The organism is Pseudomonas sp. v388 (genome assembly GCF_003935425.1).
In the GTDB taxonomy this organism is placed as follows: domain Bacteria; phylum Pseudomonadota; class Gammaproteobacteria; order Pseudomonadales; family Pseudomonadaceae; genus Aquipseudomonas.
Genome location: NZ_RHQN01000011.1, coordinates 115,344 through 172,441 on the forward strand (window position 1 = coordinate 115,344; position 57,098 = coordinate 172,441).

Consider the following 57,098-nt stretch of genomic DNA (forward strand, 5'->3'; position numbering starts at 1 on the left):
CCCGTGCAGAATTTGCCGAGGGCTACATCAGCTGGAGGAAGTCCAAAGACACCACTGGCTTGGATATCGAACAGATGTTCAAGGACAAACCCTACCTGCAGGCCCGCTACTCCAAGATCAAAACTGGCAGTCGCCGCTTTCTGATCGGCTGAATCCTCGCCTCTCGCCCAAGCCACCTGGCCCCTTCACTTCCCGGTGGCTTTTTCATTTCCATATCTAGGATAACCACCATGCTCAAAGGTTTAGCGATCACCCCTCCGGTACTCGGGCGCATTTCCATCGGCAAGGTAGTCGAGAAAAACGGCAAGCGCCTACCGGAGAAAGACGATCAGTTCACCCTCACTTCCCAGGTACAAAGCCGCGACGGCTGGTTGCTGCACCCGCTCAATGAGGAATTACGCAACGGCCAGGACGGCAAGCTGCGCAGCATTCCCATCCGTTTACTGTTCAACGAGCCGGATCTGAATTTTCGTGCGGACTACAGCTTGTTCGACCGTAATACCGGCCGGCCGCTGTGCGTCGGCAATGGTGAGACCTGCAAGCGTTTGACCAAGGACGGCATCCAGTCGCTGCCCTGTCCCTCACCAGATGGGTGTCCACTCGCTCAAGGCAATGCCTGCAAGCCTTACGGCCGACTGAACGTGGTGATTGGCGATGACGATCCGCTGGGCAGCTTTGTCTTTCGCACCACGGGCTACAACAGCATCCGCACCTTGGCAGCGCGTCTGCACTACCTGCAAGCCATCTCCGGCAATCGCCTGGCCTGTCTGCCGTTGGAGCTGCGTCTACGTGGTAAATCCACTCGGCAAAGCCACGGTACACCGATCTTCTACGTGGACATCACGGTACGCAGTGGGCTGAGCCTGGAAGACGCGTTGCTGGAAGCCAAACAGCGGGAAGAAACCAGACAAGCTTCGGGCTTTGACCAGAGCGCCTTGGATCTCGCGGCCCACCAGGGATTTAAAAATGGAGCTTTTGAAGACAGCGAAGAGGACACCGGCGCCATCGTCGAGGAATTTTTCCCCGCCATTGAGGATCAGCCAAGCCTTGTATCCCATCAAGTCCAACTGACAGCGCCTGCCAAACCCTCACTCGCTCAAAAGCTGGATTCGCAAGCCACACGGCACAACAGCAAGCCCACAGCCCAGTAACCCCCTCTCGACATTCCCAGCGTTCTCACGCATTCGTATAGGAATACCCGCATGAAATATCACAAGCTCAGAGCCGGTGAAGAAACCGGCACCTATGTCATGGACTCTCCGGTTACCGAAGCCGACATCCTGCAGCTGGCGCAACAACTTGCGATGAGTCGTCTGTCTAAAGGTCGAGCACTGACTGAGCCAAGACACGTATTCAGTCATCTGCAAACACTGCTGCAGTACCATGAATACGAAGTCTTTGCTGTGCTGCTACTCGACAGCAAGCACAGGGTGATTGGTTTCAGGGAGCTATTCAGAGGCACACTGGACGGTGCCAGTGTGTATCCACGGGAAGTGGTCAAGATCGCTCTGGAGCATAATGCGGCAGCGGTGATCTTGGTGCACAACCATCCCTCTGGCGATCCGGAACCCAGCCAAGCCGATCGCACGCTGACCACCACCCTTAAGAACGCCCTCGACATGATTGGCACCCGGATATTGGATCATGTGGTGGTGGGCTGTGAAGGCTGCGTATCGCTGGCCGAACGAGGTTACCTGTAATCTGTAGTGGTCAACTGATCCCGGACACGACGTTAAGCTTTTTCTCGGCCCGAGCTGGCGGCACCCATCGTTAAATTGATGAAGCCGAATCCAGTTATACCTATGCATCAGGAAACGGCTGATGTCACCTTGAGGACAGTCCCGGCTCCGCACGCGCTAAAAAAGCAAAACCCCGACGGTTCGTAAACGCCGGGGCTTCTATTCTCCTCCGCCCCCTTTAAGACGGAAAAGCGTGGAGTCAATCTTAACAGCGTGAACCCTGTCGACCAAGCGCCGCATAGTCTCGAGCCAAGACGTTTACACGCCGACCACGATCCTCAAGGGCGTCCTCAGCATGAGAGGCACCCAAATATTGGATTATGTGGTGGTGGGCGGTGAAGGCTGCGTATCGTTGGCTGAACGGGGTTACCTTTTATTCCTAGAGTCACTTCGTCCGATAGACCGCCCCTGGCGGTCGTCGATACAAGCACTCACTCACTTATTTTTTTGTCATCAATGACTACCGCGCCAACGATGTATCATTCAAGGTTTCGTGAGCGAAGATTGCAACGGGTGGCATGCTACTGGGCAGAGACCACCAGTCACGAGAAAGCACACCACCACGCCACCCCTTTGGCTTTTCATTACTGCTCTAAAAACTCAGAAGATATCTACAACTAACTCCTTACGCACTACCTGTCGTGTGCGAAATCATTCATCAATAGCATCCCTCACGCATCACTTCACCAAGTCCATCAAAGCCCCATACCCGTCCACCACCTGGTACTTCACCTGATCCGAAGTGATCTTGGCGAAGAATTTTCGAGCGCAGGCGATTTTGGATTTTTCGATATCGCGCAGCTCAAGTGAAGACATCGAGCCCTTGGTTTCGGCGACGAAGTAAACGTGTTTCACCTTGCCTTCCTGGAAGGCTATCGCCCAGTCGGGGTTGTAGTTGCCGACAGGGGTTGGGATGAAGAAGCTCTTCGGCAGCTTGGCGTACACCGCAACTTCGGTACTGGCATCCAGCTCCTGAACGAATTTCCGTTCGATGTTGGAGTCGGTGAACACATAATCGTAGACGTGATGTTTGGCTTCAAACGCCTTGCTGAAGTCGTCACGCAACTTCTCGATGCTGAAGATATCGGAGCTGTGAGTTTCGTCCACCGGATTGTAAGCAATGTGCTCAACGATGGCCGTCGCCTTTTGCTCGTTGATCAACGTACCAGCCCTGGCAATGAAGTCTTCCGGGTTAGTTTTGTACTGGCTGAACACGGCTACATTCAAGCGCTTGAGGATGCTGGCAATGGTGCTGCGTGTCAGCTGCGTAGATCCCGCCAGGTTGCCGATCAGGTCATATTTCACCGCCGAATGAACGGAGTGCGTGTACTTCTCTGTCGAACTCTCGGCAACCTTGAAGGCAGTGCCGGTCTTCATATCGTCGAAGCTGGCATTTTCCAGCTGGGTGCCACGCTCGATGATGTACTGCATCGGCTTGACCCGTAGCTCCTTATCCAACCAACCCACGCATTTACCTACCAGCTCATCAGTTTCAAAGTGAACGGTGTAGGCCGCCTTGCGGTTGATCTTGTTCCACAGCGCCTGAAACTCTTTCTTCTCGAAATTCGAGTTCAGCGGATTGAGCTTTGCTTTGCGGTCGTCACCAATATCCGGCATTTGCGCGGCGCTAAACACGCTATCGATCAGTTGGAAAACCTGCTCGGCATAAGGCTGCAGCTCGGCTGGCAGTTCAGCCACTTGCTCTTCACGCTTGGCGTCATGGTAGGTCTGGGTGATCTGATCATTATCGTCGGTATAGTCGTTTTTCAACAGGTATTTGTAGATCTGCTTGGCCAGTTGCGGCGTGACTTCTATGTCTCCACCAGAGGCCTGCAATACCTTGCCGGTGAAGTATTTTTCATCAGCGATACGTGGACGAGCAGACAGGGAGTCGCTGATATCTTTCTGCAGCGCACTGACGAATTCCTTATAGCCTTCGCTGGCTACCACGGTCAGCTCGTTGATCTCGTGCACCGTGGCCGGGTTGTCCATACGCTCCCCCAGTTGATTCACAGACAAACGCATGCCACGTCCGACTTCCTGCCGGCGTGAGACAGTGTTATCGCTGTGTTTCAGGGCGCAGATGACGAAAATATTGGGGTTGTCCCAACCCTCGCGCAATGCCGAGTGCGAGAAAATAAAACGCACCGGCTCAGCAAAGGACAGCAGTCGCTCTTTGTCCTTGAGGATCAGGTCGTAGGCATCAACGTCATCGGTCTCGGTGGCCTTTTTGCCCACCGAGGGATCGACCAGACGCTTACTCTTCTTATCGATAGAGAAGTAACCGTTGTGCGTCTGCCGGGCCTGGATGCCTTTTAGATAACGGTTATAAGTCGTGTCTTCCAGCGTCATCACTTCGGTCAGGTAGGCGTTGTATTCCTCCTCGAAGATTTGCGCGTACTCCCCCGCCACCTCTCCGGTTTCATCGTACTGCCGGTACTTAGCAACTTCATCGATAAAGAACAGCGAGAGCACCTTGATGCCACGACTGAAAAGCATCATCTCCTTCTGGAAGTGTGCCTTGACTGCCTCGCGTATCTGGATACGCCGCATAGCAACCTCATCCACGTTGCCCACGGCATCGCCAGCGACCAGTTCTACCCCATTGATGAAGCTCAAGGCATCGATACGCGCATCGATGTCGGCAACTACATAACCCTTGTACTGGTCCAGCCCACCGGACAGGTCATACAGGTTGTCGTTACGACCGAGCTTACGCATCACCCGCTTGATGCCGCTGTTCTGCTTGACCTCAAACTCAACTCGCGCCATTGGCGGCTTGTTGGTGGAGACTTCGATGTCCTGCAGAAACAGGTAAGCGTTGGTGCCGGTCAAGTTCTTGATCGTAATGCCGCGCACATTGATCTTCTTCACCAGCTTCTGGTTGTACGCGTCCAAAGCATCGAGGCGGTGGATTTTGTTGTACTCAGTTTTGTGCGTCGCCGAGTAACGCACGATCATCAGCGGATTGAACTCACTGAAGGAAGCCAGCGTCTTGGCCCCTTCCATCTTCTGCGGCTCATCGAGAAATAGGATCGGCCGGTTAGCCTTGATCACATCGATGGGGCGGCGTGACTGGAAGTCGTCCAGCTCTTCGTAGATCCGTCGCTGGTCAGCACCACGGGCTGCAAACGCCTGGATGTTGATAACCATAACGTTGATGCCGGCATCCGAGGAAAAGCTCTCCAGGTTGTGCAGCTGCTTGGAGTTGTAGATGAAAAACCGCGCCTTCTTGCCGTAGCTTTCCAGGAAGTGCTCAGCGGTAATCTGCAGCGACTTGTACACACCCTCGCGGATAGCAATGCTCGGCACCACGACGATGAACTTGCTCCAGCCAAAGCGTTTGTTCAGCTCGAACATGCTCTTGATATAGCAGTAGGTCTTGCCGGTACCGGTCTCCATCTCGACATCGAGATTGATCGGGCAACCGGTTTTGCTGTCTTTCAACAACGCAGAAGACAGCGCCAAATTTTGCCGACGCTGCACAGTCTGAACGTTCTCCAACAACTGAGCTGGACTAAGAGCCAGCTCGGCATTCTTAAAGCCAACTTCGGTTGGCTCAGCAGAGCTCTGCACTCCATAGAGGTCAATCTGCTGTGACGTAACGGGTTTTGCAGGATTTACACCAGGGTCAATGCGATAGCTCACGCCCAAGGCTTTGGGCTGACCAGCAAAGCAATCGGCAAAGGCGTCTACCGCTTGGGTTTGGTATGGCTGCTGTTTAAATTTCAGTTTCATACGTCAGCACCCGAATAATCCGCTGGCAATTTAGGAGCCTGTTTGGCGATTTTCTTTTCTTCCGACTTCACTCGTCGCTCCAGCATGCGTATATCCTCTTCAGCCGGCAGCACCTCAGGCTTGATCCTGCGCTGACCGCCCGTGACGATCTCGATCATTTTCGTGACGCCACGAAAATGATCAGACAATTCGTATCCTGTGCGCTCACGTGAGGTCATGGCACGCTGGATCGAGGAGAGAAAGCTTTCCCAATTGGCATAACCCAAAGGTTCCAACAGGTCGCGAGCGAACCAAAACTCGATATTCTCATCTGGTACACACTGCACCAGCGCATCCAGACGTTGCTGCAACTGTGTCAGTGGTTGATTGTCCATAGCGGCGGCTCCCTGTCGGTCAAAGGGTCTTGATTTCAGTAGCCGGCGACAGCAGCTTGAATACCTGCTCGACGTTAATCTTCACGCTGTCGCTAGCAAACCCGGAGTCACGGAACACCACGCGCAATGGCTGATGTCCGGCGAGCTGTTTAACAAAGTCCTCGTCAATGCCGGTGTCGAAGCAAGCAACCAGGGCGTTACCGTCGACAAAGAAAACGGTCTTGCCAGCAATGCTTTGCTGGCTGATCGGCAGGGCCAGATCGACGCCCCAGTCCAGAAGCACCTGGAACAGCAGATCTTCGGCGGTGCGGTCTTTGCGGATATTGTCTACTTGATCGGAAAGCAGGTCTTGGCTGACAGCATCCGGGTTGTAGTAAACCTCCTTCATATTGGAAGTATCGACTTTTAGAGTTCGGAACCCTGTATCGAGGTCTGGAACGGTCATAGCGTGTGCGGCTTTAATTTTGGTGCCTGCGCGCCTAATTCGCTCTTTTCCTATATCAGATATTTTGGAATATCCATTTTTATAAGCTTCACTATCTTCAGGGCACGCCTCTGGCAGCTGAATCATCACATATCTACGAGTACCTTGATCTTCAGCATTAAGAGCCATAACCGCATGCGCCGTTGTAGCTGAGCCGGCAAAAAAATCAACAACAATACCATCCGACTGCATTCCAATTGATATACAGCGCTTAATTAACTCAATTGGCTTTGGAGTGTCAAAAACCTTGGCCCCGAATAGACTTTTTATATCTATCGACGCTTTCTTATTGCCCTCTATATTTTGCCAGAGATTTGACGGCTGCTTCAGACGTCCCTCCAAGTAAAACTTTTGATATGGCTTCCATACCTGGACCCCGCTCTCGGCAACCTGCTTCCACTCAATCAAATTATTACTTTTAAGCTCCTCATAATTTTTCGGGCCACAGCGCCACCTACTTTCATATCCACCAGGTCCTATCGGAAAAACTTTTCCTCCATCAGGGGCTTCAACGCTGTAATACATTGTAGGCCTATCTTCACGTCGATCCTCGCCACCAGTTTTCCTGAGGGTTCGAGTGAGGTAGCGACCGAACTCATCTTGCTGATCATAAATTTTCTGGTCGTTCGAAGTAAAAGGCAAACCATATAAAGTTGCCTCTTCAGATTTAGAGTAAATCAGAATAAAATCAACTTCATTTACTAAAATTCCATGCCCCTGACCGCTTGGCGTGCCGGTAGCGCGAGAAACCTTACCGCGAAAATTACTTTCACCAAAAATCTCATCACAAACCTTTTGTAGGTTTGCCTGCTCATTATCATCAATTGAAATGAATATTAAACCATCATCCCTTAATAAGCTCCGAGCCAATCGCAACCTTGAGTAAATCATACTCAGCCAATCCGAATGGATCCTGCCATTGCTTTCTGGATTAGCAATCATTCTATCGCCCACCTCACCTCTCTGATTAGACCGATACAAATAAGTATCAACATCCTCTGCAAAATCATCCTCGTAAATAAAGTCTCCCCCAGTATTATAGGGTGGATCGATATATATAAGAGAAACTTTATTGAGGTAAACCTCCTGCAAAAGCTTTAACGCTTCAAGATTATCCCCTTCAATAAAGAGGTTTTGCGTGGTCTCAAAATTAACACTGTCCTCTCTGCAAGGACGCAAGGTCTTTGCAATCGGGGCATTGGCAGTCAGCAACGCCTCACGTTTACCCGGCCAGTTCAGGTGGTAGCGCTCTTGAGGGCCTTCGACGACCGATCCTGATAATTCTTGTCGTAGCTGATCGAAGTCTACCGCCAGCCTCACCACGCCATCTTCGCCCTGGGATTCAGTGACGCAGCTCGGGAACAACTCGCGAATACGCGCGACGTTGTCCTGCGTGAGATTGGGCGAGTGCATTTTCATTTTCTCCATGTTTACTCCTAAGGTCGCCAAGCTTTCTAGAGAAATGCTCAGCGACTCAATTGTTCAAGTTCGTGCTGATAGATTCAGTCGTCTTCGTCGATGCTTTCGAGTTGCGCTAACGCATCGCCCGCGACCTGCTTGATGTATCTCTTCGATTCGCCAATCAGGGCCTGCGTCATGCGCTCTCCCTGCCGGTCAACTGTTCAAGTTCGCTCTTTAGCTGTCGCAAGAGCGCGTTGATCTCGACCTTGCGGTTGAATTGCTTTTCTTTGGCAAGCTTGCTCGCGGCCTTCTCGACCTCACGCTGCTTCGCCGCAACCTGTTCGACACGAGCGACCAAGTCACCAAGGCCTTCTTGCTGGCGTGCAGGTGTGGGAATCAGGCCGTGAAGCACCTGTTCGTACAAGCCACCCAAGTCGAGCGCCAAAGGCATGGCGGCGCGTTCCACATCGCTCGGTAACCACGCCGTCGCAAAGTAGTCGCTCAACACCCAACGGCTCGCGTCTGACTCGTTGGGGCGCTTGTACGCGGCGATTACCTGCGTTCGGCCGTCAAAGCTCAGCTCGAAGATGATGGGGAACTGCACCGCACCATCTATACAGCGCAACACATCCAGATTCAGCTCCGACGTCTTGAGCTGGATGGCGAAGATCTGAAGCTCCGGCACATTGGGTCTAGCGGGCAGGTTGATCGTTTCCGGAGCCAGCTTGTATTGCCAGACGATCTGTTCCACTTGCTCAACGAAGAAGTCTTTCAGCCGTGTGTTGGCTCCACTGTGTTCGTAGATCTTGTTCTTTGGCAGGGTGCGGCCAAAAGCGGCCTGCTTCGGGTAGCTGATGAACGCGGCGTTCGACTCCCATGGAGAGATATGACTCATCCGGCCTCCTGAATTATCAAGAAGGTGATGAGCTCGAAGTCATCCAGCCCGGCAATAGTGTTGACCAGCGCAGTGGTTTTGCCGCCGCTGAACAGGCTGTCCAGATCCTTTTCTTCCTTCACCCCGATCATCGAACGAATGGTCTTGCCAAGCAGGTCGGAATATACCTGCATCTGCCGCCCGTCAGCAGTTTCCTTGTTAAACAGACTGCAAGCCTCCGGAATGGGCAGCGCTTGGCCCTTGCAGCAACTGCGCACCACATCGAGCAGGCGTTTGACCTGGGTGTGATCATGAATGACCTCACCCTCACGACTGATGTAGACGAGGTAATACGGGTGCAGACGGTTATGATGGCTAACGCTGACGCTCGAGTTGCGGTTACGCAGTGTAAAGATCACCCCTGGATGCAGGCCAAGCTCAGGTTTGGCTGATACAGCGGCGTGCATGCCGCTCGGTACGTTGTTCAACTCACCATTGGCTTTAACGTAATTGAGCAAGTCCATGCGGAAGTCATTGAGCCCCAGATCTGTGATCGAAACGCCCGTTTTCAGGTCTTCCAGCTCAATGACTTCGTCTTGCAGGCGGCGCAACTGCTCCTTGCGGTAGGACACGTCGTTGGCTTGAGCGCTCAACACATTGTCGTCGCCCGTGGCAGTGACGTCGGCAATCATCATCCGGCTCTCGACACGCTCCTTGAGGTTGATGTACTCGTCGAGCGAGATGTCGGGCCAGTAATTGACCAGTTGGATGCTGCTGTTGGGCGATCCAATGCGATCCACTCGACCGAAGCGCTGGATAATGCGCACGGGGTTCCAGTGGATGTCGTAGTTGATGAGGTAGTCGCAGTCCTGCAGGTTCTGGCCCTCGGAGATGCAGTCGGTGCCGATCAGTAAGTCAATCTCTGCCAGTTCGTTGGGCAGCACGATGGCCTTTTCTTTGGATCGTGGCGAGAAGAGGGTGAGCAGCTCTTGGAAGTCGTAGCTTTTCTTTTGAGCTGTGTTTTTTAGCGTCGACTGAGGCGCGCTACTACCAGTGACCTTCGCTGTATGCAGGTTCTGATTGGCGAGCAGCTCAGTGGCCAGATTGTCATAGAGGTAATTGGCCGTATCAGCGAAAGCCGTGAAAATCAGTACTTTTTTATTGCCTGGATTAATGGGATTGGCAATTTTGTCGAGTACTAGCGATTTCAGGTGCTGCAACTTGGCGTCTTCGGATGGCGTGATTTTGCTCATCGAGACCAGTAAAGCGGAGATGATTTCCAGGTCAACCTGGAGTTCATGCTCCCAAGAAGGCAGATCCATATCTGCCAGCTTTATCCGAATGGTGTTGCCGATTTCTAAGTCATGAAACGACGGAATGCCGTCTTCTTCAGCGTCAATTGAGCCCATGGCTTCTGTAAGGCTGGCGACCTCTGTTACACCGCCCCGGCTCTCGAACTCCTTAATCAGGCCGAGAACGCGCTGGTGGTTTTCCTTCAAAGCATTAAGTGTGCTGCGGAATGCATAAACAGAGCTCTCAAGACGCTTCAGCAAATTCGTTGTCATCAGCGCTACCAGGCTTTTTTCCCGGTCAACCTGACGTAGCTTGCCTCGACCGCCTTCAACCTGCGTGTCATACATCTCTTCATACTTCGCCAATCTGCTAGGCAAGATGTAGCTGATGGGGGCATATACGGCGAGCTTGAGCAGAGACAACTGCTCGAAAATCTCGTTGAAACTCATTATATCCGTTCGCTGCTCAGCACCCACAACCAGTGGACTACGGAACGACAAGGGCTTGCGCCGTTCAGGGAAATGCCCGATATCCGTGGTGTCGTAGTAGGTCTGAATGTGCTTTCGCGAGCGTGCAATCGTGACGCTGTCTAGCAACTCGAAGAAATCGAAGTCGAGCGAGTCCAAAATAGCGCGCGCCGTGCGTTCCTCGGGCGGAAGTTTTGACCAAGCGTTAAAACTGGCCTGCGCACCACGGAAAATCTCCTCGACAGTTTTGCCAGTTCTCAGCTTCTTGCTTAGGTTTTCGGAGTTGCCTTCGTAGGCTAGCGCGAGTTGGTTGCGCAGGTCATTGAAGCGGTTGTTCACTGGGGTCGCTGAAAGCATCAGTACCTTGGTTTTCACACCCTCTTTGATGACTTTGTTCATCAGCTTCTGGTATCGGGTTTCCTTGTCCTTGAAGGCATCGTTATTGCGGAAGTTGTGCGATTCATCGATGACGACGAGGTCGTAGTTACCCCAGTTGATGCGGTTGAGCGGAGTGCCAAATGACTCGCCACTCGTGCGAGTGAGGTCGGTATGGCACAGCACGTCGTAGCTGAATCGGTCACGAGCAAAGATGTTGGTCTTGAGGTTACGGTTGTAGTTGAGCCAGTTGTCCGCCAGCTTTTTGGGGCAGAGCACCAGCACCGACTTGTTGCGCAGTTCGTAATACTTGACGACGGCTAGGGCTGTGAAGGTTTTCCCCAAGCCAACGCTGTCCGCCAGGATGCAGCCACTATAGGTTTCTAGCTTGTTGATGATCCCGGTGGCCGCATCCTTCTGGTAGTTGAAGAGCTTGTTCCAGATGAGCGTGTCCTGATAACCGGTACGGTCGTTGGGTAAAACGTCCTCATCGATGTCGTCCAGGAACTCGTTGAAGATGTTGTAAAGCATCAGGAAATAGACGCTCTCAGGCGAGTTTTCCTGGTAGACAGCCGCAATGTGATCGCAGATCTGCAGGGTGACGTCTTCCAGTTTGTCCGGGTCGCTCCAGATCTGATTGAACAGGCTTAGGTAAGTTGCCGTGAAGGTTGGCTCGTCCATTTTGTTGACGAGGTTGGAGACAGCATTGCCTTGCTGGTAACCGAGATCGACGGCGGTAAAGCCGTGCAATGGCATGTAGGATGTGTCCGTTTCAGCAGATTGCACGCAGGCGAACTGCTGCATCGGGGCCTTGCTGCGATTCGACTTGAAGGTCGCCTTGCGCCGCATCCATTCTGCGCATTCTTTGGCAACCGCTCGCTGGGTCAGCTTGTTGCGTAACTGAATCTCGAACTCGCTGCCGTACAGGCTGCGCTCACGATCCAGCTTTGGGATGTGGAATTCCTTTCGCTCTTTGCGGACCTTGTCGGCAACCTCGCTGGCAACGAACGTCGGTGAGGTGAAGATGAAGTTCAGCTCGTCGATCTTTTCCAGCTCAGCTTTCAGCGCTTCGAATGCATACATCGAAAAACAAGACGCTGCGATACTCAGGCGGGAACCGGGTTTTAACGTCGCTTTGAGGTCGTCACCCAGCAGCCTTGTAATATTGTCAATGAGCTCCATCGTTTCCCTTACCTTTTTTCGTCTCTTCCACTGACGGCGTTTCTGCCTGCAGACCCTGTTCCTGAGCATATTTCAGGATTAATACCTCAATCATCGAAGCAATGGAGCGTCGCTCTCTTTCCGCTGCAATTCGCAGCAGTTGCTTGATGTCACTCGAGGTACGAATGGACAGGGTTTCGTCCTTGGGACGCTTCATGACTAAGTCCTGCGATTTTTGTGCTGCAAATGTACTGCGTCGTGCCATCAATAGCGACTCAAAAAATCCAGAACCAGGCGAACTGCTATTCCCACCCACTAAATCTAAGATCAGGGTCGTGATCGATACAGCAGCCGCAGCTTGCAGGTTTTCAACAAATTCAGGCAAGGCAGGCCGCCAACTGGTCCACCACATGCTCAATCAAGGAGCTCCAAGTTCAGCTCAACGTTGAAAGAATTCCCCGGCTGATCAAACTCCCCACAACCACAAAAAAGTCCCGCGGGACGCGCTCGAAACCTTGGTGACGCGTTCGACGACGTCGCGCATTTCCAGCTGTTCTTACCAGCGCACCGGGATGGCGGCCGGACCATATTAGATGCCCAGGAGGTGCCCGGCGATCAGGCCGGTACTGTCGCTGTCGCATCTGTGGTTCACTGCGTTGATCACGCCTCGCTCGAAGGAGTCGGCACTGACAGGCTGCTCGGCGCTGCTAACGAATACATCAAAGCGCTGCAGCACGTGCTCCAGATAGTCTGCATAGACAGCTAATTGCCATTTTGGCAACGGCAGCGTTGCTGTTGCCTCCCCGAAGTGCGTGAGTCAAGTCCATGGCTTTTGGTTCATGTGGTAGTGAGCTCAACCGTCTCGTCCAACATTCCAGATTTGATGCCTTAGAAATAAAAGGACGATTAGGGACACACAGTCAGCAGCAACTGCCAACTGCATCACTTGAAGAATTCTCATCCAATCAGTTGATCACGCCGTGAGAGACTCGTGAACATCCCGCGCCTCGATCCTGGCCATGACCCAACCTATCACCTCACTTTCAACCCAGCCGACAGCCCTGTCGCCCAACGAAACGGGCTTCGGAAAGCTCCCCTCGCTGATGTACTTGTAGATTGTGGATCGACCTAAGCCGGTGGAATGCTGAACATCTTTCAAGCGAATGATCCTCATGAACGGGCTCCTCTGCGTTACGTTCAGAGGATTGCCATTGCGGTAAGGGAATACCTTTTGGCCTCTTACACGCCTTGACAAAATCAATGGGGCGCAAACAGGATCATTAAGCAGGGGAAAGCAAAGTCAGCCAGTCATCCACATGATCAGCGCGTATTCCAGGCACGGACAGCTCGCTTGACCGCCCTGGCTCACGCCAAGACGGTCGTTGCGTTCATTGACTCTTTGCCACGACTTCTCTGTATCAGCCCCGGCTGCAACCAAAACCATGGCTGCCATCCCCATAGGCTTTCGTCGCTGACTTGCAGAGATAACTCGCCCGGTAGAAAAACGCCTTCTGTCCTACAGGGTCGTCACGATTAATCGGATAGCTCGGGTTATTGGGAATCTCGACCAAACCACTCATGACCTCCACAGATAGCCTCAAGGCACTGGCCCAAGCTTCTACTAAGCGATTGAACATGTTGTCCCTGCCAATCTCGAATTTGCCCAAGGCCGTAAACGCATCTCGATTGAGCAGGATTGCCAGGTGATAATGGGGCTTACCATGCTGCCCCAACTCACGCGCCCAGACGTAGCGAACCTTGCTGTCATGAGCATACTTGTTCAATTTCCTAGCCTGACTGCGGTTATGCTTGATCTTGGCTTTAAACGATTCTATAAATCGTTCAATCACCTCATTGGTAAAAGCGTAATCGGGTAACTCCGACCCGGTCGGTAGTCGCAGGTCCACCCTAAATGCAAACACTCGGGCATATTGGGTAAGCGCTCTCTCCATGGTCTGATGCAGGCGGTATAGGTACTCACTGATAAACGGACCTTTAACCACCTGCACAGCCAAGCCTTGATATGCCACGTCTCTATGCAGGGTTAGGTTGGTATTCTTAGGATGACGAATCATGCAGTGCTCCAGGTATTTAGGTTCATACCATAGGAGCGCCCAGTAGACTTTTACCGCCCAGCTGGCATAGCACTATAACGATGTCAGAGCAGCTCTCTGCCTTTCCCCTTTGCATCTAGCAATACACTAACCTCAGCCAAAACTAAAGTCAGCCTATCCAACAAACAGCACTGATTCAAATGGGCACATACCCAACAGACGTACTAAAAATTGACACTCGCCCCTGACAATTAAACATGCATATAAAGCATATTACCAATACCGCAAAACCCGAAAAGTCGAGCACTCCGAAAACAGTAACAAATCACCTTCAAAGTACACTACATTTAAGCCATCTGGCGCTCTGACAAAAAACCACTAAGAGCTCCTTCTCAGAGCATCACGAAAGCTATTTTTTACATCCCCACGAACCATAACAACCATTGCTTCAATAAAAAGTTACGCGCAATGACTATCCCTAGAATTTTTTTCGAAACCTCGTTTTCTATCGAAGCACGCTCGCCAGATGGAGTCGAACTAGGGCAGTCCTACCCTCCGACAAACACCTATTAACTTATCGATCGGATGAGCCAGCCACCCTAATCAGTGGCCTCAGAAAAGCCCCACATGAATATGCCCTGTATTCATTCAGATAATGCGGGTACCACGCAATATTTCAAGAATGACGACACCTCCTTCCCCCACACACATCCACTCAGAACCTCCCCGCAAAAAAACAACTTCAATCAACCCCAGCCAGGCGATAGCAGGAATCTCCAGTACTATGGAACTCCCGATTAAAAAATAGCATCACCCTCCTCTCAACCAAGCTCGTAACTGAGTAACCATCAGTTTTAAAATACCGCTGAATGCCGATTACAGATCGCCGTTTAGCCCCCCCCTATCTCGATTCTGCAGAAGCAGGCCTCATGCACCATCACAGGCCCAAACTCAATCGATAGGATCCACCGAGATAAAAAATCACAATTCATACTTAAAAATCGGACAATTCACCTCCTACAGAAATGCCTAAAATATACGAAAACCATAGAAAAAAATCACATTTCATGGCGGTTTTTCCAGTAGAATTCCACTAGTAGGTCTAAAAAAACTGAAAATTCCCTCTTGGAAAACTGCTCCATGGCAATTCAGCAAGATCAACTTCACAAGGTATTGGGCGGAACAACAATAGATGATCGATTCATCACCTGGCTTTGGTTCTTTTTACGAAGCCTTTACCCACAATCAAATCTAGGCGAATACAAAAGCTTTGACATGAAAAACAGAATGTCAGACTTGATTTCCAACAACCAAAATTTAGTACAAACAATAGAACATCACAAAAAACTATACCTATTACCAAGTGTAATGCTTCGCTGGATTACAGGCGACGAGATACAACACAACTGGATAACCAAGCAAGTTCTCAACAAAGGATGGGCAGCTAATCGGCTAATTGCGCAAACTGAGGGAACCAACGTAGCTGCGCCGGAGAGTCTTAACGATCGCGACCGCGTTATCGCAATGATTGATATCTGGTCACTAGATCCATTCAAAAAACTTGATGAAATCAACAGCCTCAAGAATCTCTGGACCCAACACAAACAAAAAACTCAAATTTATGATTGGTTCACCGGGGCAGATGAAACCCAGAAACTCGTATTAGCTTGGGATCTAACTAGCAAAAAGCACCCATCACTTACCGATACAAACCTTCCATTCAAAAACCATCAAGAACTACTTATTTTTTTCGACAACACACGCTTGCACGAAGCAGAAAAAACGCTCCTAATTGATTCAATCAAGAAGCGGTGGAGCCAAAACCAATATCGTGAAAACATGATAGGAAAAAAGCAATATAACTTCATCCTTTCAGAAAAGACCATCGCTCGCTTAGACAAATTAGCTGACACATTCGACCTAAGGCGCGTGGAAGTTCTAGACATTCTACTAAAAATGGAAGAAACGAAGGGTGCTACTTACCCAAAGGGCTAAAACCCCGCATCAACGATTAGCCCTCTAATATTCGTCAGAGAAAAATAGATCGCCTCAATTTACTCCGCTGGCATCTGGAGATGGTCAGACCGAAGACCAGTGGCGATCTATTTCTGTGCGCCTACAGCCAAGGGCCACGCGGTAGTCAAGAGCGATCTCAACGAGCTGATTCGCCGGTGCTTGCCTAGGGACTGACACATCAGGCACAGCCAAATCAGCTCGACGCGACAGCACGCAACTGAACATCCCACGTCAATCGCTTCGATATGATTATCCAATTGAAGTCATGACCGCGTGGCATGATTCCCCAACATGAATTCAATAGCCGTGCACGATCAGTGCCTGCACCTACCACGGGACGGGTCACAGGTTCAAATCCAAAAAATCGAGGCAAGGGCCATCATCAGATCTGTTTAGTCGCAAACCATCGGCTGAGTATTGCCAGAAAAACGGTATTCCAAATGGTATTCCACATAAAAAACACAACTGAATTTATTGATAAAAATCATCAGCTTACAAAATCAGTTCAAATTACCCCGGCCCACCAAATGATCAATAAAGACGTCCACGGACGTCTTTTTTTGTGCCTGCAATCCAGTAATGCCCAACACCCTCAGGTGATATCTGAACCGATCCGACAATTCGTGCACGCCAATGCCATTCGTGTGGATATAGTGCTCGCTGAGGTTAGCCTCACGCATCCGACACCCAACGTACCCGGCTCAGAGGCCGCACCAATGCCCCAAGAAAAGATCGACCAGCTCAAGCTACCCAAGCCGGTCCGCAGTGCGATTGGAGATTTTCTGCGCGCGCTCAATGCTGCGAGTACCGTCGAAGACGTAAAAAACGAGGGCGAGCTTCAGATTGCGTTCATTCTTAGCCTGGAGAAAGCAAAAACCCTAAAGCCTCCTCACATTGAGGCGCTGTACATCATTTTTGATGATGCGGTTCAGGAAAAACTGAGGCAGCTAGCGGACTAGAAAGAGTGCCCAAGCGCTGTATCGAGCGCCCGCGTGGCGCTGGCCGAATTGAAGCAGGCGGCCGAGCTGATTCCCAGCCAGACGATGCTGTTCAACACCATCCCCTGCTGAAAGCCAAAGACAGCTTGGAAATCGAAAGTATCGTTACCTCCACCGGCTTGCTTTTTCGGCATGCACAGGATGGCGATAACCATCGCCGATCTTGCGACCAAGGAGGCCCTGCGCTATCGGCTGCCATTCCTTGGCCGAGCGCCCATTTTGCACCGGCACGGCAGTTGAGATCTGCGGCACGCTTAAGGGCGTGGACATGGATATACGCCGGGCGCCAGGCGCTCAGCTGTCCAACGACCGCACCGGAGAAATCATCTACACCCCGCCGGAAGGTGAAGACCGTTTGCGTGATCTGCTCGCCAGCTGAGAGCGCTTTCTGCATAACGAAACTGACCTCGATTGCCATTGGCGTACTGAAAGAAGTGCAGGTCGCCAAGGAAAACTCTTTATTCATCCCAAGCTGATGCAGCTGTTGACTCGCGACAACACTGAATTCAGGCCCTACGCCTGATCCGGGGTTGCCTGAAATCTGGGCAGTCAACCGCCACGCATTCAGCACACAACCGCTCACGGTTACCAGCAAAAACAGACTACAGTCGCCGCTGCACCGCCGAGCAAAGGATCCCCCATGGCCACTCAACCCCTCCTCTACACCCTCCTCATCCAGCTAGAACCCATACGCCTTGACCCACCCATCTGGCGCCGTATCCGCGTCAATGGCGATTGCACTTTGCGTAAACTTCACCATTTCATCCAGGCCGCCATGGGCTGGCACAGCAGTCATTTGCATGAGTTCAGAATCGGCCTGAACGGCTACATGCCGCAGGACCCCGAGTCGCTACCTGGGGACACTGCGCTGGATGACCGCAAGTTCAAGTTGCGGCGTCTTGCTGGTGAGGGCGATCGCATCCGCTACGCCTACGACTTTGGCGACGACTGGCAGCATGTGATTGCTGTTGAAGCTGTTCATCCGTTTGACTACACGGGAACCTGGTGTGAGGTGCTGGACGGTGAAGGTGCCTGTCCGCCTGAAGATGTTGGCGGTGTGCCGGGTTACCAGCACTTTCTGAAGAGCATGCAGAAACCGGACAGCGAGGAAGGCAAAGCTGCGCTGGAGTGGATCGGTGGCGGCTTCGAACCCGACCGGTTCGACCGTCCCAGCGCCGATGCGGCCGTGCAGCGGATCTGCAATAACCTGTGGGGTTGATGCAGCGTTGACACGCTCTGGGCGCTTTCAAAAATCTCCGTTAACGTATTCGTGCGGCGACGCGATTTGCTGCGCAGCCTTTTGGCGAAAACGTGGAGACTGTGAGCGGAGCAACGATCATGAGCTACGACGACAAACTGATTGAGGACGCGGTGCTTGCCCTGTTGGTAACGTTCAGCTCCGACATCGGTAACACTTGGAAAGGCTTCGATTTTGAAGTCATGAACCGATTGCATGAGCAAGGATTTATCGATAATCCAGTCAGCAAGAGAAAGTCGGTCTGGGTGACGCCGGAAGGCATGGAACGGGGTCGGCAGATACCCGACCGGTTGTTTCACACCAGAGATCAAGTCGAACACGGTCGGACCAAAGTCCTGATGACTGATCAGATATCCGAAAAGCTGTAGGGCTCTAGCTCAGCGAGCTGAGACAGAAAAGTAAGGTGCTCTACAGCTTTCACCTTCTCCAAATGTTTAAGAGTGGCAGGGCCTCCCAACATCAGCGCAGGTACGAAGCCATACATTTCGTCGGGACGTAAAGTGCCTAGTTTGTTCTTGGCCAGCGTGAAGAAGTCACCGTAGTCATTATCTTCAACTTGTCTACCAAGCACGAAGGAGCGAAGCCCTTTATCCATCTTATCTCTCAAATAAATGGATTGGTGGGTTGTATAGCGAGAGAGGATGCTGGTTATCTTGAGAGAAGCTCCTGTCTGTTCGCCCCAAAGGTACAGGTCACCAAAGGCACTGCGGGCGATAAGATGGTAAACGTCAAACGTCTCAAATTTTGTGCCTTCAAGCCAGGAAGCTACTACGCCCTCATACTCTTGCGGATTGACGAACCAAAAAATCCCTCCGCCGTATCCGGCCCAACCGTGCTCACTCCAATACTCCAACAACTGGCCAGGGAGCTTGCCTCTGTAGCGCTGGATACTTGAATTAGGCACATCACGACGATCAATAGGCCCACCAAATTTTTCCAGAAATCTCGCAAATACCTTATCCATGACCCGGCTCCATAGTAATTAGCACTTACGCAGTCTGACGTTGAGAAATGTTGTTTTCCGCGTGAGGCTCGATACGCTTTCAGCCGCGCGTTTTAAATTCTTAAGCTTACTTTTCCATTGCGGACCAATACTCGAATTCACCTGCCGATCTCCAAAATCTGCAATGACATCCTTGCCTCCCGCTTTCAGATCTGGATTATGCAGTCCAGCAAGAGTCGACATTGTCTCCTTAGCTTTCTTGATCGCAGCGTCTTCGGCATCAAGCTCGTCCATCGTCTGCATGAACTCTTCGAGAAAGCGGTCTTGCAACTTGAGCTGGAGATCCCTTCGAGCCCGTTTGGCCACCGCCGAATCCCGCTTCACCGGACTCACCACATTCTCCAGAAACTCCTCAACCGTCAGCTGATTCAACCCGCCTTCCTGACCGCCCAATTGTCGCTCGAATTCTCCGATCTTGGAGGTTGGCAGTTTGTCCGCTTTGAAGCACTCGACTTCATGCAGTGGCATCGTATTCGGCTTGCTTTTGGCAGGCTCATTGTCTTTGCCGGCTGGTCGATTGGCTGGCGGCTCGGGCGGGGCGAAGGGGTTTTTGATCCGTTCCGGTCTTTGCAGGTCCGGACGTTGTTTCAGCGACTCTTCATGCTTGAGCATCCACTCGCCCAGCCGCGCGCCTTTGGGGCTGGTGCGCATTTCCTGGGCCAGTGCGCCGGCGTTGCCTCGGCCTCGGGTCAGGTAGGCGATGATGGCGCTTAGTAGCAGAACCACCACTTCCACATGGCCCAAGGCGATCTGAAAAGCCGCGCTGCTTTCTGCGTTTGGGTCGTCGCGGCTGAATGGGTCCAGGCCTTGTTCGCCTTTGGGGCCTTCCCAGGCGATGCTGATGCCCCTCAGGTAATACTCGCCGATGCGCGGCAGGCCTTCGACGAAGAACTCGGCGATGGCGGTCAGGCCGAGCATGCCCAGTAGCCAGGTGCTGACCTGTGCGCCCATGGCAAACCCCGCCGCGCTCATGGGCACGACGCCGGCACCGCCGAACAACGCACCGACGCCTGCTCCGATCATGCCGCCAGCCAGGGCGCTGCCCGCGACGATCATGGCCATCTGCGTGACAACCTCGATCAGGTCGTCGAGAACACTGGCGATGTCGAGGTCAGCGAAGCGCTGTCGCAGCATCCGGCCGGCGTCCCACTCGGCACGAATGAACGCCGACCGCACGCTGGCAAGGCGCCGGAGGTTGAGAGATAGGCTGGGGGCCGGTTCGTTTCGGTAGGTTCGGAAATGGGCTCCGTTCTGATAGCCCATTTCCCGGGTGATACGGGCCTCCATCTCGTGCCATGAAGGCACGAGGCGTGCAAACAGCATTTGTGTGTCTCCCTGACAACAGACCCGGATCTCGGGCCTTTGGCGTCACCTCCATGTGCGGTTGAAGCAGGGTTAAGGTATTTGAACGGTGGATGGGCGGGTGTACGGGACGGCTTTACGGCCGATAGGTGGGATCCGAGAAACGGGTAGGAATCAACCTACAGCGACATTAACCATTGCCCGGAACAACACCGCACAGCCCGCACCCAGATCCTGCGGCGTCGCATTCTCGATTTCGTTGTGGCTGATCCCACCTTCACATGGCACGAAGATCATCCCAGCAGGCCCCAGCTCAGCGATGAATATCGCGTCATGCCCTGCCCCGCTGACGATATCCATATGGCTCAGGCCCAGTTGCGCAGCGCCTTGGCGTACCGCGTTGACGCACTCAGGGGCAAAGTCCAGCGGTGGGAAGTCGGCTGTCGGTGTGAGTTGGTAGCCGAGGCCGTGTTGTTGGCAGGTCGCGTCGATGGCTTGTTGCAGTTGGTCGACCATGGCCTGGAGTTTGTCCGCGTGCAGGTGGCGGAAGTCGATGGTGAGTTTCACTTCGCCGGGAATGACGTTGCGTGAGCCAGGGTGGATGTTCAGGCAGCCGACGGTGCCGCAAGCATGGGGTTGGCTTTCGATGCCGATGCGGTTGACCGCGCTGACGATCTGCGCGGCGCCAACCAAAGCATCTTTGCGCAGGTGCATGGGGGTTGGGCCAGCGTGGGCTTCCACGCCGGTCAGGGTCAGGTCGAACCATTTCTGGCCGAGGCAGCCCATGACCACGCCGATGGTTTTGCGCTGGTCTTCGAGGATCGGGCCTTGCTCGATATGGGCTTCGAAATACGCGCCCACCGGGTGGCCGAGCACCGCGCGGCTGCCGGCATAGCCGATGCGCTGCAGTTCTTCGCCGACGACCAGGCCGCGCTCGTCCTGCTTGGCGAGGGTGTCGGCGAGGTCGAGTTTACCGGCGAATACACCGGAACCCATCATGCACGGCGGGAAGCGCGAGCCTTCTTCGTTGGTCCAGACCACCACCTCGATGGGGGCGTCGGTTTCCAGTTTCAGGTCGTTCAGGGTGCGGATGACTTCGAGGCCAGCCATCACGCCGAAGCAGCCGTCGAACTTGCCGCCGGTGGGTTGGGTGTCGATGTGGCTGCCGGTCATCACCGGTGCGCGGCTGGGGTCGCGGCCGGGGCGGCGGGCGAAAATGTTGCCGATGGCGTCCACGCTGACGGTGCAGCCGGCTTCTTCGCACCATTGGATAAAGAGGTCGCGGGCCTGTTTGTCGAGGTCGGTCAGGGCCAGGCGGCAGACACCGCCTTTGGGGGTCGCGCCGATCCGGGCCAGGTCCATCAGCGATTGCCACAGGCGTTGGGTGTTGATGAGTGGGGCGTTGGAGGTGAGCACGGTTTCCGGGGTGAAGGGTGTGTTCATGGTGGGTCTCCAATCGGGTGGACGGTTTTTTGTACAGACGACGCGGTGTGTCAGGTACACCGCATCGTCTCTTCGCCAGCGAGCTGGCTCCTACAGATTGAGGTGACCGTTGTTACAGATTTTTCGATTCGGCGATTTTCACGGCGAGTTTCACCAGGCTCAGGTCGCTGCCGGCGGGCCCCATCAGGGAAATCCCCAGCGGTACGCCGTCTTTCTTCACCAAGGGCATGGTCAGTTGCGGCGTGCGGCACATGACGGCGATGGCCAGCAGGTGATGGGAGATGCGGCGGGTTTCTTCGATTTCTTCATCCTTGGCGGTAAGCAGCGGTGCGATGTCGGGGACGGTGGGCATGACCAGCACGCGGTTGCCGAGCAATTCTTTCCAATGAGCGGCGAAGCGTTCGCGCAGGGCGCACGCATCGTTGTACTGCTCGTCGGTGACCGCCTTGGACCAGGCGAAACGCTGCGCCACGTCCGGCCCCAGCGCCAGGCCTTCGCGCTCGATCAGTTCGCCTTGGGCTTGCCAGGCTTCGCGGCCCTGGATGTAGCGAAACGCCCAGTAAGCGTCGCTCAACGAAGGCAGTTCACCTTCGAGTTTTTCCAGCGGGCCGCAGCAGTCGGTGATCTGTGCGATGGCTGGCGCCAGGGCGTCGAGGGAGGCAGCGGGCAACAGGGCGAACAGTGCGTCGCTGATCACCAGTTGCGGGGTTTGCGGCAATGGCGCCGAATCCTCACCCAGCAGGGTTTCGCCCACCAGGCCGAAGACCTTGGCGTCACGCGCAAAGTAGCCAGCGGTATCCATGCTTTCGCACAGCGGCTGGGTGGCAGCCAGCGACACGCGACCGTGGCTCGGTCGCAAGCCGAACAGCCCGCAATAACTGGCCGGCGTGCGCACCGAGCCGCCGGTGTCGCTGCCCATGGAGAAATCGCACAGGCCGTTGGAAACCGCCGATGCCGAACCCGACGACGAGCCGCCGGGAATCCGATCGTGAGCCGCACCGTTTCGCGGCGTGCCGTAGTGAGCGTTCTTGCCACTCATGGAGAATGCCATTTCATTGGTATGCGCCTTGCCGATCAGTTCGGCACCGGCATTGAGCAGACGCTGAATGGCCGGCGCGGTGACGATCTTGATGCCGGACATGGCCAGCACATGCGGGTTGCCGCCGCCGGTGGGATAGCCCGCGACGTCGAACAGATCCTTGGCCGCGAAGGTGTAGCCGGCCAGCGGCCCGCTGGTCGAGCGCGGGACGTCAACGTGCGGATACGGCATCAGAGCAAACGAAGAATCGGTCATGACATGGACTCTCGAAGGGAATGAACGGGGGCTTGGTTCCAGTGGTGGCAGCTCACCGAATGTTCGGCCTGCACGTCCTCGATGGGCGGGACGTCATGGCGGCAGATATCACTGGCATGCGGGCAACGGGGCGCGAAGGCGCAACCGGCCGGCAGCTTCGCCAGATCCGGCGGCGCACCGGGGATACTGACCAGACGCTCGCCTTTGCGCAGCCCATCCTTGGGGCGCGTGCCCAGCAGCACACGGGTGTACGGGTGCTGGGGGTTGTCGAGCAACTCAGCGAGCGGCGCCTGTTCGACGATGCGCCCGCCATACATCACCGCCACCCGGTCGGCGACTTCCACCGCCGCGCCGATATCGTGGGTGACGAAGATGATCGACAAGCCCAGCGCCTGCTGAAGCTCACGGAGCAGGATCAGAATCTGGATCTGCACCGTGGCGTCCAGCGCGGTGGTGGGTTCGTCCGCCAGCAGGATTTGCGGTTTGCAGGCCAGCGCCAAAGCGATCATCGCCCGCTGGCGCATGCCGCCAGACATCTCATGCGGGTACGCGTCCAGGCGCTGCTCGGGGCTGGGAATGCGCACGCTGCGCAGCGCTTCGAGGGCCGCCGCGCGGGCCTCGGCCCTGGACATGGGCGTGTGTCGGCGCAGCGCTTCGACGATCTGCTGGCCGATGGTGTAGACCGGGTCCAGCGCCAGCAGCGGTTCCTGGAAAATCATCGACGCCACCGGACCGCGTAGCGCCTGAAGCTGGCTGCGGGACAGCTTCATCAGGTCTTGCCCGGCGATATCGATCTGGCCTTCGATGGTGGTTGAACGCTCCGAATGCAGGCGCATCAGGGCGCGCAGGGTCACGCTCTTGCCGGAGCCGGACTCGCCGATCAGCGCCAGCACTTCGCCCCGCGCCACTTGCAGGCTGACGCCGTTGACCGCCGACAACGTCTGCCCGCCGCGCTTGAAACGCACCTTGAGGTCACGCACGGCAACCATGGGTTGTGAGTTCATGCCAGCGCTCCTCTGTGAATCAATTCCGCTGCCGGGCTGCGGCTGTGCCCGGCTCCCGGCTGCACCATCAGGCACGCGGCCTGATGCCCGGCGGCGGTTTCCGTGAGCAGCGGCGCGGTCTGGGCGCAGACGGCTTCGGCATGAGGGCAGCGGGTGTGGAAGCGGCAACCGGATGGCGGGTCGATCGGGCTGGGTGGATCGCCCGTCAACGGCGACAGCAGCGTGCGCTGCGCAGGGTCCATGGACGGCATGGACGTCAGCAGCGCTTGGGTGTACGGATGCTGTGCGTCGGAGAAAAGCGCTTCGGCCGGGCCGATTTCGACGATTTCTCCCAGGTACATGACCATGATCCGGTCGGACAGATAACGCACCACATGCAGGTCGTGGCTGATGAACACGTAAGTCAGTTGCAGGCTGTCCTTGAGGTCCAGCAGCAGGTTCAACACTTGGGCTTCCACGGACTTGTCCAGCGCCGAGACTGCTTCGTCGAGAATCACCAGCCGCGGGTCCACCGCCAGGGCACGGGCGATGTTGACCCGCTGGCGCTGGCCGCCGGACAGTTCGTGGGCATAGCGACCGGCAAAGCGCGTCGGCTCCAGCCCTACGCGCCCCAACAGATCGCGGGCGCGCTGCAATGAATCACGTTGACTTACGCCGTGCACCGAGGGGCCGAACGCAACCGATTGCTCCATGGTCATGCGCGGGTTGAGGGACGAGTAGCTGTCCTGAAACACCATCTGCACCTGGCGGCGGTAGTCACGTAGCGGCAGCTGATGACCGCCGACGCTCATGGCGTCGAAGATCAGCTCACCGCTGTCGTGTTCGATCAGTTGCATCAGCAAACGCGCGGTGGTGGACTTGCCGCAGCCGGACTCGCCGACCACGCCCAGCGTCTCACCCTTGTGCACCACGAAGTTGATACCGTCCACGGCGCGGACCACGCTGCGTTTGCCCAACGCGCCCTTGACCGGGAAGTGCTTGACCAGATTTTCCACTTTCAGCAGTGGCTGCGCTGGACCGCCAATATCACGCGTGGTCATGGTCAGCTCCTGATTGCCATGGCCACCCGCAAGCGCTCGGCCAGTACGTTGAAAGAGATCGAGGTGATGAAGATCATCGCCCCCGGCAACGCCGATACCAGCGGCTGGGTGTAGATCGCGGTGCGCAGGGTGTTGAGCATCAGGCCCCACTCCGGCTCCGGCGGCGTGACGCCCAACCCGAGGAACGACAGGCCGGACGCAAGAATCATCGACACCGAAATCAGCCCGGTGGTGAACACGAAGATCGGTCCCAGCACGTTGCCCAGCACCTGCGTGCGGATGATGGTGAACGGGCTGGCCCCGGAAGCGCGGGCGGCTTCGATGTAGTCCCGGTTACGCACCTGGGTGGTGACACTCTCGGCAATCCGCGCCACTTGCGGGACGAAGACCAGAGTCAGCGACAGCAGCGCGTTGTTGACTCCGGCGCCCAAGGCTCCGGAAAACGCGATGGCCAGCAGCACCGACGGGAACGCGTAGAACACGTCCACGGTGCGCATGATCAGGCTGTTCAGCCAGCCGCCGAAGTAACCGGCGATCACCCCGATGGCGCCGCCAATGAAAAAGGCGAAGATCACCGGTGTGATGCCCATGAACAGCGACAGCCGCGCACCCAGCATCAGCCGCGACAGCAAGTCGCGACCCAGTTCGTCGGTGCCCAGCGGGAAGCCTTCGGTGCCGATGGGTTTCAGGCGTTTGAACATCGAGGTGGTGAAGGCATCGCCCGGTACGATCCATGGGCCGAACACCGCCAGCAGCAACAGCACGAAGATGATGGAGCCGACGAACAGCGCCACCGGGTCGCGACGAACCCGGCCGAACACTTCGCTCCAGTAGCCGGGCGAGCTTTCGACAGGGGTGATGACCGGTGCAGCCGGTCGGAGTATCGACAGGTTCATGTTCAGCCCCTTTTGATACGCGGATCGAGCAGCGTTTGCAGGATGTCCACCAACAGGTTCAGCGCGACGAAGAACAGCGCCAGGACCCAGATCGTGCCCTGCAATAACGGCAGGTCACGCTGGAAGATGGCGGAGTTGAGCAGCAGGCCGGTGCCGGGCCAGGCGAACACGGTTTCCACCAGGATCGAGCCGCCCATCAGGTAACCGATCTGCAAGCCCATGACCGCCATCGCGGTGGGTGCGGCGTTCTTCACCACATGCCGGAACAGGCCCCATTCGCTCAACCCTTTGGCGCGCAGGCCAATGATGAATTCCTGAGACAGGGTTTCCGCCACTTGGGCACGCACGGTGCGGGCAATGATGCCGGTGGGAATCACCGACAGCGTGATGGCCGGCAGGATCATGAATTGCAGATGCGCCCAGTCCCAGGCCCATGCCGCCTGCCCCAGCGGGCCGCCGCCGGTGGCCGGCAGCCAACCCAGTTGCGAGGAAAAGATGATGACCATCAGCATGCCCAGCCAGTAGTGCGGCACGCTGACCCCAATGGCGGAAATGGCCGAGGCCACGCGGTCCAGCCAGCTGTCCTGGAAGTAGCCGCCGACGAAGCCGAACAGGCTGCCCAGCACGAAGCCGATCAGGGTGGCGAGCAGCGCCAGACGCAGGGAATAACCCACCGCTCCCAGCACTTCCGCCGTGACCGGCCGGCCGCTGGCGATGGACATGCCCAGATCGCCCTGCACGGCATGCCAGAGCCACAGGCCGAATTGCACCGGCAACGGTTTGTCGAAGCCGTAGGCCTGAACCAGTTGTTCGCGCAGCGCTTCGGAAGCGTCCGGCGGCATCACCGAGACCAACGGGTCGCCGGGCGCCATTTGCACGAGCATGAAGCACACCAGCGCCACGCCCAACAGAATGGGCGTTGCCAGCAGAATGCGTCGCAGGATGTAAGAGAGCATAGGTGTTCCTCACACAGGGCAGTCACGGTCGTCAGGGCATCACACGTCCTGTGGGAGCGCCGCCCGGTCCGCTCCCATCGATAGCGCGCCAGTCAGGCTTCTCAGTCCTGTTTGGAAACCAGCGTCAGGTCGATGAACCAGCTTTGCGGCTGGACGACTCCGGTGACTTTCGGCGAGATGGCGCGTGGTCCTACGTCGTGGGCGACGTACAGGAACGGGGCTTCGTTGACGATGGCGGCGTTGAGCTTGCCGGAGGCGTCGTCCAGGGCTTTGGGGTCGAAAGAGTTGCGCACGGCGGTGATCAGCTTTTCGACTTGCGGGCTGGAGAAGTAGCCCCAGTTATTGGAGACCGGCGGGAAGGCCTTCTCGCTGGCGAAACGCACCATGCCGAAATACGGGTCCATGACCGCTGCGCTGACGTTGATTGCGTTGGCCCCCTGCGCGGCCGGGTCTTTCGCGCCCAGACGCCAGCTGCTGAACAGCGTGTTCCATTCGGTTACCGCGATTTCCACATCGAAATAGCAGCCTTTGAGGCTCTGCTGGATGTATTCGTTCATCGGCAGCGGCTGCATCTGCCCGGAGCCGGACGCCGAAGTCAGGACCTTGACCTTGACGGGCTTGGCGGCGCTGAAACCGGCGTCGGTCATGAGCTTTTGCGCGGCGGCCTGGTCGTACTTGATCTTGAAATCAGGGTTGCCGTACCACGGCGAGTCGCTCTCGTAAGTGCCGGTGGCTTCCTGCATGTAGCCGCCCAGGTAAGCCTTCAACTCGCTGCGATCCAGGCACAGGTTGGCCGCTTGGCGCACGCGTTTGTCGAGCCAGGGCGAACCCTCGGCGAAGGAAAACTGCCACGGCCAGATATGCGGTTGGGCGTTGGCGTAGATCTTGAATTTCTTGCTCTTGAGCTGATCGATGGCGTCCGGTGCGGGGGCTTCGATCCAGTCCACCTGACCGGACAACAGCGCGGCAGTGCGGGCGTTGGCTTCGGGCAGTGGAATCAGTTCGACGCGATCAACCTTGGGTACGCGCTTGGCGTCCCAGTAGTCCGGATTCTTGTCCAGCACCAGCACCTGGCGCGGCACCATGCGGTTCATCTTGAACGGGCCGGTGCCGGAGGAATGGCCGGCGAAGGCGGTCCAGGCCTGCTTGGAACGCTCGGCCGGATCGGTGATGCCTGCGGGCACGGCGGTGAAGTCTTTTTGCCAGGCGGCAGGTGAGGCCATGAACAGATTGGTCAGGTTGTACGGCAGCACGGCATCGGGTTCGCTGGTGGTCAGCTCGACGGTCAGATCGTCGACTTTTTTCGCGCTGCGCAAAGTCGGCATGCGGGAAACCGTCATGCCGATCTGTCCCGGCGCATATTGCGGCGCCTGCTTGTCGAGCACTTTGTTGACGTTCCACACCACCGCATCGGCGTTGAACGCTGAGCCATCGTGAAACTTCACGCCGGGGCGCAGTTTGAAGATCCACTTGGTGTGATCGTCGGGGTTGACCGCCCATTCAGTCGCCAGTCCCGGCACCAGGGCGCTGGGTTTTTCGCTCTGGGACAAATCCCACTCCACCAGGGAATCGAAGATCGTGATCCCGGTAAAGCGGTTGCCCTCATATCCTTGATCCGGTTGACCGTGGGTCAGCGGAATGTCCGCTGCGGTCATGGCGATCTTCAGCGTGCTGTCGGCCATCGCCGCCAGCGGCGCCAGGCCGCCAATGGCTATCGAGCAAGCCAGTGCCAATCGGGTAAAACTACGTGCGCGGGTTACAGAAGCATGCGTCATAGCGAGTTTCCCATCAGTCAGGTAAGGAGAGCTGACAGGCCCAACGCAATGCCCATACCAACTTTTTTATCGAGTGGCTCCCCGGCACCGGACAGCTGTAAAAATTCGGCTGTTTTCAAAAACTTAGCGGCGTTAAAAAATCGCCTGAAAAAAGCACCCAAACGTTTGGGTAGTGTTGCGCAATGGTTTGTGCAATCTTTTGGTACGCCTCGCTCCATCGTGGCGCAACCGCGTTTAGGGCCCTCTCATGAACCGACGTCCAGCCACGCTTCGCGGAATTGCCCAACAGCTCAACGTGCACGTCTCGACGGTCTCGCGGGTGCTCAACGGCACGCTGGACCACGCCGGGCGCGCGGCGTCAAAGGACACCATCGAACGCATTCGCGCCCTGGCCGCCAGCCTCGATTACCAGCCCAACACTCACGCCCGCACATTGAAAACCCGGCACAGCCGCGAGATTGCGATTCTGGTGCCCAGGCTCTCCGATATCGTGCTGGCGACGATCTATGAAGGCATCGACGAAGCCGCCAGCGCCCGGCGCTACACCTCGTTCGTCGCCAACACCCTCGACCGCCCGGAACGCCAGCGGGAACTGGCCGAGCGAGCGCTGGCGCGCAATGTGGAAGGACTGATCATCAGCGACGTGCACTGCACGCCGGAACCCGGTTTTCTTGAAGAACTGGCCGAGCGCAAAGTGCCGTTCGTGCTGGTGAGCCGTCGACGCGGCAACCACTGTTCGATCACCTCGGACGATGAAATGGGCGGTCGCCTGGCTGCCGAACATCTTTACGCCCAGGGCCACACCCGCGTGGCGGTGATCGCCGGCGAAGCGCACAGCAGCAACGCCGGCGAGCGTGCCGCCAGCTTCGTCGAGTACTACCGGGAACGCGGCATCGATATCGCGCCGGAACGGATCATTACCGGCCACTTCGACACCCAGGCCGGTTTCAGTATCGGCGAGCGCTTGCTAAACCACCCGCAGCCACCGACGGCGATCTTCGCGGTCAACGATTTCCTGGCCATCGGGCTGTTCGGCGCGATGCGCAATCGCGGCCTGGTGGCCGGGCGCGATATTGCCGTGGTCGGTTACAACGACACGCCCCTGGCGCCGCATCTGCAACTGACCAGCATCAGCACCAGCATGCACGCCCAAGGTGTGCGGGCCGTAGAAACCCTGCTCAAGCGCATTGCGGGCGAACCCGTGGCGTCGCACCGCTTCCCTGCCCTGCTGACCGTCCGCACCAGCAGTCTGTGCCGGCCCTGACAGCCTGAAAAAATGCTGGACCGGCGGTAAGAACATTCATGCGTGGTCGGTTGAGCGACGGCTGGCGAATAACGCGTCGCTGAGCGGGCACAAAAAAAGGATCGCCTGGGCGATCCTTTTTTATGGCAACAGCGCCACACCTCAACCGCAGGAGCCAGCTTGCTGGCGAAGACTGGCGCAAGGGCGATGATGCATCGGCAGATGCTCAGGCCGTTTCGCCAGCGAGCGGGTTCCTACGCTGTATCAGATCGCCTGATCCCACGGGCGGTCGCCGTGTTCGTCCTTGATGCGGGTCGGCAGGCCCATCACGTCCAGCAGCTTGAGGAACGGCTCGGCCGGCAGTTCTTCAACGTTGGCCATGTGCTTGACGTCCCACTCGCCACGGGCAACCAGCAGCGCGGCGGCTACCGGTGGCACACCGGCGGTGTAGGAAATGCCCTGGCTGTCGGTTTCGGTGAAGGCATCCACGTGGTCGGCGACGTTGTAGATGAATACTTCACGCGCTTTGCCATCCTTGGTGCCTTTGACCAGATCACCGATGCAGGTCTTGCCGCTGTAACCCGGCGCCAGCGAGGCGGGATCGGGCAGCACGGCCTTGACCACTTTGAGCGGCACGACTTCCAGGCCTTCGGCGGTCTTGACCGGCTTCTCGGACAGCAGGCCCAGGTTTTTCAAAACGGTGAACACGTTGATGTAATGCTCGCCGAAGCTCATCCAGAAGCGCACGTTGGGCACGTCCAGGTTCTTCGACAGCGAATGCACTTCATCGTGGCCGGTCAGGTACAGGTTCTGCGAGCCTACGACAGGCAGATCATCGGTACGCTTGACCTCGAACATGGTGTTGCTGGTCCACTGGTTGTTCTGCCAGCTCCACACCTGTCCGGTAAATTCGCGGAAGTTGATTTCCGGGTCGAAATTGGTGGCGAAATACTTGCCATGGGAACCGGCATTGACGTCGAGAATGTCGATCGAATCAATGTGGTCGAAATGCTGTTGCTGCGCCAGTGCGGCATAGGCGTTGACCACGCCCGGGTCGAAACCCACACCCAGAATGGCGGTGACGTTCTTTTGCTGGCATTCCTCGAGGTGCTTCCACTCGTAGTTGCCATACCAGGGCGGCGTCTCGCAAACCTTGCCCGGTTCTTCGTGAATGGCGGTGTCCAGATAGGCCACGCCGGTGTCGATGCAGGCACGCAGCACCGACATGTTGAGGAAAGCGGAACCCACGTTGATCACGATCTGCGATTCGGTTTCACGGATCAGGTTCTTGGTCGCTTCGATGTCCAGTGCGTTCAGCGCGAAGGCCTGGATATCAGCGGGCTGTTTGAGGCTGCCCTTGGCCTTGACGCTGTCGATGATGGCCTGGCATTTGGAGATGTTGCGCGACGCGATAGCAATACGACCGAGTTCGTCGTTGTGCTGCGCGCACTTGTGGGCCACCACCTTGGCGACACCTCCTGCACCAATGATAAGTACGTTCTTCTTCAATTTATTCATCTCTCCTTAAAGCGCCAGCTTACGAAAGGCTGGACAAGTAGTCTTCGAAACCAAACTCACGAACCACCTCGACTGTACCGTCGAGCTGTTTCACTACGATGGACGGCATTTTCAGGCCGTTGAACCAGTTCTTCTTGACCATGGTGTAACCCGCGGCGTCGATGAACGACAGCCGATCGCCAATGGCAAGCGGGCGATCGAATTGATACTCGCCGAAAATATCCCCGGCCAGGCACGACTTGCCGCACACCATGTAGGTGTGTTCGCCGTCGCTCGGGGCCAGTTTGGCGTTTAGGCGGTAGATCAGCAGATCGAGCATGTGCGCTTCGATGGAGCTGTCGACCACAGCCAGATGCTTGCCGTTGAACAGGGTGTCGAGCACGGTCACTTCCAGCGATGCGCTGTTGGTGATGGCGGCTTCGCCCGGTTCCAGATAGACCTGCACGCCATATTTCTCGGAAAACGACTTGAGCCGTGCGCAGAAGGCATCGATGTCATAGCCTTCGCCGGTGAAATGAATGCCGCCGCCCAGGCTGACCCAGTTCACGCGGTGCAGCAGTTCGCCGAAGCGCTCTTCGATGGTGGTCAGCATCTGGTCGAACAGGTTGAAGTCACCGTTTTCGCAGTTGTTGTGGAACATGAAGCCGGAGATCTTATCCATCACTGCGGCGATCTTTTCCGGGTTCCATTCGCCCAGGCGGCTGAACGGACGCGCCGGATCGGCCAGCAGGTAGTCGGAGCTGCTCACCTGCGGATTGACGCGCAGGCCGCGCACGGTGCCTTCGGTTGCATCGGCATAGCGTTCGAGCTGGCCGATGGAGTTGAAGATGATCTTGTCGCAGTTGGCGACCATCTCTTCGATTTCGTCGTCGGCCCAAGCCACGCTGTAGGCATGGGTCTCGCCGTCGAATTTCTGTTTGCCGAGCTTGAGCTCATACAGCGAGCTGGACGTGGTGCCGTCCATGTACTGCTGCATCAGGTCGAAGACCGACCAGGTGGCGAAACACTTGAGGGCCAGCAGCGCCTTGGCGCCGGACTGTTCGCGCACGTAGGCGATCTTCTCAAGGTTGCTCAGCAACTTCTGTTTGTCGATGAGGTAGTACGGCGTTTTGATCATTGCGCTATCCGTAATAAGGGTCGGCCAACAGGAGTCCGCTGGCCTCCCGAAAAAAGCGGAGGCGAATTGTGCCGATAACCGACGTCGACCGAAAGGCCATTGAGCATATTTTGTCCACTGTCACGACCACCAACAGGTGCCGACCATGCCTGATGAGTCATAACAGAGGTGTGACAGTGTGTGGATATTCGGTGTGGGGTGGCGTTTTATCTGTAGGAGCGACCTTGGTCGCGAAGGCTTCGGCACAGACGCTACATCATCTTCGTCTGGAAGACTGTCTTCGCGACCAAGGTCCGCGGCGTTTTACCTGTGAAGCGGTGCCGGGGTTAATGGCGGCGTTCGTAGGTGGCGCGGTAGCTGCCCGGCGGAACGCCGAAAAAATCCCGGAACCGGCGCTGGAAATGCGGGGTGCTGATGAAGCCGGTGGCGACGGCGATTTCGGTCACCGAGCGGTTGGTCTGTTGCAGCAACTGGCGGGCGCGGGTCAGACGCAGTTCCAGGTAATAGCGCGTGGGCGTTGCGCCGAGGAAGCGACAGAAACGCCGCTCCAGTTGCCGCTTGGAAATATTGATACACACTGCCAGCTCGTCGATGGTCAACGGCTCTTCGATGTTCTGCACCATCAGCTCCATCGCCAGCTTGAGGCTCTGCGGCAGCGTCGGATCGGACTCGACGAACACCGGCGGCAGATCAGTGGCATCGCCGGACTCATCGCAGCGCAGCACTTCCTCGATGGCGCCGACCACTGCCTGGCCGCCGGTCTGGCGAATCAGTTCGAGCATCATGCGCAACGAGCTGTTGGCGCCGGCGCAGCTGACCCGCCCGCGATCCACCACGTAGGCCCGATTGGAAACAGTGACCTTGGGAAAGACCTCGGCCATCATCGCGCGCCCTTCCGGATGAAAGGCGCACTGGAAGCCGTCGAGCAACTGCGCATCGGCCAGAAAGAACGCGCCGTTCCACAAACCGCCCAGCACCGCGCCTGCAGTCGCACTGGCGCGCAGCTTGCGGCGCAACGACGGCTCGCTCTGCAAACGGACGCGGTATCCGCCGGCCACAATCAGCATGTCCTGATCGTCGCCCAGTGCGGCCAGTTCGGTATCGGCGGAAATCACGATGCCCAGGTCACTGGTGACCTGACACCCGGACACTCCGACCGTCAGCACTTCATACAGCGGCGTTTCGCTCATCAGGTTGGCGGTGACCAGCGCATCCACCGCGCCGGTAAAGGACATCATCGAGAAGTTGTCCATCAGCACAAACGCAACACGGGTGACGGCCTGTTCGACCGGCAACGCCCGCCCCGGTCCGCGATAAGCCATGTTCTTGTTCTTGAGTACGCTTTCGAATGCGCTGGGCATACAGGCCTCTTCCACACAGGAGAACGGCGATCATTGTTGAAATCGGTGGGCTGACCAGCAAGCGCGGAACCTCGTATTTCTGCCAGTAGACGTGGTTCCGCCATGGGCCTAGTTTCGCACTTGGTTGTGTTTGAACAGCTAAATGCGAGATGGCGATCATGGATACAGTTATGGCGACGATTCAATCTATTCTGCACGACAAGCTGGGGGTCGATGAAGCACGAATAACTCCGACCAGCACCCTGGATTCACTTGGCGCAGACGACCTGGATATTGTGGAAGTCTTTCTGGAAATCGAGAAGGAATTCAACATCACCATTCCGGATGAAGAAGCGACGTTTCTCGTGACAAAGCCTCTGCAAAGCCTCGTCAAGTACGTGGCCTCCAGAACCGCCCGTTGACCGTCGGCGGCACTCTGGAGGCACGCTTCAGCGCAAATGCTTGTTATCCGAGCAATATTGCCCCCACTCGGCACTGGCCTGGGATACGCGGTCGCGATAGCGGTCGTGCTCGGCCCACTCCTCTTCGGAGGCGGGGTAAGGCGTGGAGTTGATGTGATTGCGATAGGCTTGGTATGCGTCGGCAAACGCCTGTTCCAGGCGCTGCGCTTCGGTCCGGTATTGGCTGCTCATCATGGCTCTCGCAGGGAAGGGGTTGGGGTTCTATAACCCCAATGCTGTGTCACTGGCTACCGCGCCCGATCCTGCTGACCGGGCGCGAGGATGATTGCCGGTCAGCAGGCCCCAGGCGGAATGCCGCCTTTGTTGAAATCCTTCAGGCGCTCGCGTTCCTGCTCGGTGGAGTGGGCCGGCGTGTCGTCTTCCTTGGGTGGCTCTTTCTTTTCGTCGGTCATGGTCATACCCTCAATGAGTGATAGAGTTTGGGCATTGTCCAGGCTTGGCAGTTCCACCTGCAGGAGCGCTTGCCTGCGACGACGCTGGTTCAGCACCTGCGGGTTTCGTGGCTGCCAGTGCCCTTCGTCGGTATATGCGCCGCGAGAGCGTCAAAATTACGACTGGTACTGTGATAGTGATGTACAGCCCTTTGATATGTGGCAGAATAATGGCACATTGAGCTGAAGCATCGGGTAACTGATCGCTGCCATAGCCAACTTTTGCTCATTTAGCGTTGAGGTAGACCATGTTGAACAGCAATCTGACGGCTATGGAACTCGCTGTCATCAGCGAAATTGAAGCCACGTCGAGCCTTTTGAAGCTGGTCACGCGCCTGACCGGTATGCGCTTTTCGGCCATTGCGAAAGTCACCGACACCACCTGGCTGGCGTGTGCGGTACATGACGAAGTGCAGTTCGGCGTCGAGCCAGGCCATCAGATGCAAATCGAGGAGACCATCTGCAATGAACTGCGCCTGCATCGCACGCCGGTGATCATCAGCGAAGTGGCCTGCGACGTTAAATATGCACAGCACCCGATCCCCAAGCTGTTCGGATTTCAGAGCTACTTCTCCCTGCCGATCATTTTCCCCAACGGGGAGTTTTTCGGCACGCTGTGCGGGCTGGACCCGGTACCCGCGAAGCTGGACGATCAGGAAACCCTGGATACCCTCAAGATGTTCTGCACGCTGATCGCCAGCACGCTTTACGCTCACGGACAGCTGTTGAACGCCCGTGCCGATTTGCCGCTGCCTGGAAACCTGCCGGGCAACCAGCCGCTGGCTGAGCAAACCCACGCAAGCTGAACAAAACTTCCCCGGACGACGAACGGCTTTTAACCCTGAAAGCCCGCGCCGTTCGGGTTATCCGGCGCCTGCACGCCTGCGACAACCCCCTGATTGCACCCGTACCTGCCTGCGACACGTCTAGCCAAAGCCTCTCCATCTGATAAAGTGATCCGCAATATCAAAGTGGCATCATTCGATGCGAGAGTCCTATGCATTCCGGCGCGCCCATCCTTCTGAACGAAGCACAACGTCTATTACGGATCGAAGAGCTGTGCGTGCTGGAAAACTCTGCGGATCAAGTGTTCGACGAGATCGTCGCAATCGCGGCGGAATTTTTCGAAGCGCCGATTGCGCTGATCTCCATCGTCGACAAACACCGTCAGTGGTTTCGCGCCCGCGTGGGGCTGCAGGCTCAGGAAACTCCGCGGGACGTTTCCTTCTGCGCCTACACCATTCTCAGTGATGAACCCTTCGAGATCCCGGATGCGACGCTGGATCCGCGCTTCAAGGAAAACGCCCTGGTGACCGGCGAGCCGGGTATCCGCTATTACGCCGGTGCCCCGCTGATCACCGAGGACGGTCTGCGCCTGGGCAGCCTGTGCGTCATTGATACCAAGCCGCGCCCCGCCATGAGTGCGCGTGAGGCCTCGATGCTCAAGCGTTTCACTTCGCTGGTCATGAAGCGCATCGTCAGCCTGAGGCTGAGCTGTTATGTCGACCAGCCGTCGGGCCTGTACAACCGCCTGCGGCTGGAAGAAGACATGCGCGAAGTGCTGAGCACAGGTTGCGACAGCCAGTTAGTGGCGGTCGACATGTTCGCCCCCCAGTTTCTCAACGATGTGGTCAAGGCGCTGGGCTACGGCTTTACCCAGGAACTGGTGATGGCGATCAGAAAGCGCCTCGAGGAACAACTGCCTGCCGGTTGTCGGCTGTACCGCATCAGCCCGACCCGTTTCGGCTTCCTGCTGCCCGGCAACGCTGCACAAGAGCACTTGTACAACGCCATCCTCAAGGCCTGCGCGGCGCCGGTTCACTGCCGTGGCAATCCGGTCCAGATGCAGGTCGGGATGGGCATCGTCAGCCTCAAGAGCGAGCCGGGCCAGGAGCAGGACTGGATGCGCCAGGTGGTCAGCGCGGCCAACGATGCCCGTGAGCGCAACTTGGGCTGGGCGCGGTACAAGCCTCAGTGCGATGCGGCCCAGCAGCGGGCATTTCGCCTGCTGGCCTCGCTGACCGCCGCCGTGCATGCGCCGGACCAGTTGCGCCTGGTCTACCAGCCTCGTATCGATCTGGCGACCGGCGCCTGCACGTCCGTCGAAGCGCTGCTGCGCTGGACGCACCCGACCCTCGGGCCTGTAGGGCCCGCCGAATTCATCCCGCTGGCCGAGAAGACCGCGCTGATGCGTCCGCTGAGCCTCTGGGTTCTGCAGCACGCCGTCGAGCAGGCCGCCATCTGGCAGGCCCATGGTTTCATCTTTCGGGTTGCGATCAACGTCACGCCCGAGGATCTGTCAGGCTCGGACTTCACCGACCGCATGATCAGCCTTCTTCAGCACTACGGCATTCCACCACGCCGTTTCGAGCTGGAGTTCACCGAAGGCGCGCTGATGCACAATCCCGCCGAAGTGCGTAATCAGCTGGAACGCCTGCGCCAGCTGGGCATGACCGTGGCTATCGACGACTTCGGTACCGGCTACAGCAACTGGAGCTATCTGCGCCAATTGCCGGCGACCACCGTGAAGCTCGACCAATCCCTGATGCGCAATCTGGCAACCGACCAGCAGGACCAGCGACTGGTGCAGGCGCTGATCGGCTTGGCGACAAAGCTTGACTACTGCGTGGTTGCAGAAGGTATCGAGACTGAAGAAATCCGCGCATTGGTCAGCGCCTGGGGCTGTCATGAAGGCCAGGGTTACCTGATCGCCAGACCGATGGAAGCCGACGCCTTGCTCGACTGGCTGGATGCGCAGGACGTGCCGCGGTCCGTCGAAGCCATCGGCCTGGCCGCCATGGGATCGAAATGGTTATAACCTTAGAACACATCTTCATAACCGCTTAAAACATAAGGCGCTATGCTGCCCGCCACTTTTTGCCTGATAAGTCTGGTTTACAGGGTCGGTTATGGATGTGGGTGGTTTGGGTTTTGTTGTAGCTGGCCTGATCGTGGGCTTTATCGTGGGCATGACCGGAGTGGGCGGTGGTTCGTTGATGACCCCCATCCTGCTGTGGTTTGGCATTAATCCGGCGACCGCCGTGGGCACCGATCTGCTGTACGCCGCGATCACCAAGTCCGGCGGTGTGCTGGTTCATCGCAAGAACGACAACATCGACTGGAAGATCACCGGCTGGCTGACGCTGGGCAGTGTGCCGGCGGTATTGCTGACGCTGTGGTTTCTCAGCACGCTGGATTCGGCCCCGGAAGCAGTCAACGCCATCATCAAGCAGGCATTGGGTTTCGTTCTGCTGCTGACCGCGCTGGCGGTGCTGTTCAAGAAGAAACTGCTGGCCTACGCCCACAGCCGGGGCGACGGGCAATCGCTGTTCAGCGGCTCCAGCCTCAACAGCCTGACGGTCGCCACCGGCCTGCTGCTGGGTACGATGGTGGCGCTGACGTCCATCGGTGCCGGTGCGCTGGGCACCGTCGCGCTGTTCATTCTTTATCCGCTGCTTCCCACCCGACGCCTGGTCGGCACTGAAATCGCCCACGCCGTGCCGCTGACCCTGGTCGCCGGCCTGGGTCACGCGAGCATGGGCAATATGGACTGGGGCCTGCTGGGCTGGCTGCTGATGGGTTCATTGCCGGGGATCTGGCTGGGCAGCCACATGACCGGCCGGGTGTCCGACGATCTGCTGCGCCCGTTCCTCGCCATCATGCTCGGTTCGATCGGATTCAAGCTGGCATTCTAGGATTCTCCAGGCCTGCGGGCCCGGTATGCCTGAGTGGGCTGCCGGCCCCGTGAGCGGCAGCCATTCGTTCATCGGGTTCTGCATCATAGTGGTGGCCCGGTTCGGGATTTCGGCGCAGGATTCCCAGCGTTGATTTCATGCGCCGCTGAACCGGCACCGCTCACCTTGCCAGATGGAGATGCTGAACATGCTTATCCGAATTGAAGAGGGTCACTTTGACAACCACTGGATCGTCAGGCTCGACGACTATCCGGTGACGTGCCGCGACTGGCGTGAAGCCAATGAATTCGCCGAGCGTATGAAATCGCGGATCGACGCGCCGCACCCCCTGCCCCACCATTCCGGGCGCCGACCAGTGGCTGAAAGCTCCCGCGCCGCCTCCTGAACACCGCTTCCGGCCATGGCGCTGTTGCTCATCACAACAGCGCTGTTTCACAGCAGACTCAAACCCCGAACGGTTGTCCGACACTGGAAAACGGTTCTCGATTCCGTGACATCCATTTCACATCCTCTTCACCTCCGGGTCGGTAAATTTGACTCACTCCTTTGATGAATCCCATTTGGCCCACCGCGTTGTGGGCCATTTTTTTGCCCGTGATTCAGCGTTCCGTTCGCCGGCAAGCCGGTTCCTGCGGGTTCACGGGAGTGCTCGATCCAACGATGCCTCGCTCAACTGCGCCAGCCGTTCGCTGCCGTCGCCATTCACGATGCCGCCGCTCCAGCTGGCGGCGACGGCAGCCGCCCAGCCGACCACAAATACCGCCACCAGCTGCAACGCCCATTTGGCAATCAGGCTCATGTGCCTTCCCCCTCCAGGTTTCAATGGCGAGGATGTAAACACGCCTGTGTTGCAGAAGCATGGCAACGTCCTGCGTTCGATCGGCGCCACTGATCAACGCTCAGGAACTCCAGGCGCGGGTTTGGCTTCATAAACCTGAAGCCGATGAAAAATCCACCCAGCAATTCGGAGATTTCAAGCCATGCCTGCCGCCAACAAAGACAAATACACCGAGAAGCAGAAGCGCAAGGCCGAACATATCGAAGAAGGTTACGAGCAAAAGGGCGTGTCCAAGGGCGAAGCCGAAGCACGCGCCTGGGCCACGGTCAACAAACAGTCCGGCGGTGGCGAGCGCAAAGGCGGATCGGGCACTCAGAAGCCGGCCTCGGCCAAGACGGCCGCGCGCAAGGATTCGGCCAAACGCGCGGCAGCCACCCGACACGGCGAACCTCGCTCGGGCCAGTCGCTGGAGTCATACACCAAGGCCGACCTGATGCAACGCGCTCGTGGCCTGAAGATCGCTGGTCGGTCGACCATGAGCAAGCAGGAACTGATCACTGCCTTGAAAAAAGCCTCGTAAGGAGCGCGTCTATGAGCGGGTCACGAACAGGTGCTGTGAAAGCGGAAGTCGTTCTATTGCCCACCCACAAGAAACTCGCCACTCACGAATTAGCTGTCCATGAGGCCCTGGGCCGCAAGATCGCCAGCCTGCTCGGCGCGCGTTTCGGCGGGCTTTATGACTCCACCGTGCATGACGGCAAAGGCCGCACGCTCTATTTCGTCCCTTCCGATACCCTGATCGGCCACCCCCAGCATCGTCACCTGGATATCCAGTCGGCCGACGATCTGTTCGGCGGCCTGATCGCCGAGCCGTTCATGGCGACCAAAGCCATTTCCCACCCATTGCTGGACAATGCCACGGCCCGTCCCGCGGGCTGGTCCGACGAGTTTCACCGCCAGACCGCCGACGCGGTGCTTGCTGGCTTCAGCGTGTTCAATCATGCCGACGCCCTGGAGGCCGGCAAGCGCCTGCTGGTAAACGGCCCGATTCGCATCAAGCCGGTGCTGGCCACCGCTGGACGCGGGCAGCTCGAAGTCACGTCCGAGGCACAACTGGCCGCCGCCATCGAGGCGCAGGACAGCCAGGATGTAAACCAGTGGGGGCTGGTGCTGGAGGAGAATCTTCAACAGGTCGTCACCTACAGCGTGGGCCAGATCAGCATCGCCGGCCTGCTTGCCAGTTATTACGGGACCCAGAGCCTGACGCGCGATAACCAGGGTGAAAGCGTGTACGGCGGCTCCAGCCTGCGAGTGGTGCGCGGCGGTTTCGATGCGTTGCTGGCGCTGGAACTGGATGACCCAGTACGCCACTCCATCAAGCAGGCCATGGCCTATGACCGGGCGGCGTCGAGTTGTTTCCAGGGCTTGGTGGCATCCCGCCGCAATTACGACATTGCCATGGGCGTCGATGCCCACGGCCAGTCTCGTTCCGGCGTTCTGGAGCAATCCTGGCGCATCGGCGGCGCCAGCGCGGCGGAAATCGAAGCGTTGCTGGCTTTCGCCGACGCGCCCGCGTTGCAGCGGATTGATGCCTCGACCCACGAGGTTTACGGCGAAACCACGCTGCCGCGTGGCGCCGAGGTCCTGTTCGAGGGCGACGATCCGCAAGTCGGATTCATCACTAAATACACACAGGTTGAGCCTTATGAGCGTTCGCAGTGAAAGCATCGAGATAAGCGTCGAAAACCAGTCGATTTCCGGCACCATTCTTTCGCCCGGCGAGAAGATTCCTGGGATTCTGTTCGTGCACGGCTGGGGCGGCAGTCAGCAACGGGATCTGGCCCGCGCCAAGAACATCACGGGGCTGGGCTGCGTCTGCCTGACCTTCGACCTGCGCGGACATGAGCGCACCCACGAGTTGCGGGCGACCGTGTCCCGTGAACAAAGCCTCGAAGACCTGCTGGCCGCCTATGATCGTCTGGTTGAACATCCTGCCGTGGACCCGCGGGCCATCGCGGTGATCGGCAGCAGCTACGGTGGTTACCTGGCAACCATCCTCAGCTCGCTGCGGCCGGTGAAATGGCTCGCGTTGCGGGTGCCTGCGCTGTATTGGGACGCCGACTGGGACATGCCCAAGCAGCAACTGGATCGTGACAAGCTGGCGCACTACCGCCGCTCGGCGGTTACCGCCGCCGATAATCGCGCGCTGGCTGCCTGCAAGGAATTCAAGGGGGATGTGCTGCTGATCGAATCGGAGCAGGACGATTACGTCCCGCACGCGACCTTGATGAGTTATCGCGGGGCCTTCGAGCTTGCCCACTCGCTGACCTACCGGCTGGTGGATGGCGCCGACCATGCGCTGAGCAGCGACATCAGCCAGAGCGTCTATAGCTCAATGCTGACCAACTGGATCAGCGAAATGGTCATCGGCGCGCGTCTGGTGGACTACCCACACCACTCTTCGAAATATTCCTGAACCCACGCCTCAGTACTTGGTGCCCTGTTTTGCCGGATCGGCAGGACGGGGTACGTGGCGAGGTCCGGCAACCACCAGCGCCAGCACGCCGAGAATCGGTACGGCCACAATCACGATCATCCACATCAGCTTGTCGTTGGACGCAGTCACCGTTTTGCGCACGCGCATGATCGCCCATATGTCTGCGATCACTACCAAAGCGGTGAGCAATGTAAACAGCCACAGATGACCTTCTGTTATCCAAGGCATTTGAAACCTCCTGCATGTCAACGATACGACCAGACCGGTCGCCCTTGAAGTAGAAGAGGCGTCGGAGGGCCTTAAAGTTCAGCGAAGTAGGAAAAATGAGCTTTTTTTCAGCAGTGCCGCCGCCACTGGTCCACCCTCTCGAAACCACCGCCTTGTCGGGCATCCGGGCCGGTCGGGCTCGCAAGGACAATGCGGGTAGCGACCAACCGTAGAGGGATTCCTGATGAGCGCGTCCATCATCAAACTGTTCACAAAACCCAAGCAGGCCTGGCGAGACATACGAGCCCAGGAGGATGAATCACCGCGCCAGTATCTGCCGCATCTGATTCTGTTGGCGCTGATTCCAGCAGTGTGCCTGTTCATCGGCACGACACAGGTCGGATGGAGTCTGGCGGTGGGCGAGCGGGTCTGGCTGAGCACCAGAAGCGCGCTGCAGCTGTGCGCCTTGCTGTACGTCGCGACGTTGCTCGGCGTGGCAATGATGGGTGCGTTCATTCGCTGGATGTCCCGCACGTTTGAAACGCGACCGACGCTGAACCAGTGCATTGGCTTCGCGACCTACACCACGATTCCGTTTTTCGTCGCAGGACTGGCCGGACTGTATCCAGGCCGCTGGCTGGCGATCCTGGTGCTGGGCATGGCGTCGGTGTACTCGACACTGCTGCTGTTCGTGGGGATCGGCACCTTCATGCGCCTGCCCGAAGGCAAGGCCCCGCTGTACGCTGCCGCAGTGTGGGGCGTGGGGCTGCTGGTGCTGGTGACGATTCTCGTGTCGACCATCCTGCTCTGGTACAACGGCCTGACACCGGAATACGTGCGCAATGTGCTGGGGGAAGTGCCGGAATAGCCGCTCCTACCGCCGTAATCCTCCGACCAGGCAATCGGCACTGCCGAGGGAGCCGCAGAACTGCGGGAGCAGACTCATCCGCGAAGAGGCCGGTACATTCGCCAAACATCTATTGGCTGTAACTATGTCTTCGCGGACAAGCGGAGCGCCGGCCGGTCAGCTCCCACAAGCGCGGGAGCTGCCGTAGAGGAAATGCTCCGATCAGGTAATCGGCGCGGGGTTGAACAGAGTGATGTCGTTGTGCAGACGATAATGCTCGGTCCAGGTCTTCTTCTTGCCGCTGGCCACGTCCAGATAGAAGTGGAACAGCTCCCAGCCCAGATCCTCGATGCTGGCGCGCCCGGTGGCGATGCGGCCGGCGTCAATATCGATCAGGTCCGGCCAGCGCTGGGCCAGCTCGGTGCGGGTCGAAACCTTTACCACCGGCGACATTGCCAGGCCATACGGCGTACCACGCCCGGTAGTGAACACGTGCAGGTTCATCCCGGCCGCCAGTTGCAAGGTGCCGCACACAAAGTCACTGGCTGGCGTGGCGCAGAAGATCAGGCCCTTTTGCTTGAACCGCTCACCCGGGCCCAGCACGCCGTTGATGGCGCTGCTGCCGGACTTGACGATAGAGCCCAAAGACTTCTCGACAATGTTCGACAACCCGCCTTTCTTGTTGCCCGGCGTGGTGTTGGCGCTGCGATCCGCTTCGCCCTTGGCCAGGTAGCGGTCGTACCAGTCCATTTCCCGCACCAGTTCCTGCGCGACTTCCTGGCTTTCGGCCCGCGAGGTCAGCAGGTAAATGGCGTCGCGCACTTCCGTGACTTCGGAAAACATCACCGTGGCCCCGGCGCGCAGCAGCAGGTCGGACGCAAAGCCCAGCGCAGGGTTGGCGGTGATGCCGGAAAACGCGTCGCTGCCGCCGCACTGCATGCCCAGGATCAACTCGGACGCCGGCACCGTCTCGCGGCGGCGCAGGTCCAGCTTCTTGAGCCGCACTTCGGCCAGATCCATGATCTGCTCGACCATTTCACTGAAGCCATGGCTGGCATCCTGAAGCCGATAGAGCCAGGGCTCGCTGAGGTCGACCGAACTGTCGTCCTCGTGCATCACCTGCCCGGCCTGCAATTTCTCGCAGCCCAGGCTGATCACCAATGCCTCGCCGCCCAGGTTAGGGTTCCGTGCCAGGTTGCGCACCGTGCGAATCGGGATGTAGGCGTCCGTCGCGGTGATCGCCACACCACAACCGTAGCTATGGGTCAGCGCCACCACGTCATCGACGTTCGGGTATTTGGGCAGCAGCTCTTCGCGGATGCGCTTGACGGCAAAGTCGAGCACGCCGGTCACGCACTGCACCGTGGTGGTAATGCCCAGAATGTTGCGCGTGCCGACGGTGCCGTCGGCGTTGCGGTAACCCTCGAAGGTGTAGCCTTCCAGCGGCGCCGCCTTCTCCGGCACCGCGTCGGACATCGGCAGGCTGTCGAGCGCCGGTGCCGACGGCATGCGCAGCTGGTCTTCCCTGACCCAACTGCCGCGAGGGATCGGTTGCAGCGCGTAGCCGATGGTGGCGCCGTAACGAATCACGGCGTCTCCTTCGGCCAGATCAACGGTGTTGATCTTGTGGCTCTGCGGCACGTTATCGACAGTCACCAGCCCGTCGTCGAATTCGGTTCCGGCTGGCACGCCCTGGTCATTGACCACCACGACCACGTTATCCAGCGCATGCAGCCGGATGTACCGTGGAGAATCGGCATGTTGAATCAGGTTCATCACGGTTTTCCTCAGGGTTTGGCTCGGGAAAGGTCGCTGGCGGATTCGTCCAGCAATGGCCCCTTGACTGGGGGCTCTACCAATTCCACGCGCTTGATCTCACCAACGATGAAGATGTAGCTGATTACCGCCAGCAGCGCATTGGCGCCGACGAACACCAGAGCCCATTTGAACGAGCCGGTGGTGCTGATGATGTAACCAATCACGATCGGGGTGGTGATCGACGCGATGTTACCGAAGGTGTTGAACAGGCCGCCGCTCAGGCCGGCGATCTGCTTGGGCGAAACGTCGGACATCACGGCCCAGCCCAGCGCACCTACACCCTTGCCGAAGAACGCCAGCGCCATGAAGCCTACGACGACCCACTCGATGTCCACGTAGTTGCAGGTGACGATGGAGGTCGACAGCAGCAGGCCGCAGATGATCGGCGCCTTGCGGGCGAAGGTCAGCGAATGGCCCTTGCGCAGCAGGTAGTCGGAAATCACACCACCCAAGACGCCGCCGATGAACCCGCAGATGGCCGGCAAGGAGGCGATGATGCCCGCCTTGAGAATGGTCATGCCGCGTTCCTGGACCAGATACACCGGGAACCAGGTCAGGAAGAAGTAGGTGATGCCGTTGATGCAGTATTGGCTCAGGTAGATACCGAGCATCATGCGGTTGGTCAGCAACTGACGGATGTAATCCCACTTCGGCCCGCTGTTGGCAGCCTTGTCCTTGCTCTTGCCCTTGTCCTGGTCCATGTCGACCATGCCACCGCCACTGGCGATGTGGTTGAACTCGGCCTCGTTGATACGCGGGTGATTGCGCGGGCTGTAGATGACTTTCATCCAGACGGCCGAGAACACGATCCCCATGGCGCCCATCACGATGAACACGTGCTGCCAGCCGTAGGTGTAGACGATCCAGCCCATCAGCGGAGCGAACAGCACCGTGGCGAAGTATTGCGCCGAGTTGAAGATCGCCGAGGCCGTACCGCGTTCGGCAGTCGGGAACCAGGCCGCGACGATACGCGCGTTGCCGGGGAACGAGGGCGCTTCAGCCAGGCCCACCAGGAAGCGCAGCATGAACAGCGCGACGATGGCAGTGGAGATGCCGAATTCACCGACATAGCCTTGCAGCAGGGTGAACAGCGACCAGGTGAAAATGCTTGCAGCGTAGACTTTCTTCGAACCGAAACGGTCGAGCAGCCAGCCGCCGGGAATCTGGCCGGCCACGTAGGCCCAACCGAATGCGGAGAAGATATAACCCAGGGTGACGGCACTGATGCCGAGGTCTTTCTGCAGGCTGGAGCCCGCGATAGCGATGGTGGCTCGGTCTGCGTAGTTGATCGTGGTGACCAGGAAAAGCATCAACAGGATCAAATAGCGGACGTGAGTCGGCTTGGACTTTTGCATCGATTGAACTCCCACTCATTATTTTTTTACGCGGGTAATACAGTTTTTGGGTGAAGCACTACAGGCCCCTTAGGAAAGTCACGGCGATGACTTCCCTACCTGTAACGGGTGTTGCCTTCCAACGACAAAACCGCTGATCACTCAGCGGTTTTGTATTCGGTCGTTTACTGCTTGCCTTGCTTGTCCATCAGCGCGGCCAGCATGTCGACCTCTTCCGAAGTCAGGTCGGTCAGTGGAGCGCGGACCGGACCTGCATCGTAGCCGGCGATCTTGGCGCCGGCCTTGACGATGCTGACGGCGTAGCCGGCCTTGCGATTGCGGATTTCAAGGTAAGGCAGGAAGAAATCGTCGATGTATTTGCCGACCGCTTCGTGATCGTCGCGGGAAATGGCGTGGTAGAAGTCCATCGCCAGTTTCGGTACGAAGTTGAACACGGCAGACGAGTAGACCGGTACGCCCAGCGCCTTGTAGGCAGCGGCGTAGACTTCGGCAGTCGGCAGGCCGCCCAGATAGGAAAAGCGGTCGCCGAGACGACGGCGGATCGAAACCATCAGTTCGATATCGCCCAGGCCGTCCTTGTAACCGATCAGGTTAGGGCAGCGCTCGGCCAGTTGTTCCAGCAGCGTGGCGTTCAGGCGGCACACGTTGCGGTTGTAGACGACAACGCCGATCTTGACCGACTTGCAGACCGCTTCAACGTGAGCGGCAACGCCGTCCTGGCTGGCTTCAGTCAGGTAGTGCGGCAGCAGCAACAGGCCTTTGGCGCCCAGACGCTCGGCTTCCTGAGCATATTCGATGGCCTGGCGGGTCGGACCGCCTACGCCAGCCAGAATCGGTACGCTGGTTTCGCAGGTATCGACGGCAGTCTTGATGATTTCCGAGTATTCGCTGGCGGCCAGGGAGAAAAACTCACCAGTACCACCGGCAGCGAACAGAGCGCTTGCGCCGTAAGGAGCCAGCCACTCAAGGCGTTTGATATAGCCTGCGCGATTGAAGTCGCCCTGGGCGTTGAAATCGGTAACCGGGAAGGACAGCAAACCGGAAGAGAGGATGGACTTCAGTTCTTGTGGATTCATTGTGCGAACACCCTATGGGACTTTTTGTTGTGGATGAATCACCGGGGCAGTGCCGATGTCGTAAGTCATCGTACAACTGAAAATACAATCTCTCAACAGGGATTTCGCGGTTTTTCGTGGGAGAGCCGATGAAAGGCTGTGGAGGCCTTTGAATACGGGGAGATTGGGGGAAATTCGGAGGGTGGCGAGTTATATGACAACCGAGATTAAGAATGACCGTCTGTGACGGCCTCTTCGCCAGCAAGACGGAGCGCCGCCCGCTGGCGCCTACAGGAGCGCGGAGCACCCAGAATCTGTAGGAGCCAGCTTGCTGGCGAAGGCTGACTTCCCGGTGCCAACGACATTTGCTGGCTGCTACCGTTTAGTCTGTAGCCTCACTTTCAGGCCCGCTGCGACTCTGCCTCTTCGTGAGCATGGCGCAGCCGCTCACGGCTATTGGTCAAGTGCAGGCGCATCGCGGCGCGAGCAGCGTCGGGGTCCTGACGGGCGATGGCTTCGAAGATTTCCTCATGCTCGCGGCTGAGGCGATCCATGTAGTGCTGCTGATCATCATGGGCCAGCCGCGCAGAATTGAGCCGCGTGCGCGGAATGATGCTGGTGCCCAGGTGGGTCATGATGTCGGTGAAGTACCGATTGCCGGTGGACAGCGCGATTTGCAGATGGAACTGGAAATCCGACGCCACCGCATCGCTGTCGTGGGACGCGCTTTCGCTCAGCGCATCCAGCGCCGCGCGCATGGCGGCCAGTTGTTCGGCGCTGCGACGCTGTGCGGCCAGGCCTGCGGACTCGACCTCCAGGCTGATGCGCAATTCCAGAATCGCGAGAACGTCACGCAAGGTGACGATGGTGGCCGGGTCGACCCGAAAGCCGCTGGGGCTTGGGGTATCGAGCACGAAGGTGCCGATGCCATGCCGGGTTTCGACCAGCCCGGAAGCCTGCAAACGTGAAATCGCTTCTCGAACGACCGTCCTGCTGACGCCCTGCTCTTCCATGATTGCCGACTCGGTGGGCAACTTGTCGCCGCGCTTGAGCAGCCCGCTGCGGATCCGCTCGGACAACTCGATCACCAGTTCCTGCGCAAGGCTGCGGTGTTTTCTACGTGCGCGGGGTGGAGCGCTCTGGTTTTCCATATCCAACATCAGTCTCGGAACAGTTGAGTAAAGGGCAATGATAGCTCAGCAGTTGTACGATCACATCCCAACACGCAACAAGACATGTCAGAACCACCGACGGCTGCCACCCGAACGGCAAATCAGCGGCGCACGGGACGCTTCTGCAACTTGCGCTGCAATGTCCGGCGGTGCATGCCCAGAGCCCGTGCGGTGGCCGAAATATTGCCTTCGTGCTCGGTCAGGACACGCTGGATGTGCTCCCATTGCAGACGATCCACCGACATCGGATTTTCCGGCACCAGCGTATCCAGATCGGCATGCTTGGACAGCAACGCGGCCAGCACGTCGTCGGCATCGGCCGGCTTGCACAGGTAGTTGCAGGCGCCGCGCTTGATGGCTTCGACCGCCGTGGCAATGCTCGAATAACCGGTGAGGATCACCACGCGCATTTCCGGGTCCAGCTCCAGCAGCTTGGGCAGCAGCACCAGGCCGGAGTCGCCGTCCATCTTCAGGTCGAGTGCGGCGAATTCAGGAATATCCTGCTGCGCCAGCACCAGACCTTCTTCGGCCGAGCCTGCGGTGCTGACCCGAAAACCACGTCGCCCCATGGCCCGCGCCATGACGCGCGTGAATGTGGCGTCATCATCGACCAGCAACAGATGCGGCAGCTCTTCGCCGTCAACCTGGATGTCTTCGTCACTCATGCTTCTTCTCCTCGCGTGTCACGGGGCAATCGCAGCTCGGTCAACGTGCCGCCCTCCTCATGACTGTAGAGTTTTACCGAGCCACCCGCCCGGGTGACGCTGGCTTTGCTCAAGAACAGACCCAGGCCGAAGCCTTTGCCCTTGGTTGTAAAAAACGGTTTGCCGATCTGCTCGGCGATGGCCACCGGCACGCCGGGGCCATGGTCACGAATGCAGATCCACAGTTCGCTGGCGTCCCAGTCGAGACTGACTTCCAGGCCATCCGGACAGGCATCGGCGGCATTGTTGAGCAGATTGAGCAGCGCCTGGGTCAGGTCCGGCGGTGGCGACAGCATCGGCACGTCATTCTTGCCCAGCTGCTGGAAACGATAACTGACTTCCGGGCGCATCAGGTGCCAGCGGCTCAGGGACTCATCGAGCCAGCGCGACGCCGTCTGGTGCTCCACGGCCATCCGGCGATTGGCTTCCGCCGCACGCACCAGTTGCTGCAAGGTGTGCTTGCACTGCTTGACCTGCTCCTGAAGCACGCCGAGGTCTTCGCGCAGTTGCGGATCGGCGTGTTCCTGATACATCTCGTTGAGCAGCACGCTCATGGTCGCCAGCGGCGTGCCCAGTTCATGGGCGGCGCCTGCGGCCTGCGTGGCAACCGCCAGCAATTGTTGATCGCGCAGGCCCTCTTCTCGTCGTTCTGCGCGCAACTGCTCCTGGCGGCGCATCTCTTCGGCCATCTTGGCGGCAAAGAACGTGATGACTCCGGCGGCCAGGGCGAAGCTGAGCCACATGCCATATACCTGCATGTTCTCCCGCGCCGACGGGTAGGTTTCCAGCGGATAGGAGCGCACCATCAGCAAGGTGTAGAGCGACAGTGCAAAGCCGGACAGGATCAGCGAATAGCGCCACGGCAACGTCGCGGCAGCGATGGTCAGCGGCACCAGATAGTAGGAAACGAAGGGGTTGGTCGAGCCACCCGAGTAATACAGCAGCGCACTGTGGATCAGCAGATCCAGCGCCAGCTGCACGGCGTATTCCACTTCGGTGAGCGGCAGGGAGGTGCGCAGTCGCAGAGCCGTCAGCACACACAGTACGAGCGAGAAGCCCAGGGTCACCGACAACTGCCACCACGGCAGCGGAATCATGTCGAACAGCCAGGCGATCCCGACGGAACCTGCCTGGGCGGCCAATACCAGAATGCGTATGAATGTCAGGCGCCACAGGTTTTGACGAGTGGCCGAAAGCATTTGAATGGGGGCGAGCATGAGCTCTCCTATGACCGCACCAGCGAATCGCAGCGAGTATAACCAAGCGCAAGGTAAAACTGGGGAAAGTGCGTCAAAGCACCACAGGCGCCTGTTCCTTGCCCGTCCCGGAACCGCCATCGATAGTCGCAGTCTCATGAATTTGCGCCGGCCGACAGTCTGTTGGAGGCGGATCGACAACAAGGAGTTCGCATGTTCAACGTTCGCCCCGCCGCCACGCTCTTCGCTCTGGCTGCAACGGCTCTGGCCAGCCTGCCGGCTTTGGCCGATGAACCTCGCTACAACCAGATTTCCCTGCGCGCAGAGGTCAATCAGGAAGTGCAGCGCGACCTGATGCTCGTCACTCTTTACACCGAAGCCCAGAACAGCGACCCGGCCAGGCTCGCCGCGCAGATCACTGAAACCCTGAACAAGGCGCTGGGCCAGGCACGTCAGGCCAAGGATGTGAAGATCCGTCAGGGCAACCGCAACAGCTATCCGGTCTACGAAGAGAAAGGCCAGAAGATCACCGGCTGGCGTGAACGCGCCGAGCTGCGTCTGGAAAGCGCCGACTTTGCCGTGCTGTCCAAGCTGACCGGCGAACTGCTGGGCGACCTGAAAATGGGCGGGATGGACTTCTCCATCTCTCCACCGGCCCGCAAGGCCAGCGAAGATGCCTTGCTCAAGGAGGCGGTCAGCGCGTTCAAGGCCCGTGCGCAGCTGGTCACCGAGGCGCTGGGCGGTAGCGGCTACAAACTGGTCAACCTGAATCTCAATACCTCCGGCTATCCGCAGCCTTATATGCGCGCTCCGGCGATGATGATGAAGTCATCGCGCGAGGACGCCGCTCCGACGCCGGACATCGAAGCGGGCACCAGTCAGGTCAACGTGGCGGCTGATGGCGTGATTGAGGTGGCCATTCCGTAAGATCACGCTCAAGCGCGCAGCAGCGGACTTGTCCGCGAAGGCCCGGTCATGACCGACGCAGGATTGTCGGCCGTACCGCGCCCATCGCGGACAAGTGCGCTCCTGCAGACTCATGCTGTGCATTGAACAACGCGCACTGGCCGCCCTTTCCTGATTGCCCTACCGACATCTGATCAGCTTGTCAGCCATCGCCCTACAGCACTTGCGGCTGCGTCTGATTTTCCAGACCGCGTGGCGTTGCCACAATCCTCCCCGCTACATCACTCCATTGCGTCGATGTCCTGGAAGCGCCTGCCAAGGCGTCCCAGAGCACATCATCATTTCGAGGAATCACGGATGAATCCTTCAGAGAACTTTTCAGCGCGTCCCGCCCAGATCGATCAGGCGCGACGACCAGCCCTCGCGACGGCCCGTTTCAACGCCGGCGAAGGCAACAAGGCCCAAGCCAGCGAAGCCCATGCATCGATCGAAAAAGTACTCCTGAGCGCCGGATTTCGGCACGAGCAGGTCCGCGCCATCTACTTCGGGAACTGGCTGCGCGACTACTCTCAGTTGCTCGACCCCAAGATCGTTCGCGCAGCCACCATGCCCAAGAATTTTCCGGACGTGCTGTCCCGCGAGGCTTTGACCAAAATCGTCGACGTGCTGGCGGTCAAGCAGTTCACCGATCTGATGAAAACCGATCGCGCCAGCTTCACCGTGACGCCAGGCAGGCTCGGCGTCTACCGGCCTGGCGAGCACATCGACAACCCCAAGGTCGTCAACCCCAAACCGGCCAATCCTAAAGATCGTGACCCGGACTTCGAACCCTGGGTGCTGCCCGGTCACCGGTCGCTGGAGGTCGACCCTGACACCTCCATGAAGCGTTACCTCATGAATTCCGTAGAGGTGATGAACGTCGAATTCGACAAGGCCGTAAAGGAAGGTCCGACATCTACCGACGGCCTGCGCGCGCTCGGTGCGGCGCTGCACATCCTCGAGGACTTTTTCGCCCACTCCAACTTCGTCGAACTGAGCCTGATCAAGGCCGGGTACACCAAAGTGCTGCCCTGGACTTCGCCAGCAGCCTGCAAGCACCGACTCCCTCTGGTGACCGGTATGTTCGGTGGCAGCGACGTCGTTGCCAGCCTGGCCGCGCCCTTGAGCAAGATTATGTTTTCCAGTGACGACAAGCCGTTCGAGGCAACCCGGCCCGGCGGGCGCTCCGATCGCGATCAGATCATCCTGATTCTGCTCGGCGAGCATCCCAACACGGCACTGCTGCAGGGTTACGAGGCATTCCTGGCCGCGCGCGACAAATGGGCCAGCCTGCCGTTCTCCGAGCAGGTCGAGAAGTACTACTACTTCATTCGCACACCAGGAAGACTGCTCAGCAGCGCCGTCGGCACGGTCATGCAGGGCATGGCAACCTGGTTCGGCAACAGCGTCGATGATGTGCAGACCGCGCTGATCGACGACCCCAACACCAGCGGTTCCACCGATCCATCCCACTCGCAGCTGGCCAAGGACCACCCCGAACACCCGCTTCACCAGCTCGCCGCCTTGCTGGCGCGCAAGGCGGTGCTCGAGGTCGGGCAAGCCATCCTCGGCACCTGGCACGGCAAGCAAGGAGCGGAACATCCGGCGAGGGTGGCCACGCGGCTTTTCGTCCATCCGATGGACAGCAACTGGCAGGACAGCACCGTCGAGCAATGGGCGAAAACCAACCCCGGGATGGTGAGTCGTGCAGCCCTCAAGAGCGATCTGCTCGATGGCCAGAGACGCCTGCGTGAAAGCTCGCTCGAGGCCCTGCGGCGTTTCAACGCAGAGAGCTCCAGTTTTCTGAACACTTTCTTCCGGCGCAGCAACTCCCTCAAGGGCCTCTGGAACAAGATCACCGGAAAATAGCAAACATTGTCCGGCCGCGAGCAAGTGCGGCACTATCGCGGTCTATTCGCCTGTCGATATTCAGCCACGGTGATCGCCGTACCTTGCGAGGGTTTTCATGGGACATACCATTTTCAAACCGCTGCTGTTGGGCGCAGCCCTGGCCGCCTGCGCACCGCTGGCCCAGGCGGCCACCACGCTGGTCTACTGCTCGGAAGCGAGCCCCGCAGGGTTCGACCCCAGCCAGTACACCAGCGGCACTGACTTCGACGCCTCCGCGGAAACCGTTTTCAACCGCCTGACCCAGTTCAAGCGTGGCGGTACTGAAGTGGAGCCGGGACTGGCCACTCGCTGGGAAGTCGCTCCAGACGGGCTGGCCTACACCTTTCATCTGCGTGACGGTGTGAAGTTCCACACCACCGACTACTTCACGCCGACCCGCACCTTCAACGCCGATGACGTGCTGTTTACCTTCAACCGCCTGCTGGACCCTGACCACCCGTTCCGCAAGGCCTACCCTTCCGAGTCGCCGTACTTCACCGACATGGGGCTCAACACCACCATCAAGAGTGTCGAGAAGCTCGACGCCCAGACCGTGCGCTTCAATCTGAACGGCATCGACGCCGCCTTCGTCCAGAATCTGGCGATGAGCTTCGCCTCGATCCAGTCCGCCGAATATGCCGACCAGCTACTCAAGCAAGGCAAGGCGCAGGAGCTGAACCTCAAGCCCGTCGGCACCGGCCCGTTCGTGTTCAAGCGCTACCAGAAAGATTCGCAGATCCGCTACGCCGGCAATGCCCAGTACTGGAAGCCCGAGGACGTGAAGATCGACAACCTGATTTTCTCGATCAACAGCGACGCCGCCACGCGCCTGCAAAAGCTCAAGGCGGGCGAATGCCAGGTCAGCGGCTACCCTCGCCCGCAGGACATCGAGGAGATGCAGAAGGACTCACGCCTCAAGGTGCTCAGCCAGCCGGGTTTCAACCTCGGCTTCCTGGCCTACAACGTGACCCACCCGCCGCTCGATCAACTCAGGGTCCGTCAGGCGCTGGACATGGCCATCGACAAACCCGCCATCATCAAGGCGGTGTACCAGAGCGCAGGCGTGCTGGCGCAGAACGCCCTGCCGCCTGGGCAGTGGGGCTTCGATCCATCCATCAAGGATGCGCCGCACGACATCGCCAAGGCCAGGCAACTACTCAAGGAAGCAGGCGTCGCCCCCGGCACCACGATCGACCTGTGGGCCATGACCGTTCAGCGTGCCTCCAACCCCAATGCGCGCATGTCGGCGCAGATGATCCAGTCCGACTGGGAGAAGATCGGCATCAAGGCCAATATCGTCAGCTACGAATGGGGCGAGTACATCAAGCGCGCCAAGGCCGGCGAACACGACACCATGATCTACGGCTGGACCGGCGACAACGGCGACCCGGACAACTGGCTGGGCGTGTTGTACAGCTGTGCTGCGGTCAAAGGCAGCAACTACGCCAAATGGTGCGACCCGGCCTACGACAAGCTGGTGCAGCAGGCCAAGGTAACGCCGCAGCGGGAGCAACGCATCAAGCTCTACCAGCAGGCCCAGGGCGTGCTCAAGGCGCAGGTGCCGATCACCCCCATCGCCAACTCCAGGGTATTCCAGCCGATGCGTCAGGAAGTGCAGGATTTCAAGATCAGTCCGTTCGGCCTGACGCCTTTTTACGGCGTCAGCGTACGCAAGTGAGGTAACAATCGAGCGCCAACCGGGTGCATTTCTCACACCCGGTCGCGCCTTATTGGTGCGACAAATGATTTCAAATGCGACGCGCAAACGATCAAATGCGTCAGAACTTACACTTTCGCGACATTCCTGTACGAACGTGCCACTCTTTGTGGCTTCTTTGGCGCCAACATCTTGCTTTGGGTATGCACCCTGCATAAGTATCGGATGGACCGGCCCACAAGGCAGGTTCCTCTAATCAAAAAAATGACAACAACTGAGGCCACCATGCTCAAACACGCGGTCATTCCGTTTCTAGTCGGTGCCGGCTTGCTCGCCAGCGCCCCCTTCGCCCATGCAGCCTCGAACCTGGTGTTCTGCTCCGAAGGCAGCCCGGCGGGTTTTGACCCGGCGCAATACACCACAGGCACGGATTTCGACGCGTCGGCGGAGACCGTCTTCAACCGCCTGACCCAGTTCGAGCGTGGCGGTACCGCCGTTCAGCCAGGCCTGGCGACCAGCTGGGACGTCTCCGAAGACGTGCTGACCTACACCTTCCACCTGCGCGAAGGCGTCAAGTTCCACACCACGCCTTACTTCAAGCCGACCCGCGAGTTCAACGCCGACGACGTGCTGTTCACGTTCACTCGCATGATCGACAAGGACATGCCGTTCCGCAAAGCGGCACCGACCGAATTCCCGTATTTCACCGACATGGCCATGGACACCAACATCGCCAAGGTCGAAAAAGTCGACGACCACACGGTCAAGTTCGTGCTCAACAAGGTCGACGCGGCGTTCATCCAGAACCTGGCCATGAGCTTCGCCTCGATCCAGTCCGCCGAGTACGCAGCCCAGCTGCTCAAGCAGGGCAAGGCCACGGACATCAACCAGAAGCCGATCGGCACTGGCCCGTTCGTGTTCAAGAGCTACCAGAAAGATTCCAACATTCGCTTCACCGGCAACAAGGACTACTGGAAGCCTGAGGACGTCAAAGTCGACAACCTGATCTTCGCCATCACCACTGACCCGTCGGTGCGCATGCAGAAGCTCAAGAAGAACGAATGCCAGATCACCGCTTACCCGCGTCCTGCCGACCTGGAGCCGCTCAAGGCCGACAAGAACCTGAAGATGCCGGATCAGGCCGGTTTCAACCTGGGTTACATCGCCTACAACGTGATGGACAAGATCAAGGACAGCGATCAGCCTAACCCGCTGGCGCAGCTGAAGGTTCGTCAGGCACTGGACATGGCCGTCAACAAGCAGCAGATCATCGACTCGGTGTATCAAGGCGCCGGCCAGTTGGCCGTCAATGCCATGCCGCCGACCCAATGGTCGTATGACACCACCATCAAGGATGCCAAGTACGATCCTGAGAAAGCCAAGGCCCTGCTCAAGGAAGCCGGCATCAAGGAAGGCACCGAAATCACCCTGTGGGCGATGCCGGTTCAGCGTCCGTACAACCCCAACGCCAAGCTGATGGCCGAAATGCTCCAGTCCGACTGGAAGAAGATCGGTATCAACGCCAAGATCGTCAGCTATGAATGGGGCGAATACATCAAGCGCGCCAAGAACGGCGAAAACGGCGCGATGCTGATCGGCTGGAGCGGCGACAACGGTGACCCGGACAACTGGCTCGGCACCCTGTTCGGCTGCGATGCGCTCAATGGCAACAACTTCGCCAAGTGGTGTGACAAGCCGTTCGACACCCTGATTCACCAGGCCAAGGAAACGCCGGACCAGGCCAAGCGCACCGAGCTGTACAAACAGGCGCAACACCTCCTCAAGGACGCCGTGCCGATGACGCCTATCGCACACTCGACCGTCTACCAACCCATGCGCACCACCGTGCAGGACTTCAAGATCAGCCCATTCGGCCTGAACTCGTTCTATGGTGTAAGCGTGAAGTAAGAGCCGTATGACTGCGCTGTCGGCGCAGCGCAGTCAACGCTTTATCCAACCACATCAAGTGTTGTCCGGTTAGTTGGCGAAGTTGCTATTAAGCACTTCCCCTACTATTGCCAGCGCTTTTTCCTACACGCTTTGCGGCCTGCGAGCCTATTTACCGCATGCCTTTGCCGACATACCGTCGAGGGTGCGTCGCGCGTGTTGTTTGGATATTGCCTGCGGACCGTTGAGATATTCGAGCCTTGGGCTCGTCCTTTGAAGGATAGGAATCATGCGTAAATCTTTTGCGATGACCTCACTG

The 57,098-nt window shown here is 58.0% G+C and carries 53 protein-coding genes and 2 pseudogenes (2 of these 55 cut by a window edge); 23 read left to right on the plus strand and 32 right to left on the minus strand.

All coding sequences use genetic code 11. The features are described from left to right. From EGJ27_RS22980 to radC, 3 genes are all read left to right on the plus strand, one after another. Positions 1-152 carry the 3' end of a YqaJ viral recombinase family protein gene (locus EGJ27_RS22980; protein WP_125833039.1) on the plus strand. The gene continues 853 nt to the left of window position 1, outside the view, so the window shows 152 of its 1,005 coding nt (coding positions 854-1,005); its start codon lies beyond the left edge, outside the window; it ends in the stop codon at positions 150-152. Between the two features lie 78 nt (positions 153-230). Continuing rightward, on the plus strand, positions 231-1,151 hold the full coding sequence (locus EGJ27_RS22985) for a hydrolase or metal-binding protein (protein ID WP_125833040.1): 921 nt from the start codon (positions 231-233) through the stop codon (positions 1,149-1,151). Positions 1,152-1,202: 51 nt separating this feature from the next. Beyond that, complete coding sequence (radC, locus tag EGJ27_RS22990) at positions 1,203-1,700, plus strand: DNA repair protein RadC (protein ID WP_125833041.1); 498 nt, start codon at positions 1,203-1,205, stop codon at positions 1,698-1,700. A gap of 10 nt (positions 1,701-1,710) precedes the next feature. Here the strand turns inward: radC and EGJ27_RS22995 are convergent. Continuing rightward, positions 1,711-1,832, minus strand: a pseudogene (locus tag EGJ27_RS22995) (IS3 family transposase); the annotation flags it as partial. Positions 1,833-1,986: 154 nt separating this feature from the next. Between EGJ27_RS22995 and EGJ27_RS25125 the strand changes: the two are divergent. Then, positions 1,987-2,112, plus strand: a pseudogene (locus tag EGJ27_RS25125) (DNA repair protein RadC); the annotation flags it as partial. Between the two features lie 305 nt (positions 2,113-2,417). Here the strand turns inward: EGJ27_RS25125 and EGJ27_RS23005 are convergent. From EGJ27_RS23005 to EGJ27_RS23045, 9 genes are all read right to left on the minus strand, one after another. Beyond that, positions 2,418-5,477 (minus strand): type III restriction-modification system endonuclease, encoded by a 3,060-nt coding sequence (locus EGJ27_RS23005; protein ID WP_125833042.1) that lies wholly within the window; start codon positions 5,475-5,477, stop codon positions 2,418-2,420. After that, entirely contained in the window at positions 5,474-5,851 is a 378-nt protein-coding gene (locus EGJ27_RS23010) for a hypothetical protein (protein ID WP_125833043.1), read from the minus strand. The genes EGJ27_RS23005 and EGJ27_RS23010 overlap by 4 nt, the downstream gene beginning before the upstream one ends. 19 nt (positions 5,852-5,870) lie before the next feature. Continuing rightward, positions 5,871-7,763, minus strand: a complete 1,893-nt coding sequence (locus tag EGJ27_RS23015) for a site-specific DNA-methyltransferase (RefSeq protein WP_125833044.1) — start codon at positions 7,761-7,763, stop codon at positions 5,871-5,873. A gap of 166 nt (positions 7,764-7,929) precedes the next feature. Continuing rightward, positions 7,930-8,631: a DUF4391 domain-containing protein gene (locus EGJ27_RS23020; protein ID WP_125833045.1), complete on the minus strand. Its 702-nt coding sequence runs from the start codon at positions 8,629-8,631 to the stop codon at positions 7,930-7,932. Beyond that, positions 8,628-11,927 carry a helicase-related protein gene (locus tag EGJ27_RS23025; RefSeq protein WP_125833046.1) on the minus strand — a complete coding sequence of 1,100 codons (3,300 nt, stop codon included), beginning with the start codon at positions 11,925-11,927 and terminating at the stop codon, positions 8,628-8,630. The genes EGJ27_RS23020 and EGJ27_RS23025 overlap by 4 nt, the downstream gene beginning before the upstream one ends. Further along, a complete protein-coding gene (locus EGJ27_RS25380; protein ID WP_256672905.1) occupies positions 11,914-12,324 on the minus strand; it encodes a hypothetical protein in 411 nt (136 codons plus the stop codon). Before EGJ27_RS25380 ends, EGJ27_RS23025 begins: the two co-directional genes overlap by 14 nt. A gap of 171 nt (positions 12,325-12,495) precedes the next feature. After that, positions 12,496-12,642, minus strand: a complete 147-nt coding sequence (locus EGJ27_RS23035; protein ID WP_256672909.1) for an ADP-ribosylglycohydrolase family protein — start codon at positions 12,640-12,642, stop codon at positions 12,496-12,498. A 237-nt stretch (positions 12,643-12,879) separates the two neighbouring features. Continuing rightward, on the minus strand, positions 12,880-13,080 hold the full coding sequence (locus EGJ27_RS23040; protein ID WP_125833047.1) for an AlpA family transcriptional regulator: 201 nt from the start codon (positions 13,078-13,080) through the stop codon (positions 12,880-12,882). 244 nt (positions 13,081-13,324) lie between these two features. Next, a complete protein-coding gene (locus tag EGJ27_RS23045) occupies positions 13,325-13,981 on the minus strand; it encodes an inovirus Gp2 family protein (protein ID WP_125833048.1) in 657 nt (218 codons plus the stop codon). A gap of 1,119 nt (positions 13,982-15,100) precedes the next feature. Between EGJ27_RS23045 and EGJ27_RS23050 the strand changes: the two genes are divergently transcribed. After that, positions 15,101-15,955, plus strand: a complete 855-nt coding sequence (locus tag EGJ27_RS23050) for a hypothetical protein (RefSeq protein WP_125833049.1) — start codon at positions 15,101-15,103, stop codon at positions 15,953-15,955. Positions 15,956-16,692: 737 nt separating this feature from the next. Beyond that, positions 16,693-16,935 carry a hypothetical protein gene (locus EGJ27_RS23055; RefSeq protein ID WP_125833123.1) on the plus strand — a complete coding sequence of 81 codons (243 nt, stop codon included), beginning with the start codon at positions 16,693-16,695 and terminating at the stop codon, positions 16,933-16,935. On the opposite strand, the gene EGJ27_RS25385 is transcribed toward EGJ27_RS23055, so the two are convergent. Beyond that, the gene (locus tag EGJ27_RS25385; protein ID WP_256672906.1) at positions 16,932-17,129 is read right to left on the minus strand and encodes a hypothetical protein; all 198 of its coding nucleotides are present in this window, start codon (positions 17,127-17,129) and stop codon (positions 16,932-16,934) included. The genes EGJ27_RS23055 and EGJ27_RS25385 overlap by 4 nt on opposite strands. Positions 17,130-17,614: 485 nt before the next feature. On the opposite strand from EGJ27_RS25385, the gene EGJ27_RS23065 reads away from it, so the two are divergent. Both EGJ27_RS23065 and EGJ27_RS23070 read left to right on the plus strand, forming a co-directional pair. Next, positions 17,615-18,193 carry a plasmid pRiA4b ORF-3 family protein gene (locus tag EGJ27_RS23065; RefSeq protein WP_125833050.1) on the plus strand — a complete coding sequence of 193 codons (579 nt, stop codon included), beginning with the start codon at positions 17,615-17,617 and terminating at the stop codon, positions 18,191-18,193. 119 nt (positions 18,194-18,312) lie between these two features. Then, positions 18,313-18,600 carry a DUF6429 family protein gene (locus EGJ27_RS23070; protein WP_177523089.1) on the plus strand — a complete coding sequence of 96 codons (288 nt, stop codon included), beginning with the start codon at positions 18,313-18,315 and terminating at the stop codon, positions 18,598-18,600. On the opposite strand, the gene EGJ27_RS23075 is transcribed toward EGJ27_RS23070, so the two are convergent. The 9 genes from EGJ27_RS23075 to EGJ27_RS23115 all read right to left on the minus strand — a co-directional run bounded on the left by EGJ27_RS23075 (position 18,579) and on the right by EGJ27_RS23115 (position 28,945). Further along, positions 18,579-19,196, minus strand: a complete 618-nt coding sequence (locus tag EGJ27_RS23075; protein WP_125833051.1) for a GAD-like domain-containing protein — start codon at positions 19,194-19,196, stop codon at positions 18,579-18,581. The genes EGJ27_RS23070 and EGJ27_RS23075 overlap by 22 nt on opposite strands. A gap of 18 nt (positions 19,197-19,214) precedes the next feature. Beyond that, the gene (locus tag EGJ27_RS23080) at positions 19,215-20,558 is read right to left on the minus strand and encodes a DUF6861 domain-containing protein (protein ID WP_125833052.1); all 1,344 of its coding nucleotides are present in this window, start codon (positions 20,556-20,558) and stop codon (positions 19,215-19,217) included. 153 nt (positions 20,559-20,711) lie between these two features. Next, the gene (locus EGJ27_RS23085) at positions 20,712-21,980 is read right to left on the minus strand and encodes a Zn-dependent hydrolase (protein WP_125833053.1); all 1,269 of its coding nucleotides are present in this window, start codon (positions 21,978-21,980) and stop codon (positions 20,712-20,714) included. 112 nt (positions 21,981-22,092) lie between these two features. Beyond that, complete coding sequence (locus EGJ27_RS23090) at positions 22,093-23,274, minus strand: amidase (protein ID WP_125833054.1); 1,182 nt, start codon at positions 23,272-23,274, stop codon at positions 22,093-22,095. Next, complete coding sequence (locus EGJ27_RS23095) at positions 23,271-24,278, minus strand: ABC transporter ATP-binding protein (RefSeq protein WP_125833055.1); 1,008 nt, start codon at positions 24,276-24,278, stop codon at positions 23,271-23,273. Before EGJ27_RS23095 ends, EGJ27_RS23090 begins: the two co-directional genes overlap by 4 nt. Beyond that, entirely contained in the window at positions 24,275-25,318 is a 1,044-nt protein-coding gene (locus tag EGJ27_RS23100; protein WP_125833056.1) for an ABC transporter ATP-binding protein, read from the minus strand. Before EGJ27_RS23100 ends, EGJ27_RS23095 begins: the two co-directional genes overlap by 4 nt. Before the next feature lie 2 nt (positions 25,319-25,320). Next, positions 25,321-26,214, minus strand: coding sequence for an ABC transporter permease (locus EGJ27_RS23105; protein WP_125833057.1), 894 nt, complete (start codon positions 26,212-26,214; stop codon positions 25,321-25,323). 2 nt (positions 26,215-26,216) lie between these two features. Then, positions 26,217-27,170, minus strand: coding sequence for an ABC transporter permease (locus EGJ27_RS23110; protein WP_125833058.1), 954 nt, complete (start codon positions 27,168-27,170; stop codon positions 26,217-26,219). Between the two features lie 101 nt (positions 27,171-27,271). Next, a complete protein-coding gene (locus tag EGJ27_RS23115; protein WP_125833059.1) occupies positions 27,272-28,945 on the minus strand; it encodes an ABC transporter substrate-binding protein in 1,674 nt (557 codons plus the stop codon). Between the two features lie 247 nt (positions 28,946-29,192). Here EGJ27_RS23115 and EGJ27_RS23120 point away from each other — a divergent pair, with 247 nt between their 5' ends. Continuing rightward, the gene (locus EGJ27_RS23120) at positions 29,193-30,209 is read left to right on the plus strand and encodes a LacI family DNA-binding transcriptional regulator (RefSeq protein ID WP_125833060.1); all 1,017 of its coding nucleotides are present in this window, start codon (positions 29,193-29,195) and stop codon (positions 30,207-30,209) included. Positions 30,210-30,452: 243 nt separating this feature from the next. Here the strand turns inward: EGJ27_RS23120 and EGJ27_RS23125 are convergent, their stop codons facing one another. From EGJ27_RS23125 to EGJ27_RS23135, 3 genes are all read right to left on the minus strand, one after another. Next, on the minus strand, positions 30,453-31,697 hold the full coding sequence (locus EGJ27_RS23125; protein ID WP_125833124.1) for a saccharopine dehydrogenase family protein: 1,245 nt from the start codon (positions 31,695-31,697) through the stop codon (positions 30,453-30,455). Positions 31,698-31,725: 28 nt separating this feature from the next. Next, positions 31,726-32,823 carry a carboxynorspermidine decarboxylase gene (nspC, locus tag EGJ27_RS23130; protein ID WP_125833061.1) on the minus strand — a complete coding sequence of 366 codons (1,098 nt, stop codon included), beginning with the start codon at positions 32,821-32,823 and terminating at the stop codon, positions 31,726-31,728. A 326-nt stretch (positions 32,824-33,149) separates the two neighbouring features. Continuing rightward, complete coding sequence (locus tag EGJ27_RS23135) at positions 33,150-34,184, minus strand: GlxA family transcriptional regulator (RefSeq protein WP_125833062.1); 1,035 nt, start codon at positions 34,182-34,184, stop codon at positions 33,150-33,152. A 170-nt stretch (positions 34,185-34,354) separates the two neighbouring features. On the opposite strand from EGJ27_RS23135, the gene EGJ27_RS23140 reads away from it, so the two are divergent. Beyond that, entirely contained in the window at positions 34,355-34,585 is a 231-nt protein-coding gene (locus EGJ27_RS23140; RefSeq protein ID WP_256672907.1) for an acyl carrier protein, read from the plus strand. Positions 34,586-34,612: 27 nt separating this feature from the next. Here the strand turns inward: EGJ27_RS23140 and EGJ27_RS23145 are convergent, their stop codons facing one another. After that, positions 34,613-34,819, minus strand: coding sequence for a hypothetical protein (locus EGJ27_RS23145; RefSeq protein WP_148100598.1), 207 nt, complete (start codon positions 34,817-34,819; stop codon positions 34,613-34,615). A gap of 508 nt (positions 34,820-35,327) precedes the next feature. On the opposite strand from EGJ27_RS23145, the gene EGJ27_RS23150 reads away from it, so the two are divergent. The 4 genes from EGJ27_RS23150 (at position 35,328) to EGJ27_RS23165 (ending at position 39,156) form a co-directional block, all read left to right on the plus strand. Then, positions 35,328-35,882: a GAF domain-containing protein gene (locus EGJ27_RS23150; protein WP_125833125.1), complete on the plus strand. Its 555-nt coding sequence runs from the start codon at positions 35,328-35,330 to the stop codon at positions 35,880-35,882. 191 nt (positions 35,883-36,073) lie between these two features. Next, complete coding sequence (locus EGJ27_RS23155) at positions 36,074-37,894, plus strand: EAL domain-containing protein (RefSeq protein ID WP_125833065.1); 1,821 nt, start codon at positions 36,074-36,076, stop codon at positions 37,892-37,894. Between the two features lie 91 nt (positions 37,895-37,985). Beyond that, positions 37,986-38,771 carry a sulfite exporter TauE/SafE family protein gene (locus EGJ27_RS23160; protein WP_125833066.1) on the plus strand — a complete coding sequence of 262 codons (786 nt, stop codon included), beginning with the start codon at positions 37,986-37,988 and terminating at the stop codon, positions 38,769-38,771. A gap of 187 nt (positions 38,772-38,958) precedes the next feature. Next, the gene (locus EGJ27_RS23165; RefSeq protein WP_125833067.1) at positions 38,959-39,156 is read left to right on the plus strand and encodes a hypothetical protein; all 198 of its coding nucleotides are present in this window, start codon (positions 38,959-38,961) and stop codon (positions 39,154-39,156) included. Positions 39,157-39,408: 252 nt separating this feature from the next. Here EGJ27_RS23165 and EGJ27_RS24930 read toward each other — a convergent pair whose 3' ends face one another. Further along, complete coding sequence (locus EGJ27_RS24930; protein ID WP_177523091.1) at positions 39,409-39,570, minus strand: hypothetical protein; 162 nt, start codon at positions 39,568-39,570, stop codon at positions 39,409-39,411. Between the two features lie 181 nt (positions 39,571-39,751). Between EGJ27_RS24930 and EGJ27_RS23170 the strand changes: the two genes are divergently transcribed. The 3 genes from EGJ27_RS23170 to EGJ27_RS23180 are packed head-to-tail and all read left to right on the plus strand — an operon-like array spanning position 39,752 to position 42,025. Beyond that, positions 39,752-40,129 (plus strand): Rho termination factor N-terminal domain-containing protein, encoded by a 378-nt coding sequence (locus EGJ27_RS23170; RefSeq protein WP_125833068.1) that lies wholly within the window; start codon positions 39,752-39,754, stop codon positions 40,127-40,129. Between the two features lie 11 nt (positions 40,130-40,140). After that, positions 40,141-41,271, plus strand: coding sequence for a DUF3182 family protein (locus EGJ27_RS23175; protein ID WP_125833069.1), 1,131 nt, complete (start codon positions 40,141-40,143; stop codon positions 41,269-41,271). Next, the gene (locus tag EGJ27_RS23180) at positions 41,255-42,025 is read left to right on the plus strand and encodes a S9 family peptidase (RefSeq protein ID WP_125833070.1); all 771 of its coding nucleotides are present in this window, start codon (positions 41,255-41,257) and stop codon (positions 42,023-42,025) included. Before EGJ27_RS23175 ends, EGJ27_RS23180 begins: the two co-directional genes overlap by 17 nt. 9 nt (positions 42,026-42,034) lie before the next feature. Here EGJ27_RS23180 and EGJ27_RS23185 read toward each other — a convergent pair whose 3' ends face one another. Further along, positions 42,035-42,274 (minus strand): PLDc N-terminal domain-containing protein, encoded by a 240-nt coding sequence (locus tag EGJ27_RS23185; protein WP_125833071.1) that lies wholly within the window; start codon positions 42,272-42,274, stop codon positions 42,035-42,037. A 223-nt stretch (positions 42,275-42,497) separates the two neighbouring features. Here EGJ27_RS23185 and EGJ27_RS23190 point away from each other — a divergent pair, with 223 nt between their 5' ends. Beyond that, positions 42,498-43,121 (plus strand): Yip1 family protein, encoded by a 624-nt coding sequence (locus tag EGJ27_RS23190; RefSeq protein ID WP_125833072.1) that lies wholly within the window; start codon positions 42,498-42,500, stop codon positions 43,119-43,121. Between the two features lie 201 nt (positions 43,122-43,322). Here EGJ27_RS23190 and garD read toward each other — a convergent pair whose 3' ends face one another. The 6 genes from garD to EGJ27_RS23220 form a co-directional block, all read right to left on the minus strand. Further along, positions 43,323-44,876 carry a galactarate dehydratase gene (gene garD / locus EGJ27_RS23195; RefSeq protein ID WP_125833073.1) on the minus strand — a complete coding sequence of 518 codons (1,554 nt, stop codon included), beginning with the start codon at positions 44,874-44,876 and terminating at the stop codon, positions 43,323-43,325. Positions 44,877-44,887: 11 nt separating this feature from the next. Further along, positions 44,888-46,273, minus strand: coding sequence for an MFS transporter (locus EGJ27_RS23200; RefSeq protein WP_125833074.1), 1,386 nt, complete (start codon positions 46,271-46,273; stop codon positions 44,888-44,890). Between the two features lie 164 nt (positions 46,274-46,437). Further along, positions 46,438-47,349, minus strand: coding sequence for a 5-dehydro-4-deoxyglucarate dehydratase (gene kdgD, locus EGJ27_RS23205; RefSeq protein WP_125833075.1), 912 nt, complete (start codon positions 47,347-47,349; stop codon positions 46,438-46,440). Between the two features lie 380 nt (positions 47,350-47,729). Then, positions 47,730-48,479, minus strand: a complete 750-nt coding sequence (locus EGJ27_RS23210; protein WP_125833076.1) for a FadR/GntR family transcriptional regulator — start codon at positions 48,477-48,479, stop codon at positions 47,730-47,732. Between the two features lie 122 nt (positions 48,480-48,601). Beyond that, entirely contained in the window at positions 48,602-49,165 is a 564-nt protein-coding gene (locus tag EGJ27_RS23215; RefSeq protein ID WP_125833077.1) for a response regulator transcription factor, read from the minus strand. Further along, positions 49,162-50,421 (minus strand): ATP-binding protein, encoded by a 1,260-nt coding sequence (locus EGJ27_RS23220; RefSeq protein ID WP_125833078.1) that lies wholly within the window; start codon positions 50,419-50,421, stop codon positions 49,162-49,164. The genes EGJ27_RS23215 and EGJ27_RS23220 overlap by 4 nt, the downstream gene beginning before the upstream one ends. A gap of 192 nt (positions 50,422-50,613) precedes the next feature. Between EGJ27_RS23220 and EGJ27_RS23225 the strand changes: the two genes are divergently transcribed. The 5 genes from EGJ27_RS23225 to EGJ27_RS23245 all read left to right on the plus strand — a co-directional run. Then, entirely contained in the window at positions 50,614-51,327 is a 714-nt protein-coding gene (locus EGJ27_RS23225) for an SIMPL domain-containing protein (RefSeq protein ID WP_125833079.1), read from the plus strand. A gap of 336 nt (positions 51,328-51,663) precedes the next feature. After that, positions 51,664-53,214 carry an HET-C-related protein gene (locus tag EGJ27_RS23230; protein WP_125833080.1) on the plus strand — a complete coding sequence of 517 codons (1,551 nt, stop codon included), beginning with the start codon at positions 51,664-51,666 and terminating at the stop codon, positions 53,212-53,214. Between the two features lie 97 nt (positions 53,215-53,311). Beyond that, positions 53,312-54,913, plus strand: a complete 1,602-nt coding sequence (locus tag EGJ27_RS23235) for an ABC transporter substrate-binding protein (protein WP_125833081.1) — start codon at positions 53,312-53,314, stop codon at positions 54,911-54,913. Between the two features lie 264 nt (positions 54,914-55,177). Then, entirely contained in the window at positions 55,178-56,800 is a 1,623-nt protein-coding gene (locus EGJ27_RS23240) for an ABC transporter substrate-binding protein (protein ID WP_125833082.1), read from the plus strand. A 268-nt stretch (positions 56,801-57,068) separates the two neighbouring features. Next, a protein-coding gene (locus tag EGJ27_RS23245; protein WP_125833083.1) for an ABC transporter substrate-binding protein crosses the window boundary here: on the plus strand, positions 57,069-57,098 show its 5' portion. The gene runs 1,569 nt beyond the window's last position; 30 of the gene's 1,599 nt are visible here — the first part of the coding sequence; it begins with the start codon at positions 57,069-57,071; its stop codon lies off the right edge, out of view.

Excerpts from the sequence above, each read along its gene's own strand:
- EGJ27_RS22985 (WP_125833040.1), top strand. The coding sequence starts at position 231 with ATGCTCAAAGGTTTAGCGATCACCCCTCCGGTACTCGGGCGCATTTCC.
- radC (WP_125833041.1), top strand. The coding sequence starts at position 1,203 with ATGAAATATCACAAGCTCAGAGCCGGTGAAGAAACCGGCACCTATGTC.
- EGJ27_RS23005 (WP_125833042.1), bottom strand. The coding sequence starts at position 5,477 with ATGAAACTGAAATTTAAACAGCAGCCATACCAAACCCAAGCGGTAGAC.
- EGJ27_RS23010 (WP_125833043.1), bottom strand. The coding sequence starts at position 5,851 with ATGGACAATCAACCACTGACACAGTTGCAGCAACGTCTGGATGCGCTG.
- EGJ27_RS23015 (WP_125833044.1), bottom strand. The coding sequence starts at position 7,763 with ATGGAGAAAATGAAAATGCACTCGCCCAATCTCACGCAGGACAACGTC.
- EGJ27_RS23020 (WP_125833045.1), bottom strand. The coding sequence starts at position 8,631 with ATGAGTCATATCTCTCCATGGGAGTCGAACGCCGCGTTCATCAGCTAC.
- EGJ27_RS23025 (WP_125833046.1), bottom strand. The coding sequence starts at position 11,927 with ATGGAGCTCATTGACAATATTACAAGGCTGCTGGGTGACGACCTCAAA.
- EGJ27_RS23040 (WP_125833047.1), bottom strand. The coding sequence starts at position 13,080 with ATGAGGATCATTCGCTTGAAAGATGTTCAGCATTCCACCGGCTTAGGT.
- EGJ27_RS23045 (WP_125833048.1), bottom strand. The coding sequence starts at position 13,981 with ATGATTCGTCATCCTAAGAATACCAACCTAACCCTGCATAGAGACGTG.
- EGJ27_RS23050 (WP_125833049.1), top strand. The coding sequence starts at position 15,101 with ATGGCAATTCAGCAAGATCAACTTCACAAGGTATTGGGCGGAACAACA.
- EGJ27_RS23055 (WP_125833123.1), top strand. The coding sequence starts at position 16,693 with ATGCCCCAAGAAAAGATCGACCAGCTCAAGCTACCCAAGCCGGTCCGC.
- EGJ27_RS25385 (WP_256672906.1), bottom strand. The coding sequence starts at position 17,129 with ATGGTTATCGCCATCCTGTGCATGCCGAAAAAGCAAGCCGGTGGAGGT.
- EGJ27_RS23065 (WP_125833050.1), top strand. The coding sequence starts at position 17,615 with ATGGCCACTCAACCCCTCCTCTACACCCTCCTCATCCAGCTAGAACCC.
- EGJ27_RS23070 (WP_177523089.1), top strand. The coding sequence starts at position 18,313 with ATGAGCTACGACGACAAACTGATTGAGGACGCGGTGCTTGCCCTGTTG.
- EGJ27_RS23075 (WP_125833051.1), bottom strand. The coding sequence starts at position 19,196 with ATGGATAAGGTATTTGCGAGATTTCTGGAAAAATTTGGTGGGCCTATT.
- EGJ27_RS23080 (WP_125833052.1), bottom strand. The coding sequence starts at position 20,558 with ATGCTGTTTGCACGCCTCGTGCCTTCATGGCACGAGATGGAGGCCCGT.
- EGJ27_RS23085 (WP_125833053.1), bottom strand. The coding sequence starts at position 21,980 with ATGAACACACCCTTCACCCCGGAAACCGTGCTCACCTCCAACGCCCCA.
- EGJ27_RS23090 (WP_125833054.1), bottom strand. The coding sequence starts at position 23,274 with ATGACCGATTCTTCGTTTGCTCTGATGCCGTATCCGCACGTTGACGTC.
- EGJ27_RS23095 (WP_125833055.1), bottom strand. The coding sequence starts at position 24,278 with ATGAACTCACAACCCATGGTTGCCGTGCGTGACCTCAAGGTGCGTTTC.
- EGJ27_RS23100 (WP_125833056.1), bottom strand. The coding sequence starts at position 25,318 with ATGACCACGCGTGATATTGGCGGTCCAGCGCAGCCACTGCTGAAAGTG.
- EGJ27_RS23105 (WP_125833057.1), bottom strand. The coding sequence starts at position 26,214 with ATGAACCTGTCGATACTCCGACCGGCTGCACCGGTCATCACCCCTGTC.
- EGJ27_RS23110 (WP_125833058.1), bottom strand. The coding sequence starts at position 27,170 with ATGCTCTCTTACATCCTGCGACGCATTCTGCTGGCAACGCCCATTCTG.
- EGJ27_RS23115 (WP_125833059.1), bottom strand. The coding sequence starts at position 28,945 with ATGACGCATGCTTCTGTAACCCGCGCACGTAGTTTTACCCGATTGGCA.
- EGJ27_RS23120 (WP_125833060.1), top strand. The coding sequence starts at position 29,193 with ATGAACCGACGTCCAGCCACGCTTCGCGGAATTGCCCAACAGCTCAAC.
- nspC (WP_125833061.1), bottom strand. The coding sequence starts at position 32,823 with ATGATCAAAACGCCGTACTACCTCATCGACAAACAGAAGTTGCTGAGC.
- EGJ27_RS23135 (WP_125833062.1), bottom strand. The coding sequence starts at position 34,184 with ATGCCCAGCGCATTCGAAAGCGTACTCAAGAACAAGAACATGGCTTAT.
- EGJ27_RS23140 (WP_256672907.1), top strand. The coding sequence starts at position 34,355 with ATGGCGACGATTCAATCTATTCTGCACGACAAGCTGGGGGTCGATGAA.
- EGJ27_RS23145 (WP_148100598.1), bottom strand. The coding sequence starts at position 34,819 with ATGATGAGCAGCCAATACCGGACCGAAGCGCAGCGCCTGGAACAGGCG.
- EGJ27_RS23155 (WP_125833065.1), top strand. The coding sequence starts at position 36,074 with ATGCATTCCGGCGCGCCCATCCTTCTGAACGAAGCACAACGTCTATTA.
- EGJ27_RS23160 (WP_125833066.1), top strand. The coding sequence starts at position 37,986 with ATGGATGTGGGTGGTTTGGGTTTTGTTGTAGCTGGCCTGATCGTGGGC.
- EGJ27_RS23165 (WP_125833067.1), top strand. The coding sequence starts at position 38,959 with ATGCTTATCCGAATTGAAGAGGGTCACTTTGACAACCACTGGATCGTC.
- EGJ27_RS24930 (WP_177523091.1), bottom strand. The coding sequence starts at position 39,570 with ATGAGCCTGATTGCCAAATGGGCGTTGCAGCTGGTGGCGGTATTTGTG.
- EGJ27_RS23170 (WP_125833068.1), top strand. The coding sequence starts at position 39,752 with ATGCCTGCCGCCAACAAAGACAAATACACCGAGAAGCAGAAGCGCAAG.
- EGJ27_RS23175 (WP_125833069.1), top strand. The coding sequence starts at position 40,141 with ATGAGCGGGTCACGAACAGGTGCTGTGAAAGCGGAAGTCGTTCTATTG.
- EGJ27_RS23180 (WP_125833070.1), top strand. The coding sequence starts at position 41,255 with ATGAGCGTTCGCAGTGAAAGCATCGAGATAAGCGTCGAAAACCAGTCG.
- EGJ27_RS23185 (WP_125833071.1), bottom strand. The coding sequence starts at position 42,274 with ATGCCTTGGATAACAGAAGGTCATCTGTGGCTGTTTACATTGCTCACC.
- EGJ27_RS23190 (WP_125833072.1), top strand. The coding sequence starts at position 42,498 with ATGAGCGCGTCCATCATCAAACTGTTCACAAAACCCAAGCAGGCCTGG.
- garD (WP_125833073.1), bottom strand. The coding sequence starts at position 44,876 with ATGAACCTGATTCAACATGCCGATTCTCCACGGTACATCCGGCTGCAT.
- EGJ27_RS23200 (WP_125833074.1), bottom strand. The coding sequence starts at position 46,273 with ATGCAAAAGTCCAAGCCGACTCACGTCCGCTATTTGATCCTGTTGATG.
- kdgD (WP_125833075.1), bottom strand. The coding sequence starts at position 47,349 with ATGAATCCACAAGAACTGAAGTCCATCCTCTCTTCCGGTTTGCTGTCC.
- EGJ27_RS23210 (WP_125833076.1), bottom strand. The coding sequence starts at position 48,479 with ATGGAAAACCAGAGCGCTCCACCCCGCGCACGTAGAAAACACCGCAGC.
- EGJ27_RS23215 (WP_125833077.1), bottom strand. The coding sequence starts at position 49,165 with ATGAGTGACGAAGACATCCAGGTTGACGGCGAAGAGCTGCCGCATCTG.
- EGJ27_RS23220 (WP_125833078.1), bottom strand. The coding sequence starts at position 50,421 with ATGCTCGCCCCCATTCAAATGCTTTCGGCCACTCGTCAAAACCTGTGG.
- EGJ27_RS23225 (WP_125833079.1), top strand. The coding sequence starts at position 50,614 with ATGTTCAACGTTCGCCCCGCCGCCACGCTCTTCGCTCTGGCTGCAACG.
- EGJ27_RS23230 (WP_125833080.1), top strand. The coding sequence starts at position 51,664 with ATGAATCCTTCAGAGAACTTTTCAGCGCGTCCCGCCCAGATCGATCAG.
- EGJ27_RS23235 (WP_125833081.1), top strand. The coding sequence starts at position 53,312 with ATGGGACATACCATTTTCAAACCGCTGCTGTTGGGCGCAGCCCTGGCC.
- EGJ27_RS23240 (WP_125833082.1), top strand. The coding sequence starts at position 55,178 with ATGCTCAAACACGCGGTCATTCCGTTTCTAGTCGGTGCCGGCTTGCTC.